Source organism: Pseudomonas sp. FGI182 (assembly GCF_000511325.1).
Classification (GTDB): domain Bacteria; phylum Pseudomonadota; class Gammaproteobacteria; order Pseudomonadales; family Pseudomonadaceae; genus Aquipseudomonas; species Aquipseudomonas putida_Z.
Genome location: NZ_CP007012.1, coordinates 3,219,735 through 3,274,584 on the forward strand (window position 1 = coordinate 3,219,735; position 54,850 = coordinate 3,274,584).

Consider the following 54,850-nt stretch of genomic DNA (forward strand, 5'->3'; position numbering starts at 1 on the left):
GGGAGCGGCTTTAGCCGCGAACACCGGCGCAGCCGGTGCCATGCACCGCGTTGGATTCTTCGCGGCTAAAGCCGCTCCCACAGGGATCACCATCCGCCGCAGTGCCGCTGTCATCGTTCGTTGGCCACCTCCTGGCGCAGCAGCGCATCCAGGGTGTCCCAGCGGGTGCCTTCAACAGCAACCACCCTGCCCTGTTCGAACACCGGCCGGGCCAGCCCGCCGAGCACGTTGCCGGGCGGCAGTGCCAGGTGCAGGCGCACGCCACGCTCATAGGCGTTGCGCAACGTAGCACGCCAGTCGATCACCCGCGCCATGTTGCCGGCCAGGTCGTCGCGCAGACGCTGTGGGTCGAACACCGGCCGTGCGCTGCTGCCGCTGAGGTAGGTGATACGCGGTCGCTGCAGCTCGACCGTGGCGAACGCACTGGCCAGTTCGGCCGCCGGGCCATCCAGCAACGGGCAATGCGACGGCACGCTGACCGCCAGGCGCCGGGCCACGCCCTGGCCCAGCCGACGTGCCTTGGCGGCAACCGCAGCCATCGCGCCATCGCTGCCGGCGATGACGATCTGGTTGTCGCTGTTGAGGTTGGCGACATACACCTCGCCACCCGTATCGCTCAGCAAGCGTTCGACACAGGCCAGGTCCAGGCCGCTGAGTGCGGTCATGCCGTAGCCTTGCGGATAGGCGCGCTGCATCAGTTCGCCACGCAGGGCAACCAGGCGCACGGCATCGGCAAAGCCCAGGGCGCCCGCCGTGACCGCCGCCGGGTAGGCGCCAATCGACAAGCCCGCCACGTAATCCGGCGCGGGGCTGCGCTGCATCAGCCAGCGCGCCCAGGCCACGCCAGCCAGCAGCAGGCACAGCTGCACGGCACGGGTCGTCTGCAGGGCCTGCTGGCTGTCCAGCGCCAGGGCCTGCTGGCCGAGGGTGTCACTGGCCTCTTCCAGCAATTGCCCGGCACCCTCAGGCAGGCGCTGCAGCATGCCCACCTGCTGGGCGCCCTGGCCGGGGAAGGCGAACAGGCTGCTCATGCTGCACGCTCCATCGCTGCCCATGGGTCGCTGACCAGGCGTGGACCATGGGCCGATTTGAGCAGCACGCGGCGGGCGAAGCCGGCCCACTCACGCAGGGCGACAGCACCCGCCGGGGTTTCCAGCTGCAGGTCGATACGACAAGGCGCGCAATCGAGGATATCCAGCAGCTCACGCGCCTGCGCCCGGGCCAGCGGTTGTGGCGTGCGCAGCAGCAAGTCCAGGTCGCTGTCGGCGTGTACCACCTCCATACCGGTCGCGATCTGGTACCCCACCCCACCTGTCGGCCCCCAGGCCAGGCCGCTGGCATCCAGTACCGGGGCGACCGAGGCCAGGGCCTGCAATGCAGGCCAAGGGCTTTCAGCTTGCCAGCGCAGTGCTTCGGGGCCTTGCTGACACTGGATATCGGCCAGCCGCATCAGTACACCCGACCGCTGCGCCCTGCCCTGGCCACGCAGCCCCACCGCCACCCAGCCGTCCGCACAAGTGGCACGGCGCACCACCACCGGCTGGCCGCTCAGCAGCACATCCTGTGCCCACCGCGGTGCATCAGCAGGCAGGCCCGATACGGGCATGCCCCAGAGCAGGTCGTGCGGCCTTGGCGCGTTCATCTCAAGCGCCCTGCCACTGGCGGCGCAGCTGTTCACGCACCTGGCGCGAGGCGCTGCGGTTTTCGCCCGCCAGCCGCGACGACAGGTCGCTCGAACTGCCGATGTCGCGCACCGCATCAGCCAGGCAGCCCCGTACCTGGGCGATGTCGGCACTGCTCGGCGTCTCGGCGTTGTCCACCGTCAGGCGGCGCCACAGCAGGCCCAGCGAGGCGTAGCTGGCCAGGTCGTAGGCCATCGGCGGCACCTCGGCGGCCAGGGCTTCCAGTTGCTCGACGCTGCGCAGGGTGATGCGCGCCGCCGCCGCCTTGCCCATGGCGTGCACCATGACCCCGGCATCGTCCAGGGCGATCAGGCGCTGGGCCTGGTAACCGTGGGCCAGGAAGGCACCGGACATGGCCTTGCCGACCAGCAGGCCGATCACCGGGTGCCCGGCCAGCCGCGCCTGGGCATAGGCCTGCACCGCAGCGGCCAAAGCCTGGTGAATACCCAACGCCTCCTCACGGCGGCCATAAGCCTGGCTGGGCACATCGATCACCGCGACGATGGCGCGCTTCTGGCCATGGCGGTCAGCCTCGACCGCTTCGCTCACGGCCTTGGCCAGCCCCCAGCCTTCCAATAGGCCGACTTCGCCAGAGCGCGCCCGGGGGAACGGGTTGTCGGCGTCCGGCACCACGGCGATGAAACGCGCCAGGCGGTTGTCCAGTTCGCCATCGATTACCCGCAACGACGCGGGGTAGCCGGGCAAGGCTTGCCCGCCGGCCAGGCCCGGGAGCCAGTTCAAGGCACGGTTCATTTGGCTTCTCCTTGGTAAAGGTCACGCACGGCAGCGGCATCCAGTTGCGGGCAGCCATCGCCCAGCCGGGCCAGGCGTTCGAGGAACCAGGCGTGTTGACCGGCGCGATCCCTTGAAGGCTCGTCGAGCAATTGCAGCAAGCGTTCGCGCAACGCCTCGATATCATCGGCCACATAGGCATCGACCAGGCCGCTGGCGTGGCGCTGCTCGCCGCCGGTCAAGCTCCAGATGAAGGGGCGGTCCTTGGCGTCGTATTCACCGATGCCCGCTTCCTGCTCGATTACCTGCGGGCCGTTGAGGCCCAGGCGGGCTTCGCGGGTGACCAGCAAGTGGCTGCACAGGCCGGCGGCGATGGACATGCCGCCGAAACAGCCGACCGAACCTGCGACCAGGCCGACCACCGGCTGCCAGGCGCGCAGCTCGACAATCGCCGCCTGTATTTCGGCAATCGCCGCCAGGCCCAGGTTGGCTTCCTGCAGGCGTACACCGCCGGTTTCCAGCAGCAGCACGGCGCAGGTGGGGATGCCGTTGCGGTTGTCTTCGATGGCCAGCTCCAGCGCACCGGCGATCTTGGCCCCCCCCACCTCGCCCATGCTGCCACCCTGGAAGCCGCCTTCGATGGCGGCAACCACAGCGTTGCGCCCGTTCAGCAGGCCCTTGGCAATGACCACGCCATCATCGGCCTGGGGCACGATGCCCTGGCGCGGCAGCCAGGGTGACATCAGCCGGTCGAACGGCCCCAGCAGTTCACGGAAGCTGCCCGGGTCGAGCACGGCGCGGGCGCGTTGGCGGGCGCCCAGTTCGACAAAGCTGCGGCTGTGCAGCAGGCGTGCGATATCAGTCATGGGCGATCTCCTCGAAGCCTTGCTCCAGGCGCAGGCGCACCACGCCTGGGGTGGCGCCGAAATCATGGATGTCGATGTTCACGGCCGGCCAGGTGCGGCCCTCGAACAGGCGCTGGAACAGCTGCGCCCAGCGGGCAGCGCTGCCGTTGACCGAAGTCACCACCTGGATTTGCAGGCTGCCGGCGGTGCCGGGTTCGATCAGCACTTCAAGGTCGCCGGAGCTGACGCAGCCCACCAGCGTGCGGCCACGCCCAGGTGCGGCGGCGGGGAATTGAAAGGTCAGGGTTTCCATGTCACAGGCTCCCGGCTTTGTCGAGGAACAGGCAGGCGGCCAGCAGATCGGCGGCGCCGCCCGGTGAGGCATTCAGGTGCAGCAGGTGCTGGTCCAGCCGGCGCAGCTGTCGGCGCCCGGCCAGCGTGGCGCTGCCGCCTTCGCTCAGCACAGTACGGGCGCCGTGCTGGACGGCAGCCAGCCCGGTCGGGCCGCTGCGCCAGAGCACGCAGGTATCGTTGAGTACGGCCATGATCGCCAGCAGCGCGTCCAGCCGGGCGTGCGGCTCGCTGGCACCGGCGGCGCGGCTGCGCTGCAGTTGTGGCAGGCCGTGACCGATAACCGCCGGGAAACCTTGTTGCGCCTGTTCGCGGGCGCCGCCAGTGCCGTAGCGGCGGCGTACCTGCAGGCCATGGCTGTCTTGGGTGGTCATGGCGGGGTCGTCGAACAGTGCGATGCGACCGGCGCGGGCAGCCAGGGTGTTGGTATCGGCCTGGGTGTCGAGGGCCTTGGATGCTACCAGCAGGCCGAGGGCCCAGATTGCGCCGCGGTGGGTGTTGACCCCGCCGGTGGCGGCCAGCATCGCCGCCTCGCCTTCGCGGCCGAGCCGGCCCAGGGTGGCGCGCAGGGGCTGGCCGAGGGTGCCGATGGCCTGGGCGGCTTCGGCGATGTTGCGCAGGCATGGCCACAGGGCCAGGGCCGAGGCATGCATCAGGGCCAGGGTCATGTCGTGGTGGGCGCCGTTGCCACGGCGGTCGACCAGGCCGGGTTTGGGGGACAGGTCGGCTTCGTCGATCAGGGCTTCCACGGCCAGGTCGGCCAGGTGGTCGGCCAGGGGTAATTCGGTTGCTTGTGCTGGCCTCTTCGCGGGTGAACCCGCTCCCACAAGGATCGCGCAATTTCCAGATGCATCACTATTCCTGTGCTGGCGAAGAAGCCCATGCGGTTGCAAGTCGAGTGCTTTCATCACCAGCTCCTGAAGCGTGCAGGCGGGTTGTAGAGGCCGCCGGACCATTCGACCAGGTCGGCGATGCTGCGCGCGGCCAGCAGTTCGCGGCTGGCGTCGGTGCGGCGGATGCCGAGGTCTTCGGGCAAGGCGACCAGGCCTTGCTGGCGCAGGCGCTGAGTGTCCTTGGGGTCGTGCCGCAGGCCGATGGCGGTAACCCCGGCCACGGCGGCGATCATCTGCTGGCGCTCTTCCAGGCTGCGGGCCTTGTACAGGTAGGCAATGCCCTCCTCGGTCAGCAGGTGGGTGACGTCGTCGCCATAGATCATCACCGGCGCCAGTGGCATGCCGGCTTTCCTGGCCACTTCCACGGCATCGAGGGTTTCCACGAAGGTGGGCTTGCCGCCTTCCTGGTAGGTCTCGACCATCTGCACCACCAGCTTGCGACCGCGTTCGAGCATGGTTTCCGGCACGGTCATGTCGAGCCAGGCGGGGGTCGCATGGCGCCGACCACGGGGGTCGTGGCCCATGTTCGGGGCACCGCCGAAGCCGGCCAGGCGGCCGCGGGTCACGGTCGAGGAATGGCCATCGCCATCCACCTGCAGGGTGGCGCCAATGAACAGGTCGACGGCGTACTGCCCGGCCAGCTGGCACATCATGCGGTTGGAACGCAGCGAACCATCACGGCCGGTGAAGAACACATCCGGGCGCTGGGCGATGTAGTCCTCCATGCCCAGCTCGGTGCCGAAGCAGTGCACGCTTTCCACCCAGCCGGTCTCGATGGCCGGGATCAGCGTCGGGTGCGGATTGAGTGTCCAGTTGCGGCAGATCTTGCCCTTCAGGCCCAGGGACTCGCCATAGGTGGGCAGGATCAGTTCGATGGCGGCGGTATTGAAGCCAATGCCATGGTTCAGCGACTGCACCTGGTGTCTTTCGTAGATGCCGCGAATGGCCATCATCGCCATCAGCACGTGCACCGGCTTGATATGGCGCGGGTCGCGGGTGAACAGCGGCTCTATATAGAAAGGCTGGTCGGCAACCACCACGAAATCGACCCAGGATGCCGGGATATCGACCCGTGGCAGGTCATCCACGCGGTCCACCAGCTGGTTGACCTGGGCAATGACGATGCCGTCGCTGAACGCGGCCGGCTCCACCAAGGCCGGGGTGTCTTCGGTGCTGGGGCCGGTGAACAGGTTGCCGTCGCGATCGGCCATGAAGCCAGCCACCAGAGTGACGTTGGGTATCAGGTCGACCAGCAGCCGCGAGTACAGCTCGATATAGGTGTGGATGGCTCCGACTTCAAGCAGGCCGTCTTCCAGCAGCTGGCCAATGCGCAGGCTCTGCGGGCCGGCGAAGGAGAAGTCGAGCTTGCGGGCAATGCCACGTTCGAACAGGTCCAGGTGCTCGGCGCGGCTGACGCTGGGCATGATCATGTGCAGGTCGTGCAGGCGCCCAGGGTCGACCTTGGCCAGCGCACGCGAGAGGAAGTCGGCCTGCTTCTGGTTGTTGCCTTCGAGCACTACCCGGTCGCCGGGAGCCAGCAGCAGTTCCAGGGCTTCGACGATACGCTCGGTGGGCAGCACCACGCCGTCGGCGAGGTGGCGGACCCGGTCAAGGCGGCGCTGCTTTTCGGCGCGCCGCCGCGACCATTGCGGCGGTGGATTCTTGGTTGTTGTCATGGTGACTCCACGGGTTCGCTGTCGTGGGGGTCACCTTAGGGCTGTGGTGGTTGGGGGATCAATCAAGCTACTGGCGCTTTCGTTACTGTCAGGTTAATGATTGGAGCGCGCTACCTTCGGGCAGGGCAAAAATGCACGATGCCCTTGCACAATTGTCGATTGTGCAAGGCAAATTCGCATGACAGGATCCTGCGATCCTCCAGCGAACTCCAGACTTCACTTGGAAAATCAATAACAAAGCAGGGAGAACGCAATGACTGCGCACGCTCATACCTCGGCAACCGACCATGTGCTGGCCGAGGTCCGCAACCAGATCGGCCATCTGACCCTGAACCGCCCCGCCGGCCTCAATGCCTTGACCCTGGACATGGTCCGCAGCCTGCGCCAGCACCTCGACCTGTGGGCCGAAGACCCGCACGTGCACGCCGTGGTACTGCGTGGCGAGGGGCCCAAGGGTTTCTGCGCCGGTGGCGATATCCGCTCGCTGCACGACAGCTTCAAGGCCGGCGAAACGCTTCATGAGAGCTTCTTCGTCGAGGAATACGCCCTTGACCTGGCCATCCACCGCTACCGCAAGCCAGTGCTGGTGCTGATGGACGGCTTCACCCTCGGTGGAGGCATGGGCCTGGCCCAGGGCTGCGACCTGCGCGTGGTCACCGAACGCAGCCGCTTGGGCATGCCTGAAGTGGGCATCGGCTATTTCCCGGATGTGGGTGGCAGCTATTTCCTGTCGCGCATCCCCGGCGAACTGGGCATCTACCTGGGCGTCAGCGGCAGCCAGATCCAGGCAGCCGATGCGCTGTATTGCGGCCTGGCCAACTGGTACCTGGCCAGCGACCAGCTGGCAGCCCTCGACGAGGGCCTGGACCAGCTGCACTTCGGCGACAACCCACTCAAGGACCTGCAGAACCTGCTGGCCAGGCTCGGCACCCAGGTACTCGACGATGCGCCGCTGGAAAAACTGCGCCCGGTCATCGACCACTTCTTCGCCCTGCCCGACGTGCCTGCCATCGTCGAGCAACTGCGTGCGGTGAGCATTGGCGACAGCCACGCCTGGGCCGTGGCCACCGCCGACCAGCTGGAAAGCCGCTCGCCGCTGGCCATGGCGGTTACTCTGGAGATGCTGCGCCGGGGTCGCCACCTGAGCCTTGACGACTGCTTTGCCATGGAGCTGCACCTGGACCGCCAGTGGTTCCAGCACGGCGACATCATCGAAGGCGTGCGCGCGCTGATCATCGACAAGGACAAGCAGCCACGCTGGAACCCGCCGACCCTGGCCGCACTGCAACGCCAGCGGGTCGACCAATTCTTCGAAGGCCTGTGAGCCCGGGAGTACACAGATGCAAGACCTGGAACTGAGCGAAGAACAGATCATGATCCGCGACATGGCCCGGGACTTTGCCCGTGGCGAGATCGCCCCGCATGCCCAGGCCTGGGAAAAGGCCGGCTGGATCGACGATGGCGTGGTGCGCAAGATGGGCGAACTGGGCCTGCTGGGCATGGTGGTGCCGGAAGACTTTGGCGGCAGCTACACCGACTACGTCGCCTACGCCCTGGCGGTGGAAGAGATCGCCGCCGGCTGCGGTGCCACCGGAGCGATGATGAGCATCCACAACTCGGTGGGCTGCGGCCCGCTGCTGGCCTACGGCACGGCCGAACAGCAACAGCAGTGGCTGCCACGCCTGGCCACCGGCGAGGTGATCGGCTGCTTCTGCCTGACCGAGCCACAGGCCGGTTCCGAGGCGCACAACCTGCGTACCCGCGCCGAGCTGGTGGATGGCCAGTGGGTGATCAACGGCGCCAAGCAGTTTGTCAGCAACGCCCGCCGCGCCGGGTTGGCCATCGTCTTCGCGGTGACCGACCCGGAGCTGGGAAAAAAGGGCCTGTCGGCGTTCCTGGTGCCCACCGACAACCCGGGCTTCAAGGTCGATCGCAGCGAGCACAAGATGGGCATCCGCGCTTCCGACACCTGCGCGGTCACCTTCGACAACTGCCGCATCCCTGCCGCCAACATCCTCGGTGAGCGTGGCAAGGGCCTGGCCATCGCCCTGTCCAACCTCGAGGGCGGCCGTATCGGCATTGCTGCCCAGGCACTGGGCATTGCCCGCGCCGCGTTCGAGGCGGCGCTGGCCTACTCGCGTGATCGGGTGCAGTTCGGCAAGCCGATCAACGAACACCAGAGCATCGCCAACCTGCTGGCCGACATGCAGGTGCAGGTGAATGCCGCGCGCTTGCTGATCCTGCATGCCGCGCGCCTGCGCAGCGCCGGCAAGCCGTGCCTGTCGGAGGCCTCGCAGGCCAAGCTGTTCGCCTCGGAGATGGCCGAGCGGGTGTGCTCGATGGCGATCCAGGTACATGGCGGGTATGGCTACCTGGAGGATTACCCGGTGGAGCGTTACTACCGCGATGCGCGGATCACGCAGATCTATGAAGGGTCGAGCGAGATCCAGCGGATGCTGATTGCGCGGGAGTTGAAGCACTACCCGCTGTAGGAGCGGCCTTGTGTCGCGATAGGGCCGCAACGCGGCCCCAGCAAATTGTGCATCGAAGCTGACATCCTGGGGCCGCGTTGCGGCCCTTTCGCGACACAAGGCCGCTCCTACAGGGACCGCGCATCGGTTACAAACCCAACCGCAACGCCTCCCCCACCCCCGCCCCGCGCACATCGTCCGCCGCGCTGACCAGGGCAAAGTTGTAGGCCCCATGCGACCAATACCGCGCCTCCAGCTGGCCATCCACCCGCTGCCCGTCCGGCATGCGCCGATACTGATCACCTGGTGAGCGCAGGAACAGGCTGATGCGCTGGCCCTTGCCATCCTCGAACACCAGCAGCGCCGCCGGACCCTGCTCATTGCTCAGCAGGCGCGCGCCCACCGGTTTGAAGCCATAGCCCGCCAGGTCCGGCAACTGGCCCACGCGGCTGAAGTGGCGCCCCAGCCAGTCGCGCAACTGGCCCGGGTCGCTGGCCTGGATATCCAGCGCCTGGCTGCCGGCAAACAAGCGGTGTGCCTGGACGGCATCGGCCATCGGCAGGTCGGCACGCGCCAAGGTCGCGTCGCGCACCTGCCAACCGCCCAGGCCACCCACGCCCAATGCCAGCAGCAACACCGCCGCCGTGGCCCAGCGGCGCTGGCGGCGTTGGCGCAATTGCCGGCGCAACTGCCCCAGGTCCAGCTGCGCCGCCCCAGGCACTTCGCCAAACCCGGCCAGTGCCGTACGCAGGCGGCGGGCGTCGGCACGCCAACCCTCGACCTTGGCCGCGGCCTGCGGGTTGGCCGCCAGCCAGGCCTGCACCTCGGCCCGGCGCACAGGCTCCAGGCGCTCGTCGACGTAAGCGTGCAGTTCGTCTTCGCTGGGGATCAGGCGCGTCATTTCAGTCTCCGCAAGGCCGGGGGCTGGGGGCTGCCCTCAGTCAGTTCGCGCAAGGCATTGCGGGCGCGCGACAGGCGCGACATCACAGTGCCGATAGGGATACCCAGGGCCTGGGCGGCCTCCTTGTAGCTCAAACCCTCGACGCTGACCAGCAGCAACAGCGCACGCTGTTCTGCCGTGAGCCGGGCGAAAGCCTGCAGGTCGGCCTGGGCCAGGACAATGGCCTCGAGGTTGCCGCCAACCGGCTCGTCGTCGCGCTCAGCGCGGCCGAACCAGGACAGCCAGCGCGCATGCAGGCGCTCGCGGCGCTTACCGTCGAGGAACAGCCGATAAAGGATGGTGAACAGCCAGGCCCGCAGGGCATCGGCGTCGCGTTGCTGGTCGCGCCGGCTCAAGGCCCGCTCGACCGTGGCCTGCACTAGGTCGTCGGCGCTGCCCGGCTCGCGGGTCAGCCATACGGCAAAGCGGCGCAGGCGGGCCAGCAGCTCGCGCCACTGGTGGTCGTCCAGATCATGCATGGCAAAGTCCCGGCCTCTGGGGCTGTCAGTGTAAGAGGCAGACGCCTGTGAGGAAATTCTATTCCCGGCGAGGGAATAAGTTTTTCCCTGCGCCGTCGTACCGGCACCTTCACCGAACCGGACAATGACCATGAACTCACCCCTGCACGGCCCGGCCAAGGCCCTGCGCCTGGCCGCCATCGGCGCCGTGATGCTGGGCGCGGGCGCCGCCTTTGCCTATGCTGCCGGCTGGCTTGGCGAAACCCGCCTGACCCCGCAGCGCATCATCGACACCTTCGAAGCCCAGGCCGGGCATTACCCGGGTTACCGCAAGAACCACGCCAAGGGCCTGTGCGTCAGCGGCTACTTCCAGCCCAGCGGGCAGGCCGCCAGCCTGTCCACGGCACGGGCGTTCAGCCAGCCGCGGGTGCCAGTGATCGGCCGCTTCGCCATCGGTGGCGCCAACCCGTTCGCGCCGGATACCGGCATACCGGTGCGCAGCCTGGCCATCGAGCTGAGCACCGACGACGGGCAGGTCTGGCGTACCGGCATGAACAACCCGCCGGTGCTGGCGGTAAGCACGCCACAAGCCTTCTATGAACAGGTGCTGGCGGGGGCGCCAGACCCGGCCACCGGCAAGCCGGACCCGCGCAGACTGCAGGCGTTCTTCGCCGCCCACCCGGAAAGCGCGGCGTTTCGCCAATGGGCGGCAGGCTACAAGCCCAGCAACAGCTTCGCCAGCACGCAGTACCACAGCATCAACGCCTTCCGCCTGATCGACGCAAGCGGCGCGGCCCACCCCGTGCGTTGGCAACTGGAGCCGCAAACAGCGTTTGCCGCCCTGCCTGCCCAAGTCGATGACAAACAGTTCCTGCAGCACGACCTGCAGCAAAGGCTGGCCCAAGGCCCGCTGCGCTGGACCCTGCGCCTGGTGCTGGCGGAGCCTGGCGATGCGGTGGACGACCCTGCCAGCCCCTGGCCTGTCGAACGACGCAGCGTGGACGCCGGCACGCTGGTACTGGAGCAGGTCCACGGCCCCGAACAAGGTGCCTGCCGTGACCTCAACTTCGACCCGCTGATCCTGCCCCGGGGCATCCAGGCCTCCGCCGACCCGATCCTCGCCGCCCGTTCGGCCGCCTACTCGGAATCCTTCAACCGCCGCAGCCGCGAATCGCTCGGCACCGGAGCCCACCCATGAAAACCGACGCCTTCCACCCCCTCGCCCGCCTGTTGCACTGGCTGATGGCCGTGCTGATCCTGGCCATGTTGTTCATCGGTGTGAGCATGGTCGCCGACCTGTCGCCGCGCCACCCCGTGCTGATCGGGTTGCACAAGGCAACCGGCCTGGCCCTGCTGGTGCTGGTGCTGCTGCGCATCGCCGTTCGCCTGACCCTGCCCCACCCAGCCCTGCCGCACGACCTGCCCACACTGCAACGCTGGGCAGCCGGGGCCTCGCACCTGCTGCTCTATGGCCTGATGCTGGCCATGCCGCTGCTGGGCTGGGCCATGCTGTCGGCCGGTGGCTACCCCCGCCCGCTGGGCTTGCCGGCGATCGCCCCGCATGACCTGCAGTTGTACGCCGTGCTGCGCCAGGCCCACGGCTGGGCCGGCTACCTGCTGTTCGCCACGGTGCTGGTGCACGTGGGTGCGGCCTTGATGCACGCGTGGGTGCGCCGCGATGGCGTGTTGCGTAGCATGTGGCCTGGCCCACTGCGCCGCAGCGAATGACTCACGGCAGCCCAGGGGCTCGACAATCGATAATAATTCCCAACAAGATCGGCTTTCTGTCTGCCGAACCGCCCTGGACTGCCCTATGAACCTCGCAAAGGATCCTGCCACCCTTGTACCCGCCAGCACCCTGGACTTGCGTCCCCTGCTGCTGGCCAACATGGCCTGTACCATGTCGATGATGGCCTTCGTCGCCCTGATCGGCCCGATCGCCCGCCAGCTCGGCATGGCCACCTGGCAAGCCGGTGCCGCCGTGACCGTGGCGGGCGTGGTCTGGGTGCTGCTGGCCCGGCCCTGGGGGCGCGCGGCAGACCGCCTGGGCCGCCGGCGTATCCTGCTGCTGGGCAGCGCCGGTTTCACCCTTGCCTACTGGCTGCTGTGCCTGTTCGTCGAAGGTGCGCTGCGCTGGCTGCCGGGGGCGACCCTGGCCTTTATCGGCCTGATGGTCGCGCGCGGCTGTATCGGCGCCTTCTATGCTGCCATCCCGGTGGGCTGCAATGCGCTGATCGCCGACCATGTCGAACCGCAACGCCGGGCCCGGGCCATGGCCTCGCTGGGGGCGGCCAACGCCGTAGGCCTGGTGGTGGGGCCGGCGCTGGCAGCGCTGCTGGCGCGGCATAGCCTGAGCCTGCCGTTCCATATCATGTCGCTGCTGCCGGCCAGTGCCTTTCTGGTCCTGCTGTTCACCCTCAAGCCGCAGGCGCTGTCGCACAGCCATGCCCCCAGCCCGGTGCGGCTGAACGACCCGCGCCTGCGCCGGCCTTTGCTGGTGGCGTTCAGCGCCATGCTCAGTGTCACGGTATCGCAGATCATCGTCGGCTTCTTTGCCCTCGACCGCCTGCACCTTGGCCCTGCCGAGGCGGCCCAGGCCGCTGGCATCGCCCTGACCACGGTGGGTGTGGCGCTGATCCTGGCGCAGGTGCTGCTGCGCCAGCTGGAATGGCCGCCGTTGAAGATGATCCGGGTCGGCGCCACGGTTTCGGCCCTGGGCTTTGCCTGCGGCTCGCTGGCCACCACGGCGCCCTGGCTGTGGGCTTGCTACTTTGTCGCGGCGGCGGGCATGGGCTTTGTCTTCCCGGCGTTTTCGGCGCTGGCGGCCAATGCCATGCACGCCTCCGAGCAAGGCGCCACGGCCGGCTCCATCGGTGCTGCCCAGGGCATGGGCGCAGTGATCGGGCCGCTGGCCGGCACCCTGGTTTATGCCGTCGATCCACGCTTGCCGTTCCTGGCGGTGGCGGCGCTGTTGCTGCTGGTCGGGTCATGGCCGATGCCCCGCGATCAGCGGGCCTGACAAGCACAGCGCGCAAGCGCGCAGAGTGTGTTTTAATGCGCATCGCTCATTATTATTGACACCTCTGATTACAAGGCGGCTATGGACACGGGGACGCGACTCAAACTGGTGCGTGAACGCAACAACCTCTCCCAACGGGAACTGGCCCGCCGCAGCGGGCTGACCAATTCGACGATCTCGCAGATCGAGCAGAATCGTGTCAGCCCTTCGGTCAGCTCCCTGAAAAAACTGCTCGAAGGCATTCCGATGAGCCTGGCGGAGTTCTTCAGTTTCGACGAGCCGGTGCGCGAAGAGCGCTACGTGTTCCGTGGCGGCGAGCAGCCAGACCTGGGCCGCAACGGCCTGCGCATGCTGCTGGTCGGCGCCAGTGTCGAAGGCCGGCAGATGCGCATGCTGCGAGAACTGTATGCACCGGGTGCCGATTCGGGCGAACCGATCGTGCATGCCGAGGGTGAAGAGTGTGGCCTGGTCACCCGCGGCACCGTCGAGTTGTGGGTCGATGGCCAGGTGAGCGTGCTCAACTCGGGCGACGGGTACTACATCCCCACTACCCTGCCGCACAGCTTCAAGAACATCGGCCCGGACGAGGCCGAAATCATCAGCGCCAACACCCCGGCGAACTTCTGATTGCTTCATGCGTGCGGGATGGCACCGGCTTCGCCGGTGTTCGCGGCTGAAGCCGCTTGTATGGTGATACTCGAAGGGGTGGTGGGACGAAAAAGCCGAATCTGACTGTTCACAGCAGTACAGACCGTGGGAGAACTCGCCCCACCCCTTCACCAAAGCGCCGATAAAGAATGCATCGTTTGCAAGCGACGATAGAAGCAAGCCAGCGCCTCTTGGTGAAACCCCTCCGAGCCCAAAAACCATACCGTGGGAGTTCAGGCGATGGCAATGCGAGTAGAGAAGTTCATCATTGGCGTCGATGTCGCCAAGGTCGAACTGGTCAGCTATTGCGAGGAAACCGCTCAACAACACTCGTTGAAAAATACAAAGCCTGAGATCCGCAAGTGGCTGGCACTTCAGCCAGCCAATACGGCTATCTGTGTTGAAGCCACCAACGTTTATCACCTGGACCTGGTGGAGATGGCTTACGAAAAGGGTTTTGCAGTCTATGTCGTTGATGGGTACCAACTCAGCAACTACCGAAAAGGGATTGGCGGGCGTGCCAAAACTGATGCATCTGATGCCTGCCTGCTAGCCCGTTTCCTGGATCGTGAGGGCAGCTTGCTTCGTCCTTGGTCACCCCCTCCAGCCGTCTACAGCAAGCTTCAGAGCCTTCTCCGACGCCGAGCAGCACTGGTGTCAGCGCGCACCAGTCTGACCCAGAGTTGGGGTAACGAAGCGTCCCTCAAGGACGCCTTCAATAGCTTCGCCAAACACTTTGAATCGCTTGATCTGCTGATTCAAAAGCGTTTGAAGACGCTGGTTAGAGAAGCGGGGCTGAGCGAGCAGGTTGCCCGCTGCCAGGCAGTTGAAGGCATTGGTTTTCTGACTGCCGTCGCTTTAGTCACCGCCTTCATCCGCGGCGACTTCAAGCGCAGCGATTCATTCATCGCTTTTCTAGGCATGGATCTGAAAGTTGCCGAATCAGGCCAGAAATCCGGACGCCGATGCTTAACCAAGCGAGGCTGCTCAGAAGTGCGCCGGCTACTGCACAATGCAGCCATGGCGGCTAGCAAGACAGCTGCGTGGAAAGAGGTGTATGAACATTATCGGAATACAGGTAAGGCAACCACTCAGGCCCTTGTCATCCTGTCCCGAAAGCTGGCCAGAATTGCATTCGCCTTGATGAAGACTCAAGGCGAATACATGAGCAAAGGGGGCAAAAAGCATTGCCCACAACCATAGAATCTCCCACAGGGAAAGCGCCAACCCTGTGGGAGCGCGCATTCAGGACGGGCTGTCGGCGCCCTGACGCAGGGCCTCTTCGACAAAGTCCAGGCGGTCCTGCCCGAAGAACATCTCGTCACCGACAAAGCAGGTCGGCGCGCCGAACACCCCGCGCTCCACTGCCTCTTCGGTCGCGTGCTTGAGCGCGGCCTTCACCTCGTCATCACCCGCCAGAGCGCGAAATGCCTGCGGGTCGAAGCCGCCTTGGCTCAGCGTGTCGTCGAGGACAGCGTTATCGCCCAGGTTGCGGCGCTGCGCAAACAGCCCATTGAACAGCACCGCCAGCAACGCCTCGAACCGCTCCGGCGAACGCAGCTGGGTGCCCACTGCCCCGCGCATCAGGGTCAAGGTATTGACCGGGAACCCCGGCGGCAACTCGAACGGTACCCCATAGCGCGCGGCGAAGCGCGCCAGGTCAGTGAACATGTAACGGCCCTTGGCCGGGATCATCACCGGCGAGGCGTTGCCGGTGGCCTGGAAAACCCCGCCCAGCAGCATCGGCCGGTAGCGCAGCGTGACACCCTGGCGGGCACACAGGCCAGGCAGTTGCGTCCAGGCCAGATAGCTGGCCGGGCTGCCCAAGTCAAAAAAGAAATCGACAGTCTTGTGCATGGTTACGGTCCTTGCTCGGTGAAAGGGGCTTACCAACGTTCCATCCAGGGACGCAGGTCCAGCTCGAAGGTCCAGGCGTCGCGGGGCTGGGCGTGCAGGAACCAGTAGCTGTCGGCGATGTGGGCCGGGTCGAGGATGCCATCCTGGTCCTTGAGGGCGTAGCGCTCGGGGAAAGTGTCACGGATGAAGGCGGTGTCGATGGCCCCGTCAACCACCACGTGGGCGACATGGATGTTCCGCGGCCCCAGCTCGCGCGCCATGCTCTGGGCCAGGGCGCGCAAGGCGTGCTTGGCCCCGGCGAATGCCGCAAAGCCCGCCGCGCCACGGGTGCCGGCAGTGGCGCCGGTGAACAGGATGGTGCCGCGCTCGCGCTGGACCATGCGCCGGGCCACCGCCTGGGCGGTGAGGAAACCGGCAAAACAGGCCATCTCCCAGATCTTGAAGTATTTGCGCGGGGTTTCCTCGAGAATGCTACACGGCACATTGGCACCGATATTGAACACAAACGCTTCGATCGGGCCGATATCACGCTCGATGGTTTCGACCAGCGCCGCCACCTCCTCCTCCTTGCGCGCATCGGAGCCAAACCCGTGGGCCTGGCCGCCGGCAGCGCGGATTTCGTCCAGCAGCGGCTGCAACTTGTCAGCCTGGCGCCGGGTAACACAGGCAATGTAGCCCTCGCGGGCAAAGCGCTTGGCGATCTCGCCGCCGGTAGCATCCCCCGCGCCAATCACGAGCACCACTTTTTGTTGTTCTGTCATGCCTGCCTCCATTGGTGAATGATCGTTTACTAAACGAACGCTATGTTATGATCGCCGCCACCGTCAAGCCCGCCTGCAGAGGCAACTGAATGCGCTACACCAACGAACACAAGCAGCAAACCCGCGAGCGGCTGCTGGCCAGCAGCGGCGCGCTGGCCAAACGCGGGGGTTTTTCCAGCACTGGCGTGGCCGGGCTGATGAAGGCGATCGGCCTGACCGGCGGCGCCTTCTACAACCACTTCCCGTCCAAGGACGACCTGTTCACCGAGGTAGTGCGACAGGAACTGTGCAACAGCCCGCTGGCGCGCCTGGCCAACCAGGGCGCCAGCCGCGAACGGCTGGGCCGTTGCCTGCAGCAGTACCTGAGCCTGGCCCACCTGCACAATGCTGAAGGTGGCTGCCCGCTGCCGCCATTAGGGGTTGAAATTGCCCGGGCCGAAGCACCCGTGCGCGCCGTGGCCGAGCATTGGCTGGTGGAGCTGCATCAGGCCTGGAGCGCGACCCTGGAGGACGACGAGTTGGCCTGGGTGCTGATCAGCCAGTGCGTCGGCGCCTTGCTGGTCGGGCGCATGCTGGCCAGTGAAAGCGTGCAGTCGCAGGTACTGGACGCCAGCCGCCACTTTGTCGAGAAGGCCCTGCATGAAGCGGATTAGTCTACTGCTGGGGCTACTGCTGAGCCTGCCTGCACTCGCCGAACAGGCCTGCCCGCCAGGGCAGTACCAGGTGTGCCTGATGGGGTGTTTCTGTGCGCCCATCGACCCTGGGCAGGCCGGGCAGATTTTCAAGGACGTGGAAGTGCTGGCTTCGTCCAGCCTGACCTACGCCCTGCACCAGGCCCGCGACGAAGCCACCGCCAGCGGCGTCGAGCCGATCCCGTTGCATATCCGTGCGCAACTCGAACCCTGGTACGACTTTGCCGTGCTCGACGCGGCGCGCTTCCGGGTGGGTGACGAACAGCAGATGAGCGCGGCCAATGCGCTGCTGCAGAACCCCGACGTGAACGCCGTGACGCTGATCGACACGATCATCTTCCGCCGCCCCGCCGATGCCGAGGACAACGTGGCGTTGTGGGCGCACGAGCTCAAGCATGTGCAGCAGTATCAGCAACTGGGTGTGGAAGAGTTCACCCGGCGCTACACGCGCAACTACGACGAGCTGGAAGCGCCGGCCTACAAGATCGAGGGCGAGGTAAGCAAGGCGCTGCGCGAGCGTGTTTCAGGGCAGGCCAGATAATTCCTGGTCATTGCGCGGTCGCCGTGTAGGAGCGGCCTTGTGTCGCGAAAGGGCTGCGCAGCAGCCCCTCGATTTCAGCTTGAAGCAGATATTGCCGGGGCCGCTTTGCGGCCCTTTCGCGACACAAGGCCGCTCCTACACGGCGACCGCATCAATGGCCAAACCAGGTGTCAGGACGCCGCAGAAGCTTCCTCAGCCACCTGCTCACGGCTGGCATAACGCTGCGCCAGCACCGCACAGACCATCAGCTGGATCTGGTGGAACAGCATCAGCGGCAGGATCATCGCGCCAATGCCACTGCCGACGAACAACACCTGCGCCATTGGCACCCCGGTAGCCAGGCTCTTCTTCGAACCGGCGAACAGGATGGTAATGCGGTCCTCCAGGTCAAAGCCCAGCAGCTTGCCGAGCAGCCGGGTACCGTACAGCACCACTGCCAGCAAAATCCCGCACACGGCAAACAACCCGGCCAGGTGCTGCGGCGATACCGTGTGCCACAGCCCGGTGACCACCGCCTCGCTGAACGCGGTGTAGACCACCAGCAGGATCGAGCCCTGGTCCACCACCTTGAGCCAGCGCGCATTGCGCTTGACCCACGCACCGATCCAGCGCCGGGCGACCTGCCCGGCCACGAACGGCACCAGCAGCTGCAGGGTGATCTTCAGCACCGCATCCAGGCCGGAACCGGTATCGCCGCTGGCCCCCAGCAACATCATCACCAGCAACGGCGTGAGGAAGATACCCAGAAGGCTGGAGGCCGCCGCGCTGCAAATGGCCGCTGGCACGTTGCCACGCGCCAGCGAGGTGAAGGCGATGGCCGACTGCACGGTGGCCGGCAAGGCACACAGGTAGAGCACGCCCAGGTACAGCTCGTTGCCCACCAGCGGCACGAACAGTGGCTTGAACGCCAGGCCCAGCAACGGGAACAGCACGAAGGTGCAGGAGAACACCAGCAAGTGCAGGCGCCAGTGCCCGGCACCGGCGATGATCGCCTCGCGCGACAGCTTGGCGCCGTGCAGGAAGAACAGCAGGCCGATGGCCAGGTTGGTCAGCCAACCAAAATACACCGCGCCGTCGCCCGAGCAGGGCAGCACGGTGGCAATCAGCACCACCCCGAGCAAGGCCAGGGTGAAATTGTCGAATAACATGCGCAAATACTTCATCACAGTTTCCGTCTTGTCATTGTGCAAGAGCAGACGATAAGGTCTTCGGTTTTTCGCCGCTAACGCCGGAACCCCCACCGGTGTCGCTCAACGGACACGCTCCAGCACAGGACCCGCTCATGCCCCTCTCCCGCCTGGCTGCACTTGCAGCCGCCATCACTCTTACCCTGGGCCACAGTGCCGCCCAGGCCGACGACCAGTTGCAGGCCAAGGTCGACCAGATCATCCGCCCGTTGATGCAGGAGCAAGGCATCACCGGCATGGCCGTGGCCATCTATGCTCGCAACCACGCGCACTACTTCAGCTATGGCGTGGCCAGCAAGGCCGACAATGTGCCGGTCAGCCGCGACACGCTGTTCGAGATCGGCTCGCTGAGCAAGACCTACACCGCCACTTTGGCCGCACTGGCCAGTGCCGAAGGCAAACTGGACCTCGATGCCCCGGCCAAGCGCTATCACCCGGCCCTCGCCGGCGCCCCCATCGGCGACGCAAGCGTGCTGGAACTGGGCGCCTACAGTGCCGACTGCCTGCCATTGCAGTTCCCGGATGCGGTGCAGACGCCGCAGCAGGTGGTCGATTTCTTCCGTCACTGGCAACCCCGCGCCAATCCTGGCACCCAGCGCTGCTACTCGAACCCCAGCCTGGGCCTGTTCGGTGACCTGGCCGCCCGCGCGCAGCATCAGCCGTTTTCCACGCTGATGAGCGAGGGCCTGCTGAAACAGATGGGCCTGGGAAACACCTATCTGCAGGTCCCGGCCAGCGCCCAGGGGTTGTATGCCCAGGGCTACGACAGTGCCGACAAACCGGTGCGTGTCGGCCCCGGCCCTTACGCCGACGAAGCCTACGGCATCAAGACCAGCGCCAGCGACCTGCTGCGCTATGTGCGCCTGCACATGCAGCCGGAGGGGCTGCCGCCGGCGCTGGCGCAAGCCACGGCCATCACCCAGCGGGGCTACTTCCAGGTCGGCGCCATGACCCAGGGCCTTGGCTGGGAGCGTTACCCCTACCCGGTCACGCTGGGCACACTGGTCGATGGCAACGGCCCGCAGCTTATCCGTGAACCGCAGGCAACCACGCGCTTGCAACCAGCCCTGCCGCCGCTGCCGGCAGCCTGGTACAACAAGACCGGCTCGACCAATGGTTTCGGCGCCTACGCCGCGTTCGTGCCCGCCGAACAGCTGGCCGTGGTGTTGCTGGCCAACCGAAATTACCCGAACGAAGCCCGGGTGCGCGCGGCCTTCGACATTCTGTCCGGGCTGTAGTGCGGGCAGCGATTGTCGAACAAAACGACACAATGTAGTGATCAAAAATATTCACTACAAAATGGTTGACGCCGTTCATCGCCCTTGGGCATGATGAAGCCGTCTCCCTGATCGGGAGCGGTGGCAAGGGTGTTCCAGACGGCCTGCGCGGTAACGCAGGCCGTCCGTGGAGAGGGAAACTGTCCAAAAGGCAGCGTGAGAAAGCCCCTGTTGCGATGCTGCTGTAGCAGCCTTGGTAGTGCGCTACACCGTGGTAGCGCCAACTGTGAAAAATCACCTACGAATGGGTAATGGGGGCTTTATGATGAACTTGAACAACAATCCGACTATCGACCAATTGGCCCAGCTGTTCGCCGTACGCAAGGACAGCCTTGATGACCATCTGCTGTGGGTCAGCCAGACCGGTGAAGTGCGCCTCGACCGCCTGCCACCGAACACCGTCGAAGATGAATTCGAAGAGCACCTGCCCAGCATGCGTGCCCGCTTCAAGGTCTACCGCCGTGGCCAAGGCTACGTCGGCAAGAAGGCCGCCGCCGACACCGAGTTCGTTGGCCGCGTCCTGCAGACCCTGCAACAAGAATGGCCCGCTGCCCGTGAGCAGCAGGCAGTCAAGGTGATCGAACCGCTCAACTGAGGGTTCCCACCCTTACCTGAGCCCGGCCCGCATAGGCCGGGCTTTTTCATGCCTGGCGCCGCTGGCTGCGGGGCGCTGGCAGCGGCAAGGCGCCGGTTGCCATCGCCCGGGCACGGTCGACACCCCACACCAGGGCGCGGGTCATGGTCTCGCCTGGCCGTGCGGGGTAATACTCCTCCAGCAATGCTCGCCCATCCCCGGCATACAGCCCCAGGAACAGCTGGGTCGCCCCCAGGCGCGACAAGCGCACCTGCACGTCCAGCGTGGTGCCGTCACTGAGTGCTTCGTCGTGGCAGCGGCTGTGCAGCTGGGCGTCGGCCCATTGCCAATAGGTCTCTTCCCTGACTCGCATGAGCATTCAATCCTCCGTTGCTGGAATGCCGCGCAAGAAAACCACAGCCTCGGCCATCCTGCGAGCGCTACCCGGCAATGCCATGAGGCGGATCAAGAAATGGCAATAAAAACCCCGCCATTCGGCGGGGTTGTGCTGGAGCGGGATCACTTCTTCAGCGGAACCCGCGGCATGAAGCGGCCTTTTTTGCTGCGCTGCAGGTGTGCAGGCTGGAGCTGTTCGGAATCATCCAGCGTCATGTGGGCGAAGCCCAGGCGGAACGCCGCCTGGCCGCAACGCACCTGGCTGTTGATGGGGAACGCGTCGTTCAGGTCTTCGAAAAAGGATTCGCTCATGCCCTGTCTCCCTCCAGTGGCGGACGCGTCGGCAACCAGAACAGTTGCTCCACCAAACGCGACCTGTGAAGGTGAGACTAGCTGGTCATTTGCGGACCGCCCGGACCTAAGCCCTGGACCCGACCAGCGGCAGACGCTCTACTTCAGGCGCACCGCTGTGCCGGTAGCAAATACCACGACCATGCCGCCCTGTACCGACGGCATGCTGATCTCGAAATCCACCCCCACTACCGCATCGGCTTGCAACTGGCGTGCCCGCGCCTTCAGTTCTTCGGTGGCCTGTTCCCGGGCTTCGCGCAGTGCGCTTTCCAGGGTTTGCGAACGGCCACCGAAGAAGTCGCGAAAACGTGCAAAGAAATCGCGCACGAAGTTGATGCCCTGCACCGATTCGGAGCTGACCACGCCCAGGTATTCGGCAATAGGGCGGCCTTCGAGCTGGCTGGTGGTGGAAATGATCATGGGGTGCACTCCATTGGCCTGGCAAAAGAGGCCGATTCTAACAGAGCGCAAATCCCCCCGGCAGGCGCGCACCTCTGTAGGAGCGGCCTTGTGTCGCGATAGGGTCGCGAAGCGGCCCCAGGTTTCAGCCTTGAAGCAAAAATTATTGGGGCCGCGTTGCGGCCCTATCGCGACACAAGGCCGCTCCTACAAGGCGGATTACGCGCTGACCGCGCGCAGCCGTTGGCCAATGCGGGCGCCGAACACGTTCACCAGCAAACCTGCCATCACCAGCAATGCGCCCCAGCCCTGGGTCGCGGTCAAACGCTCGCCCAGCAACAACGCCGACGAACTCAGGCCAATCACTGGCACCAGCAGCGAGAACGGCGCCACCTTGCCAGCCGGGTGGCGCGACAGCAGCTTGCTCCACAGGCTGTAGCCGAGCATGGTGGCGACAAACGCCAGGTAAGCCAGGGCCAATACCGAACTCCAGCTGATATTGGCAAGGGCATGGCCAATACGCTCCGGCCCCTCCAGCCACCAAGACAATGCCAGGAACGGCAGTGGCGGAATCAACCCGCCCCAGATCACCAGCGCCACCAGGTCAACCGAGCCAAAGCGCCGGGTAATGATGTTGCCCATGCCCCACATGGCGCCGGCACACAGGGTCAGCACCAGCGCCAGCATCGGTACATGGCCGCCGTCTTCGCTGCCTATAAGCGCCAGGCCGCTGGCGGCCACCAGTAGCCCCAGCACGCTGGCCAGGCGCAACCGCTCGCCAAGGAACAGCGCGGCAAAGCCGAGGGTGAAGAACGCCTGCGACTGCAGGATCAGCGAGGCCAGCCCTGGCGGCATGCCGCTGTACATGGCCTGGAACAGAAAAGCGAACTGGCCCAGCGAAATGGTCGCACCATAGGCGATCAGCCAGCGCCAGGGCAGCTTGGGCCGCTTGACCAGCAGGATTGCCGGGAACGCCACCAGCAAGAAGCGCAATGCCCCCAGCAGCATCGGCGGCAACCCATCGAGGCCAACCTTGATGACCACGAAGTTGACTCCCCAGGCAACAATCACCACCAGGGCGATGAGCAGGTCCTTGAGCGGCATTGCGACATCCTTCTTCAAGCTTTCTAGACATATTTCGTTACAGCATAAGGCTATTCCTTCGACAGGGACCAGCACAGTTGCAACCCATCATTGCGCAACAGCACGACTGTTTCACTCGCAAGAGATGGCTTGACCGCACTTGTATATACATGCTCATATCATGCGAGGTCATCCGCCTTGCGTCCCGCCGATGACTGACTCGCTTACACAAAAACAATGAAGCGGAGCCACTGAATGTCCAGCAAACCCGTACTCGAGCGGCGCTCGATCGACTACATACCCGAGACTGAACGCCATGGACGCGTGTACAGTCAGTTCACCCTGTGGCTCGGAGCCAACCTGCAGATCACGGCAATCGTGACCGGCGCCCTGGCCGTGGTGCTCGGTGGCGACGTGTTCTGGTCGCTGATCGGCCTGCTGCTCGGTCAATTGATCGGCGGCGCGGTCATGGCCCTTCATGCCGCTCAGGGTCCTCGTCTGGGGCTGCCGCAGATGATTTCCAGCCGCGTGCAGTTCGGGGTCTACGGCGCGGCCATACCGATGGTGCTGGTATGCCTGATGTACCTGGGCTTCACCGCCACCGGCACGGTGCTCTCCGGACAGGCGATCGGCCAATTGCTCGACGTCAGCGACAGCACTGGCATCCTGATTTTCGCCAGCATAATCGTGCTCGCCACCCTGGCCGGATACCGGGTGATCCACTGGATCGGCCGAATCGCCAGCGTGCTGGGCATCATTGCCTTCGTCTACCTGTTCAGTCGCATCATGATGCTGGCCGACATCGGGCAGTTACTCGACAACCGCCACTTCAGTTGGGCATCGTTCCTGCTCGCCGTATCACTGGCTGCGTCCTGGCAGATCGCCTTCGGCCCCTATGTGGCCGACTACTCGCGCTATCTGCCAAGCAGTACATCGCCAGTGAGGACCTTCCTCGCCGCAGGCCTGGGCTCGGTGATCGGTGCCCAGGCATCAATGATCCTCGGGGTGTTCGCCGCCGCCATCGCCGGTGCCCAGTTCTCCGGTCACGAAGTGGCCTACATCGTCGGCCTGGGTGGCGCCGGTAGCACCGCAGCGCTGCTGTATTTCTGCATCGCCTTTGGCAAGGTGACCATCTCGACGCTGAACTCTTATGGCAGCTTCATGTGCATCGCAACCATCATCAGCGGCTTCCGCGGCCACCTGGCGATCAGCCGTGTGCAACGCCTGCTGTTCGTACTGGGCATCGTCGGCGCCGCCACCCTGGTGGCCTTGCTTGGCCAGCATTCGTTTCTCAGTGCGTTCAAGTCCTTCATCCTGTTCCTGCTGACGTTCTTCGTGCCATGGAGCGCGGTCAACCTGGTCGACTACTACTTCATCACCAAGGAGCGTTACGACATCCCCGCCCTCGCCGACCCGCAAGGCCGATACGGCCGCTGGAACTGGCCTGGAATCATCGTCTACACCGTGGGCGTGCTGATACAGATGCCGTTCATCGACACCAAACTGTACACAGGGCCGCTGGTCGCGCACCTGGGCGGTGTGGATATTTCGTGGCTGATCGGCCTGGTAGTGCCGAGCGTGCTGTACTACTGGGTGGCACGGGGGCGGGCGCACGAAGCACCGGCAGCGATGATCGCGCCTGAGGTCCGGTAAGCTCTCGCCGACAGCGTAGAAACGTCTTGCCCTCGCGCCGCAAACGCGATGCGAGGGCAAGACGGCTTTCACCGCGAGCGCGCCAATGTCAACGACGATAGTCCGGCGCGACTCGCTCCAGCATCCGCAACAACGCCGCCCACGCCAGCTGCAGCGCATCCGGATCCGCCAGCTCGCCCTGCTTCAAGCCCCGCCCCGGATCATTGAACTGCCGCTCGGTATGCCTACACACTTCGGCGGGCGGTAAAATCACCTGCCCGGCGCTCTGTGCCGCCAACTGGATCTCGCACGCCTTCTCCAGGTAGTACATGCGCAGGAATGCTTCAGCCACGCTGCGCCCGGTGGTCAGCAGGCCATGGTTACGCAGGATCATCACGGGCTTGTCGCCCAGGTCGGCTACCAGCCTTCGCTGCTCATCCATGTCCAGCGCAATCCCTTCATAGCCGTGGTACGCCACCTTGCCATAAAACTCCATGGACATCTGGTTGAGCGGCAGCAGCCCACATTCCAGCGCCGCCACCGCACAACCTGCCCGGGTGTGGGTGTGCAGCACACAACGGGCATCCTCGCGGGCAGCATGGATGGCGCTGTGGATGACGAAACCGGCCGGGTTGACCGGGTGCGGCGTCGCTTCCACTGGCCGGCCTTGCAGGTCGATCTTCACCAGGCTGGAGGCCGTGATCTCATCGAACAGCAAGCCGTACGGGTTGATCAGGAAGTGGTGCTCCGGCCCCGGCAGGCGCAGGGAAATATGGGTGAAGATCAGGTCGCTCATGCGGAAATGGGCGATCAGCCGATAGCAGGCGGCCAGCTCCTGGCGCAGGCTTTGTTCCGTTGCGGTCATCATCGTTATTCCTTTGCAGAACGCTATTTGCTGGCCCACGCATTGAAGCGCTGTTCCAGCTCTTCGCCATGGTCGACCCAGAATTCCACATTCATCGCCAACGCCCCCTGCAGGTTCTGCGGCGAAGTAGGCACCCAACTGGCCAGGGACGGGTCGAGCTTCGCTGCCGCCTGGGTGTTGGTCGGCCCATAGGGGATCTGCTGCACATAACGCACCTGGGTGTCCGGCTGGTTGGTGTAGGCAATCAGCCGCTTGGCCTGGTCGACATGCCGCGAGCCCTTGATGATCGCCCAGTAATCCATGCCATACAGGCTGCCAGGCCAGACCACTGCCAGCGGGCTGCCCTGCTGGGCCGCCACGGCGATGCGCCCGCTGTAGGTCGAGGTCATCACCACGTCACCCGCCGCCAGCCACTGGGCAGGCTGGGCGCCGGCGTCCCACCACTGGATATGCGGCTTGAGTTCGCTGAGTTTGGCAAAGGCACGCTCGACCCCGGCCGGCGTGGCCAGCACCTGATACACATCCTCGACCTTGACCCCGTCGGCCATCAGGGCGAACTCCAGGTTGTACACCGCACGCTTGCGCAGGCCGCGCTTGCCCGGGTACTTGCTCACGTCCCAGAAGTCGGCCCACGACGCAGGCGCCTGGGCCAGCTTGCTGCGGTCATAGGCAATGGCCACGCTCCATACCAGCGCGGCCGAGCCGCAGGCTTGTGCCGCGTCGGCAATCAGTTCACCCGCATGGCCCATGCGCTGCCAGTCCAGCTGCTCGTAGATGCCCTCGTCGCACCCACGCATCAGGTCAGGCCCTTCGATCTGCACCACGTCCCAGTCGACATTGCCGGTGTCGGCCATTACCTGGATCCGTGCCATTTCGCCGTTGTACTCGCTCTGGATCAGCTTGCTGCCATCCTGGGCACTGAACGGTTTGAAGATCGCCTCGTCCTGGGCTTTCTGGCCGGCACCACCATAGCCGACCACGACCATCTGCGGTGCCGCTTGCGCACTGCCCAGGCCCATGGCCAGCAACGCTGCGCAAAGGCTGCTTACACGTGGGAATACCTGCATCGTAGTTGCCTCCTGTCGGTGCCCGAGGGGCCCGTTTTCTTGTTGTTGTGAGGTCACGCCCTCGTCATGAGGGTGAGAAAAACCTAGTCGTCGACCAGTAAAAAAACAAGTTGATTTTTTACTGACGCTACACTTTCATAAAAAAACAAGAACAACACCGCACCGGAGCCGCCTGTATGCAGACCGCCTTCCCTCACCTGTTCGAAGCCTTGCAGATCCGCGGCAAACGCTTGAAAAACCGCATCATGTCCACCGGCCACGACACCTGCCTGCCTACCGACAACCTGGTCAACGACAAGCTCATCGCCTACCAGCGCGCCCGCGCCGCCGGTGGCGTCGGCCTGATCGTGCTGCAGGTGGCCGGGGTGCATGACAGCGCCCGCTACACCTCGCATGTGCTGATGGCCACCGACGATGCCTGCATCGACGGCTATCGCCAGCTTGCCGAGGCCTGCCATGAGCATGGCACCGTGGTGCTGTCGCAACTGTTCCACCCCGGGCGGGAGATCATGGAGTCGGCGGATGGCTTGCTGGCGGTGGCCTACTCGGCGTCCGCGGTGCCCAATGAACGCTTCCGGGTGATGCCGCGCGCGCTGGACCAGGCAATGATCGACGAGATCGTCCAGGGCTATGCCAGCGCTGCCCGCCGCCTGCACCAGGCCGGGCTGGATGGCGTTGAAGTGGTAGCCAGCCATGGCTACCTGCCTGCGCAGTTCCTCAACCCGCGGGTGAACCAGCGCACGGATGGCTACAACGGTGAGCTCGAACAGCGCCTGCGGTTCCTGCGCGAAGTGCTGGCTGCCGTACGCGCGGCCACCGACGAGCAGTTCATCATCGGCCTGCGCATCAGTGCCGACGAGCGCGACAGCCAGGGGCTGAGCGAGGACGAATCGCTGGCTGCAGCGGTTGCCTTGCAGGGCCAGCTCGACTACCTGCACATCGTTGCCGGCACGTCGGCCTCCCTGGGCGGCGCCGTGCATATCGTGCCGCCGATGGCCATTCAACCGGCCTACCTGGCCCGGGAGGCCGGCACCTTCAAGCAGCACCTGGGCATCCCGCTGTTCGTCACCGGGCGTATCAACCAGCCCCAGGAAGCCGAACTGATCCTGGCCCGTGGCCAGGCCGATGTCTGCGGCATGACCCGCGCGCTGATCTGCGACCCGCAGATGCCGAACAAGACCGAGCATGGCCAGGTCGAGGACGTACGTGCCTGTATCGCCTGCAACCAGGCTTGCATCGGGCACTTCCACCGCGGCCTGCCCATTTCCTGCATCCAGCGACCGGAGACCGGCCGCGAGTTGCAGTACGGGCAATTGACCCCCACCACCCACCCCAAGCGCATCCTCGTGGCCGGTGGCGGGCCTGCCGGCATGAAAGCCGCCGCCGTGGCCGCTGCGCGCGGTCATCAGGTCACGCTGTACGAGGCTGGCCCGCAGCTCGGTGGCCAGGTGCTGCTGGCCCAGTTGCTGCCACGGCGCAGCGAGTTCGGTGGCGCCAGTACCAACCTGCAGCGGGAAATGACCCTGGCGGGCGTGGAAGTGGTGCGCAATACCCGGGTCGACCGCGCACTGGTCGAACGAGAACGCCCCGACCTGGTGATCGCGGCCACCGGTGCCACCCCCTACTGGCCGGCCTTCGAGCGCACCGGTGAGCTACAGGTGGTGGATGCCTGGCAAATACTGCGCAATGAAGCAAAACCGGGGCGCTCGGTGCTGGTGATCGACTGGCGCTGCGACTGGATCGGCCCCGGCATCGCCGAACGCCTGGTACGCGAGGGCCACCAGGTGCAGCTGGCGGTCAATGGCACCCATTGCGGCGAAAGCCTGCCGCTGTACGTGCGCGACCAACTGGCCGGCGAGCTGCATCGCCTGGGTATTCCCGTCACACCGTATGCCCGCCTGTATGGCAGCGACGACAACACGGTGTACCTGCAGCACACCGCCAGCGGCGAACCGATGATCTTCGAAGGCATCGACACCCTGGTACTGTGCCTGGGCCATCAACCGGAAGACCGCCTGGCCACGGAGCTGGCCGGCCTGGTCGAGGTGCGCCGCATTGGCGACTGCCTGGCGCCGCGTACCGCCGAAGAAGCGATTCACGATGGCCTGACGGTTGCCTGGGCGCTCTGAGGCTGTACATACTGCGGCTTTTCACGATGGACCGACGTGCATGAGCCAACTCCCCCAGCCCCCCGCCAGCGAAGCCGGGGGCGCCGCGCCGCAGTTTCTCGGCAGCCGCATTCGCGGCCTGCGCAAACGCCGTGGCATGACCCTGGCGGAGCTGGCAACGCACAGTGAACTGACCGCTGGCTACATCAGCCAGCTGGAGCGCAACCTCTCCTATCCATCGATTCCGGCGCTGTTCAACATCGCCCGCAGCCTGGGGGTGACCATCCAGTGGTTCTTCGCCAGCGAAGCCACCACTGCGCCCGAGGACCAGGGCTATGTGGTACGGCGCAACAGCCGCCTGAGCGTGCATTACGAAGATGGCATCGTCGATCAACTGCTCACGCCCCAGCCCAACCGCCAGCTGGAAATCCTGCATTCGCGCTTCCCTCCGGGCAGCTACAGCCAGCAGAGCTACAGCCACGACGGTGAAGAGGCCGGCTACATCCTCAGCGGCAGCTTCGAGCTGTGGGTGGGCGAACGGCATTTCCAGCTGGGTGAAGGAGACAGTTTCAGCTTCTCGAGCCAGGAACCGCACCGCTATGGCAACCCCGGCGAGGTGGATGCCGTGGTGATCTGGGTGATCACGCCGCCAACATTCTGAAGCATGCTCGCTCCCCAACATCCAGCAACAGGGTCTACCTTGTTAACCGAACTTCAGAGGAGCACAACCATGAAGCAGATCCTGATCATTGGCGCGGGCTTTGCCGGCCTGTGGAGCGCGCTCAGCGCCGTCCGCCAGCTTGACCTCCATGGCCGCAAGGATGTCGAGGTCACCGTGCTTGCACCCCAGGCCGAGCTGCATGTGCGTCCGCGCTTCTACGAGCCCGACGTCCATGCCATGGCCGCGCCGTTGCAAGAGCTGTTCGATGCCGTCAACGTCCGCTTCGTGCAGGGCACGGCCTTCCACATCGATGAAGCGGCCCGCCGCGTCAGCTACCGCACCCGCAGCGGTACCCAGTGCGCCCTGCCCTACGACCGCCTGATCATGGCCTGCGGCAGCGTGCTCAACCGGCCCGACATGGTCGGCATCGAGCATGTGTTCGATGTCGACAAGCTCGACAGCGCCGCGCGCCTGGAAACCCACTTGAAGTCACTGGCGAGCCTGCCCGACACACCGGCGCGCAATACCGTGGTGGTGGCCGGCGGTGGCTTTACCGGCATCGAGACCGCCACCGAACTGCCGGCCCGCCTGCGCGAAATCCTCGGCGAGGACGCGGCGTTGCGCGTGGTGGTGGTCGACCGTGGGGCGAGGATTGGCGCGGCCCTTGGGGAAGGCATCCGCCCCGCCATCGAGCAGGCCTCCAAGGCCCTGGGCGTGGAGTGGATCTGTGGCGCCACGGTAGCCTCGGTCGACCCTGCCGGCGTGCTGCTGGACAACGGCCAGCGCATCGACGCCAGCACGGTGATCTGGACCGTGGGTTTCAAGGCCAACCCGCTCACCGAGCAGATCAGTGGCGAGCGCGACCGCCAGGGCCGCTTGCATGTCGATGGCAATCTCAAGGTGAAAGGCAATGATGCCGTGTACGCAGCAGGTGATGTGGCCTACGCCGCCTGCGACGATGCTGGTAATTACGCGGTGATGTCCTGCCAGCATGCGATTCCGCTGGGGCGTCATGCGGGCAACAATGCGGCGGCCGAGCTGATTGGCGTGGCACCGAAGACCTACAGCCAGCCCAAGTACGTGACCTGCCTGGACCTTGGGGCCTGGGGGGCGGTGTATACCGAAGGGTGGGAACGCACGGTGTCGCCACCGGAAGACAAGGCCGAGGCCAAGGTGTTGAAGGCGCAGATCAATACCGTGTGGATCTATCCGCCGGCGGCCGAACGTGCTGCGGCGCTGGCGGCGGCTGACCCGGCTATTCCAGTCGCGTGACACCAGGCCGACGCGGTCATTGTAGGAGCGGCCTTGTGTCGCGATGGGCCGCAAAGCGGCCCCAGGATTTCAGCGTTGACGCCGAGAATTCTGGGGCCGCTTCGCGGCCCATCGCGACACAAGGCCGCTCCTACATTCGATCGCGTACCTTCGATCAGGCAGCAGCAAACAGCTCGTTGGCAATCTGCGCCTGGGCAGCATCGATCGCCTGGCTGCGGTGCTCAGGGCCATAGGCCAGGCCATGGGCGCGGACGATTTCCAGGTCGGTGACACCGATGAAGCCCAGGAACACCTTGAGGAAGTCCTCATGCCCGGCGCCAGTCGGCTGGCCAGCGTGCAGGCCACCGGCGGTGGACACCAGCACTACCTTCTTGTTGCCGCACAGGCCTTCCGGGCCGGCTTCGGTGTAGCGGAACGTCTTGCCGGCGACGGCAACGCGGTCGATCCAGGCCTTGAGCTGGGTCGGCACGGTGAAGTTGTACATCGGCGCACCAATCACCACGGCATCGGCAGCCAGGAACTCTTCCAGGGTTTCCGCGCTCAGCTTGGCTTCGAAGGCCTGGGCTGCGTCGCGCATGTCTTCCGGGGTGCCAGCCGCTACCAGGGTAGCCGCGGAGAAGTGGGCGATGGCGTCAGCGGCCAGGTCGCGGTACACCACTTCCACGCTCGGGTCGGTGGCTTTCCAGGCTTCGACCACTTCGCGGCTCAGTTGGCGGGAGGCGGAATTGTCGCCCAGGATGCTCGAATCGATATGCAACAGTTTCATGGGACTCTCCTGTGAATGAAGACCGCGACGTTGGGCGATCACGATGGGGAGAATCCTACCGACATCAACAATAGCTGATAAGGCAGCAAAAATGCGTTAGTTTGTCCTATAGGTGGAACAGTGAGACATTCCCATGCAAGACCTCAACGACCTTTTCTACTTCGCCCGCGTGGTCGAAGCCGGCGGTTTCGCCGCAGCCGGCCGCCAGCTGGGCATCCCCAAGTCGCGCCTGTCGCGGCGTATCGCCGAGCTTGAAGAACGCCTGGGCACGCGCCTGCTGCAACGCACTACACGGCAACTGAAGCTCACCGCGGTGGGCGAGCGCTACCTGCACCACTGCCAGGCCATGCTGCTGGAAGCCGAAGCCGCCGACGAGGCCGTGGCCAGCATGAGCAGCGAACCGCGCGGGCGCTTGCGGGTGTCCTGCCCGGTGGCATTGGCCCACGCCTTTCTGCCGGATGTGATCAGCCGCTTTCTCGCGCAGTACCCGCTGGTGCAACTGGACATGGTGCTGCTCAACCGCCGGGTCGACCTGATTTCCGAAGGTATCGACGTGGCCCTGCGCGTACGCGACCTGGGCGATGAAGACCCGGCCCTGGTCACCCGCCGCCTGCGCCAGGCGCAGATGCAGCTGGTTGCAGCGCCCGGTTTCGCCGACCACATCCGCGAACCGGGCCAACTGGCATCATTGCCGGTGCTGGGCGCTGCCGAGGCGGACCGGCTGGTACACTTCCGCCTGTTCGGCCCCCAGGGCAGACAGCAGGAAATCGCCCTGGAACCGCGCCTCGCCATCGATGATTTCGTAGTACGTAATGCTGCTGTACGGGCAGGCCTAGGGTTTACCGCGCTGCCCAGCATGTTCTGTGAAGAAGAACTGGCGCGCGGCGAACTGGTGCGCCTGCTGCCGGACTGGTCGCTGCCGGGTGGCTACCTGCAGGCGGTGTACCCGCACCGGCGCGGCTTGCTGCCTGCGGTACGGGTATGGATCGACCACCTGGCGGCGTCGTTCGAGGCCTGTGGAGAAAAGTATGTCTGAGCGGAACATGAGCGAAGCCCAGGTGGCAGCGTTCTGCCTGAGCCTGCCGGGTGCGCGGGAAGACTACAAATGGGGCGGCATCCGGGTGTTCTCGGTGGCCGGCAACAAGATGTTCGCGGTGCTCGACCTGGCGGGTGCGGGGTTGTCGTTCAAGGTGGCCGACGAACTGTTTCTCGGCTATTGCGATCGCCCGGGGGTGCGGCCTGCGCCGTACCTGGCGCGGGCGCGGTGGATCAGCATGGCATTGCCCTACCCCATGGGGCGTGAGGAGCTGTGTGATCTGTTGCAGCGCTCGCACCAACTGGTGGTGCGGCGGTTGCCAAAGCGGTTACAGGTGGGGTTGGTAATCTAGCCAGCCTGTGCCGGCCTCTTCGCGGGCTTGCCCGCTCCCACAGGGTTTTCACTGCCCTCAAGACCTGTGGAATACCTGTGGGAGCGGGCAAGCCCGCGAAGAGGCGGCACAGTCAAACATCAACTGAAGGGCAGATACCGCCCGCCAAGAAACAGCCAGTCCGCCCAGAACACCTGGTGCACCAGCACAATCCCCCAGAACACCAGCTGATACGACACCTTGCGCGTCTTGTGCCGATACAGCTGCTGCGCCAGCAGTGCCCCCGGCCAGCCGCCCAGCAGCTCACTGGCATGCAACACCTTCTCGGGCGTACGCCAGGCCTGGGTGCGCGCCTGCTGTTTGTCCTGCCAATACAGCAACAGGCTGATCAGGCTCATTGCCGGGTACAGCGCCAGCGGCCACCAGGCCTGGTCGACCCAGGCCATGCGCGCCGCGCCCAGGCCCGGCAGCAGACACAGCAGGCCCAACAGCAGCAGCTTCAAGCGCACATTACGTACGCCCTCCCCCCTTTGCCCCCGCGCTGCCTCAGCCATGTGCCGTCGCCCAGTCAACCCAGCCGAACTGCCAGGTCGCCAGGATCAGCAGGCCAAAGGCAATGCGGTACCAGGCGAACACCGCGTAGCTGTGGTTGGCAATGAACTTGAGCAAGCCACGCACGGCAATCATGGCAAAGATGAACGAGGTCACGAAGCCGATGGCAAATACCGGCAGGTCGCCGGGCTGGAACAGGTCGCGGTACTTGTAGCCCGAATACACCGCCGCACCGACCATGGTCGGCATCGCCAGGAAGAACGAGAACTCGGTCGCCGCCTTGCGCGACAGGCCGAACAGCAGGCCGCCGATAATGGTCGAGCCGGAGCGCGAAGTGCCCGGGATCATCGCCAGGCACTGGATGAAGCCGATCTTCAGCGCGTGGCTCCAGCGCATGTCGTCCACGTGGTCTACCTCCACACGGTGCTCGCGGCGCTCGGCCCAGAGCATGATCACCCCGCCCACCACCAGCGCAGCCGCCACGGTGATCGGGTTGAACAGGTATTCGTGAATCAGGTCGGCGAACAGCACGCCCAGCACCACTGCCGGCAGGAACGCCAGCAACAGGTTACCGGTGAAACGCCGCGCCGTGGGCTGGCTGGTCAGGCCGAAGACCACGTCGAAGATCTTGCCGCGAAACTCCCACACCACCGCCAGGATCGCCGCCAGCTGAATGATGATGTTGAAAGCCATGGCCCGTTCGCCACCAAACCCGATCAGGTCGGCGACGATGATCTGGTGGCCGGTACTGGAGATCGGCAGAAACTCCGTCAGCCCTTCGACCACGCCTAAGATGATTGCCTGGAAGGCAGTCCAAAAATCCATCGTTCCCCCGATGGAGCGCTGCTCGTTGCAGGCCCCTTGTTCTTGATTTGCTTGAAGTTGCCGCACGCGGCCCGGCTGTTTTACAGCGACTGTTGGGCGCAATGCCAGTAGAAAAGTTCACGCCGCCTAAAGGTTTCATGTTGCGCGGCCGAAATCCTGGCAGAGCGCCCTTGCAATCGCCTTGTACAAACTGCTGCAGACTATTGGATGGATAGCACTTAGCCATTAGTCGAGTGGGGGCGTGGCGCAAAGCATGCTTGGATGCGCCTGAATAAAAAGAACAATGCGGGAGCTGTGGTATGAAAACCCTGAGATCGATGTCTATCAGCCGCCGTCTGTGGCTGATCCTTTTGGTGGCGGTGGCCATGCTGGTGGTATTGGGCCTGCTGATGCTGCGCCAGATCCACGGTGACCTGTACCAGGCCAAAGCGGAAAAGACCCGCCACGTGGTACAGACCGCAGCCGGTGTGCTGGCCTATTACCAAGGCCTGGAAGCAGCCGGCACACTCAGCCGCGAAGCGGCCCAGCAACAGGCGCTGCAAGTGGTACGCGCGCTGCGCTACGACCAGAACGACTACTTCTGGATCAATGACCTGGGGCCGAAGATGATCATGCATCCAGCCAACCCCAAGCTCGACGGCCAGGACCTGTCGGCCATCCGCGACCCCGACGGCTTTGCCGTGTTCAACGAGATGGTCGCCCTGGCCCGGCAGCAGGACGCCGGGCCGGTCAACTACCGCTGGCCCAAGCCCGGTGCCAGCGAGCCGGTGGCCAAGACGTCCTACATCCAGCTGTTCAAGCCCTGGGGCTGGATCATCGGCTCAGGCGTGTATGTCGACGACGTGCAGGCCGAATTCGCCCGCCAGTTGCGCGACGCCTCGCTGGTGGGCGTGGCCATTGCCCTGCTGATGGCGCTGGTGGTCATGCTGATTGCCCGCAGCATCGCCCGCCCGTTGCAGGAAGCGGTGCAGGCCATGGGCAACATCGCCAGCGGCGAAAGCGACCTGACCCGGCGCCTGGACACTCACGGCCGTGACGAAATCACGCATCTGGGCGAACACTTCAACCGCTTCAACGGCAAGCTGCAAGGCGTGGTCGGCCAGTTGCAAGGGGCGGCCCATGCCCTGGCCCGGTCCGCCGGGCATGTCGGCGACAATGCCGGTGCCGCGCAACAGCACAGCGCCCAGCAATCGCTGCAGATGGACCAGGTGGCCACTGCGGTCAACGAAGTGACCTACGCCGTGCAGGACGTGGCCAAGACCGCCGAACAGGCCGCTGGCGAAATGCGCACCGCGCAGCAGCAGGTAGCACACGGCCAGGAGGCCATTCACGGCAGCCTGGCGCAGATCGACCGGCTGTCGCTGACCATCGACCAGGCCGTGCAGGTGATCCGCGACCTGGCCGGGCACAGCACGCGCATCGGTGGTGTGCTGGACGTGATCCGCTCCATCGCCGAACAGACCAACCTGCTGGCGCTGAACGCAGCCATCGAGGCGGCGCGGGCCGGCGAGCAAGGCCGTGGCTTTGCCGTGGTCGCCGACGAGGTGCGCCTGCTGGCCCAGCGCACGGCGCAGTCGACGGCGGAGATCCATACCATGATCGAGCACCTGCAAAGCCAGTCGGACGCTGCGGTCAAGGCCATCGACACCAGCAGCGAGGCCTCGCGCCAGACCGTCGAGCAGGCCCGCGAGGCCGGTGCCAGCCTGGATGCCATCAACCAGTCGCTGAACAACCTCACTGCGTTGAATGCCTCCATTGCCAGCGCCACCTTGCAACAGTCACACGTGGTCGAAGAGATCAACCGCAACGTGCTGGATACTGCCGGGTTGTCCCAGCAGACCGCCGATGCGGCGCGGCAATCCAGCGATGCCGGGATGGCGCTGGGGCAACTGAGCGAAGAGCTGGAGCAGTTGTTGCGGCAGTTCCGGGTATAAGGTTGAGAATGCCGGGGGCGCTTTGCGCCCCTTTCGCGACACAAGGCCGCTCCTACAGACGAGCGCGTCCCCCTGTAGAAGCGGCCTTGTGTCGCGATGGGCTGCAAAGCAGCCCCAAAGACCCCACCGCCCTACACCTTCCCCGGCCGACCCGCTACAATCGCGCCCCTCCCCCGCAGTCTCCAAGGATCGCCGATGTCCGGCCTTGAACTCATCGCCGCCGTCCTCGGCGTCACCGCTGTCTGGCTCACGGTCAAGCAGAACGCCTGGTGCTGGCCGATCGGCCTGGTCATGGTGCTGATCTATGGCTGGCTGTTCTACGAGGTGAAGCTGTACTCGGGCATGCTGCTGCAAGTGGCCTATGCCATCCTGCAGGTCTACGGCTGGTGGCAATGGAAGCGCCCGGGCCATGCTGAAGACGCCCGCCAGGTCACCCGCCTGCAGCGCCCGGCATTGCTCGCCGGCCTGGCCGGCGGGGTGCTGCTGAGCGCCGCCCTGGGCGCAGCCATGGCCACCTGGACCGACGCCGCCCTGCCCTGGCTGGATGCCACCCTGACCGGCTTCAGCCTGGTGGCACAACTGTGGATGGCGCAGAAGCGCCTGCAGTGCTGGCCGCTGTGGGTGGTGGTAGACATCATCTACGTGGGCCAGTACCTGCACCAGCAGCTGTACTTCACCGCAGGCTTCTTCGCCGTGCTCACCCTGATTGCCGTGCGCGGCTGGCTGGAATGGCGCCGTGACCCGGCGTTGGTGCAACCATGAGCGCGGCACAATCCATGAAAGTACTGGTGCTGTGCGGCCCGGAATCCAGCGGCAAGAGCTGGCTCAGCGGGGTGATCCAGGCGCATTTCGGCGGCGTGGTGGTGGCCGAATACGTGCGCCACTTCATCGACCAGGAATGCCGCGACACCTGCTATGCCGACATCCCTGCCATCGCCCGCGGCCAGCTGGCCTGGGAAGACCACGCACGCGAGCAGGCACCGCCGCTGCTGATTCTCGACACCCATCTGCTCAGTAACATGCTCTGGAGCCACGCCCTGTTCGGCGACTGCCCGGCCTGGCTGGAGCAGGCGCTGCTGGCACGGCATTACCACCTGCACCTGCTGCTGAGCCCGCAAGGCGTGGATTGGGTTGCCGATGGCCAGCGCAGCCAGCCCGAACTGCGCAACCGCCAGCGCTTTTTCGACGACAGCCTGCACTGGCTGCAACGGCATGACCAGGCGTACAAAATAATTGAGGGCAATTGGCCACAACGCCAGTTGCTGGCACTGCAAACAGTGGCTAAGCTCATTGGTAGCGATGCGCCATCCTGCCCTACCGAGTGTTAATCCACCGACACACCCCTGTGGGGCGAAGCCCCTGAAAACATGGGGTTTTGCGGGGCGTCGAAGGTAGTGTCAAGGCGCTGAAACAGTCCTGCAAAAACCCTTCCAATCAAGACCAACACTGGCTTTGCCTGCACCGCTCGCCGCTGCCTGTTTCAACCCTGAGACAGAATACGCCGCAGCTTGTCATGGTACTCACCTTAAGCTTTTGATCTGAAAACGCTTCTCAAAAGCGGCACACCTTCTGCTGCCTGGTTCGCATCGCTGAACCGGGCCAGCGCTCATTGAAGGAGTTGCCGTCGTGAGGAAAACTGACAAACGCCTCTATCACTTGTTGTTGATGGGCTGTGTGCTGGGCTCGTTGAGCCTGACGGCCCAGGCCGACAACGGCATCATCGTGATAACCCGTGATGTGCAGACACGCAACGCCGTTGTCCCGCCGTTGCGACCTGACCCCAACCCCACCACCGTCAATGCCAACCCTTCCGCGCACATCCTCAAGCAAACCAACGAACTGAGTGATGGCGACTTCGCCAACATCAGCAGCGGTGCGGGTATCAGCACCTTGATTACCCAGCAGACCAACAACCTGGGCGGCAACCTCAACAACCAGTCCCAGCTGCCCAACCTGGCCGGTGGCCGAGGCACGGGCTCGGGCAATGGCATCTCGAACATGGTCAATTCGAGTGTGCAGCGCGGCCTGGCGCCGCTGCAGATCCTGACCGGAGGCAAGTGAGATGAAGCACACGCTGCTGATCCTGGTCACGCTGTGCAGTACATCGACCTTCGCGCAATCCCCGGTTCCCGTGATCAACAACGCCGACATCGACAGCTCGGGCAGCCGTTACCTGGGCAACCTGTCGGTCAACCAGGCGGCTGGCGACCAACAGCAACAGGCCAACGCACGCGCCTTCGCCGTTGGGCCCGAGGCCAGCGCCACCACGCAGATCCGCCAGCGCCTGAACACCCCTGCAGACCCCGCAATGAACGCACGCTCGACCATACAAGGCGACGCCTTCAGCAACGGTAGCGGCGCACTGGGGGTCAACCAGAGCGCCGGCGCCAACACCCAGCAAGCGAACGCACTGAGCATCAGTATCGGTGCCCAGCCGCAAAGCATCGACGACAGCGTCCTCATGCAGCAGAACGTGGCGCTGCTCAACAACTCCGGTCCGATTGACACTTCAACTGGCCATCGCCAGGTCACCACCAGTGACCAGGCCTTCACCGGTAGCCGTGGAGTGATTCAGTTGAACCAGAGTGCCGGGGTGGGAAACCGCATGGCCAACACCCTGAGCATCCGGGTCGCGGATTGACCCTGCCAGTCAAGAACGACACTTAACCTAATCGTACGGAGAATCACCATGAAACCCTCGATGGCAATCAAGCCTCTGGTTTTCGCAATTGCTGCGGTCATGGCTGTTGCTGTACAAGCTGATCAGAACGACCGGCGTGGCGGGCACCACAATGGTCACCACAACAACGGGCAGCACACGCCTCCTCCCACCAGGATCCCTGTGTTTGCCACCGCCAACGCCATGGACAGCCAGCGCAGCACCGGCAACACCATCACCAACCAAGGCACCATCAACGAAGCCGAGATGAGCAGCTCGGCTTCGGGTGCCAGCGGCAACGTAGGTGTCAACGTGGCGGCCGGTAACGGCAACCAACAGGACAACGCTGCGGCCATTGCCAACGCATCGTCCGAATCCAGCCTGGACAACAGCTTCGTGTTCGGCTCCGCCGAAGCCACCGCTGACGTTCGCCAGTTCAGCAACAACAACCGTGTCGACAACTGGTCCACCCAGAACTCGGCGGTCATGACTGGCTCGGCCGATGGTGCAGAGGGTAACGTCGGCGTCAACATCGCTGGCGGCGACCTGAACCAGCAGAAGAACACCATGGCCATCGCCAACACCGGTGCCCCGCTGGGCAATGCCACTGCCACCGCCTCTGCCGACCAGAACGGCCCAGGCCTGACGGTGAACAACGGCGCCGACCGCACCTACCGGGTGGATACGCTGACCATCACCACCACCAAGAGCGGTTCCAGCTCGCGTGAGGGCACGTTCAACTCGACCGACGACCGCAGCTCGTCCTCAAGCTTCAGCGTGGCCGGCTCGCAAAGTGCCAGTTCCAGTGGTTCCAATGGCTGGACCTCCAGTGGTTCGAGCAGCATGAATGCCAGTGGCTCCAAGACCTCCAGTGCCAGCGGGTCGAACAGCTCCAGTGCCAGTGGTTCCAATAGCTCCAGTGCCAGCGGCTCCAACAGCTGGAATGCCAGTGGCTCGGTTGGCGCCACTGCCAGTTCGTCCAGCAGCTCCAGCCTGAATGCCACCCTGGCAGCCGCAGCCGATGCCAGCCGCACCGTGACCACCGATGACGGCCGTCGCGAACGCACCCGCACCGACAGCTTCGATGCATCGCTCAACGCATCGCTCAATGTCGATGTAGACCGCACACGTGACAGTTCGTACGACGCGTCGTTCGAGAAAGCGTTCGACTCGTCATTCGACAAGTCGAACGAGTCTTCCTTCGACCGTAACCACGAATCGTCGTACGACAAGACTCGCGCATCGGCCTACGAGAAGTCTCGCGACTCCTCGTATGAGAAGGCTCACGAGTCGACCTATGCCAACGCATCGGAATCGGCGTTTGAAAAGTCTGGCGAGAAATCGTCTCAATCGTCGAACGACGTGTCGAAGAGCTACAGCGAAAGCAGTGCCTACGACTTGAGCAATACCGTGTCCTTCCAAGTGCTGACCCCGACCGGCTGGGCCAACCCTGTTACCAACACTGCAACCCTTAGCGGTTCGGTGAACGGTGGCAGCGGCAACCTGGGCGTGAACGTGGCAGCCGGTGTGGGCAACCAGCAGAGCAACTCGCTGGCCATCTCCAACACCTCGTTCTGATCGCTGTGCTTGAGGCCCCCTTCGGGGGGCCTTTCTTCAACAGAACCGGAAGGCATCCGATCATGCGCATCATTGCCCTGGCGTTTTTGCTGTGCCTGGCCAGCGTGAGCGAAGCTGCACAAATGCCGCTGTCCGTCCTCCCGGGCGGCGCCGTGGTGTTCAAGCCCATCCAGAGCGTACGCGAGCGCAAGTTCGCCGACCTGGTGCAACAGAAGACCGACTTCAGCTGCGGCGCCGCCGCGCTGGCCACCATCCTGCGCCAGGCCTACTGGCTGGATGTGGACGAACAACAGATCATCGAAGGCATGCTGGCCCACGCCGACCAGGACCTGGTGCGCACGCAAGGCTTCTCGATGCTCGACATGAAACGCTACGTGGAAAGCCTGGGGATGCGTGCCCGCGGCTACCGGGTGGCGCCCGAGACCCTGCACAGCGTGCGCATCCCGGTCGTGGTGCTGATGGACGTGCGCGGCTACAAGCACTTCGTGGTCATGCAGAAGGTAGACAAGGGCTGGGTGTACATCGGTGACCCGGTACTGGGCCACAAGCGCTACAAGGTCGACGACTTTCTCAAGGGCTGGAACGGCATTATCTTCGCCGTGATCGGCCAGGGCTACGACAAGAACAACATCCTGCTCGACCCGCCCCTGCCCCTGACCGCCAAGGGCCGGGTGAACAACTTCACCCCGGTGCAGGATGCAGAGCTGCTGGACTTCGGGTTCATCAAAAGCGACTTCTTCTAACGACTCTTGCAACGACAAGGAGCACGAGGCTCCGGGGAGCACCCCAATGAAGAATGCATTCTGGCTTGCAATCGCATGCCTGACCGTCAGCCTTCCTACCCAGGCCGAAACCTTCAAGCCCGTCGAGCTGAAGGACCATGAGCTGGCGAGCTTGCGTGGCCGCTACGTGATGCCGGGGCGGATCGTGAGTTTCGGTATTGTCATGTCCAGCACCTGGCAGAATGCCAAAGGGGACGTGATCGGCGCGACGAGCACGATGCAGATTCAGCAGTCGACCATCAAACCGCAATTTTACGTGTCGTTGATCGACGAAAGCGGCACTGGCACAGCTTCAGCTGGAGCCACGGCACCGGGCACCGGTACCGTTACAGGCGGCGCCGGCCTCAACACCACAGAGGGTGTTACCCAGGTGGTACGCGCAGCTGGCGACAACAATACCGCCTACAACAATGTCGCCATCAATGTTTCCAAGGCCGATCAGGCGCCCACCGTGCTGCCACAGGGCCAGGCACTGGCCAACGGCCAGACACTGACAGGCGCAAACGGCGCAGGGGCGCTGAGTGTGTCCGCCAGCGGCGTAGGGGTACAGTTCAATATCAGTGCCAGTAACAACCAGGGCAGCAGCGTGCAGCGCCTGGCGCAGGGTGGCCTGATGCAGAACTCGACGCTGCTGGGCAATGGCAACCGGGTCAATAACGTCACCACGCTCAATGTAGTGATGCGCGAAAGCGTGCCGACAGCCGCGTCGCTGAACGGTAGCCTCGATCAGCTCAAAGGTCTTCGCACATTTGGATACTGATCTACGCTCAGTCTCATCAAAAGTAGTCGGCAGGGACGGCAATTCCATGCACCGATCTTTATCGCTCAAAGCTTTTGTGTGTTTGTCCACCTTGGCCCCGGCCACATTGCTTTACGCCGCAGCCGACCCTCAGGTCGAGGCTCTCAAGCAGGAACTGATGGAACTGAAACAACGCTACGAAGCCCAGCAGCAAGCGCTGATGGTGCTGGAGCAGCGCGTGCGCCAGGTAGAAGAAACCCCGGCAGCCCCCCCACCCAAACGCCTGGTCAGGTCCCCGGCCGAAGGGGTCAAGGGTGCACAGACGGTGGCTTCGGGTGCACCGGGCACCACCGGCAGCTCCTATGGCCAGGCGCTGACCGCCGACGCTGAACCGGCTCAGAGCGTGTCCAACCTGTACGATGAGGCCAGCGGCTTCTTCGGCGGCGGCAAGTTCAGCTTCGAGACCGGTGTCACCTATACCCACTACGATACCCGGGCGCTTGTGCTCAACGGCTTCCTGGCGCTGGACTCGATCTTCCTCGGCAGTATCAACCTTGACCGGGTTAAGGCAGATAACTGGACCCTGGACATGACTGCCCGCTACAACCTCGCCCAGCGCTGGCAGTTCGACATCAACGTCCCGGTGGTGTACCGCGAATCCACCTACTCTTCCGGCGGTGCGGGCGGCGCCGGGGCAAGCACCTCGGACGAAACCGTAACCCGCGACCCGGAAATCGGCGACGTCAACGTCGGTGTCGCCTACAAGTTCCTCGACGAAGACGAGACCTGGCCTGACGCCGTCGCTACCTTGCGCATCAAGGCGCCGACCGGCAAAGACCCCTATGGCATAAAACTGCGCCAGGTAGAGGGCAACGACAACCTATCAGTACCGGAAAGCCTGCCGACCGGCAACGGCGTCTGGTCGATCACGCCGGGCATCTCGCTGGTCAAGACCTTCGACCCCGCCGTGCTGTTCGGCAGCCTGTCCTACACCTACAACATGGAAGACTCGTTCAGCGACATCAGCCCACAGGTCAACAGCAAGGTGCCGGGCGATGTGAAGCTGGGCGACTCGTGGCAGATCGGCGGCGGTATCGCCTTTGCCCTGAACGAGAAGATGAGCATGTCGTTCTCGGTGTCCGACCAGTTCGCCCGCAAGAGCAAGATAAAACCGGATGGCGGCGACTGGCAGTCGATCTCCAACAGCGACTACAACGCAGCCAACTTCAACATCGGCATGACCTTCGCCGCCACCGACAACCTGACCATCGTGCCCAACCTGGCCATTGGTCTGACCGATGACGCGCCGGACTTTTCCTTCAGCCTGAAATTCCCCTACTACTTCTGATACTTGCCATCGGCCGGGCTCGCGCGAACGGGCCCGGCTTTTAGTTACCAGCCTTGTCCCGGACCGCCTTCCCTGCCACGGCCTGTTATCATCAAGCACAGTTGCATGACGATTTAATGGCAAAAGGGATGTTTTTGTGAAGAACCTGTCAGGTTACCCACGTACCCGGCTTGTCGTCCTGGCGGCCCTGGTACTGGTGATCCCACTGGGTACGCGCGCCATGCTGGGTTGGTCCAACCCACTCGGTTACCTGTCCGACCTCGCCCTCGGCAGCTTGCTGGTCTTGCTGCTGCACCGTCGGCCGTGGTGGCTGGCGTTCCCCGTGTTGCTGGCCTGGGCGGCCCTCTGGGTGGCTTCGGCCGAACTGGTCAGCGCGGTGGGCCGGTTGCCCACCAGCGCCGACCTGACGTACCTGCTCGACCCGCAGTTCATGGAAAACTCGACCGGTGGCGGCCTGGCCCATGCCTGGCTGCCCTGGGCCATGGGCGCCGGCCTGCTGGCCTGGCTGGCCAGCGCCTGGCGCAGCCGCACCCAACCCAGCCAGCCGCTGCCACGCACGGCCTGGGCCATTCCGCTGCTGCTTTTCGGCGCCCATTGGGGCAGCCAACAACTGGTACCTTCCGACGCCGACCAATGGCGGCAATACAACCTCACCCACCAGCTGCTGTCGGCCGGGGCCGGCAACCTGCAGCGCCAGGTCGAAGGCTGGATGGGCCGTACACAAACCTTCACCCCTCTGGCCAGCACCGGCCTGACCCAGTCCGACCTGCATGGCCAGCGCCTGCTCGCCGGGCCAGGCAACGCCCGCAACCTGCTGGTCATCACCGTTGAAGGCATCCCCGGGGCCTACCTGCGGCCCAACCGCCAGGCCCTGCACAGCCGCTTCGACGAAGAGCTGATGCCCAAGCTCAGCCAGTGGGCCGAGCGCGGCATGAACACCCCGGACTACGTGCTGCATACCCATCAGACCATCCGTGGCCTGTACGCAATGCTGTGCGGTGACTACGACAAGCTGGCCAACGGCACGCCCAAGGGCGTGGAACTGCTGACCCAGAACGAACGCAACCAGGCCTGCCTGCCGGCGCAGTTGCGCCAGGCCGGCTTCACCACCCACTACCTGCAGGGCGCCGGCCTGCGCTTCATGGCCAAGGACCGCATCATGCCGCACATCGGCTTTGACGCGGTGCACGGCCAGGAGTGGTTCCGCAACAGGAACTACCTGGACTTCCCCTGGGGCAAGGATGACCGCGCCTTCTTCGAGGGTGCGCTGGATTACGTCGGCCAGCTGCAAAAGCAGGACAAGCCATGGATGCTGACCCTGCTCACCGTGGGCACCCACCAGCCCTACTCGGCACCGGCCGAGTACCTGGAGCGCTACGACACGCCGAAACAGGCGGCAGTCGCCTACCTGGACGACGCACTCGGTGCATTCCTCGACAACCTCGAACGCCAGGGCGTACTCAAGGACACCCTGGTGGTGGTGACTTCCGACGAATCCCACGGCATCGACGGTGTGCGCCTGGCCTCGTCCTGGGGCTTCAACCTCACCCTGGCGCCGGAGCAGGCACAGTTGCCACGGATCAAGCGCGGTACCTATGGCCATATCGACCTGGCCACCTCCCTGCTCGACTACTTTGCCCTGCCCATCCCCATGGCGCTCGGCGGTCGCTCGCTGTACCGCGACTACGACAGCGGTCGCGAGATGATCTCCTACACCAACGGCATGCTGCGCTATCACGACGGCCAAGGTATGTTCACCGAATGCGACTTCCAGCAGCGCTGCCGGCGTTACGCCAGCGAGGGCTTCATCGCCGACCAGGCACGTTACCTTGGCCCCGGCGACAGCCTGCTCGGCCAGCAGCTCGGTGCCCTCGCCGGGGTGCTGGACCAGTCCCTGCTGCAGACACCACTCAACCTGCGTTACCAGTTCGGTGGCCCATCGCCGATCCGGCTGCGCAAGCGCATCAAAGATGACTGGGCCGACAACCTGATCGGCGCCCAGTACCTGGAAATGCCCGAGGGTTCGCATACCCGCGTACGGGTCAAGGTACGTTCGCTGGACCCCAAGCGCGCAGCCTATATCCAGCTCAAGGCCAAGCAGCTGGAGCAGGACGTACCGCTGGGCTTGCCTGACGAAGTGAAAGTCACCGCCGACGAGCCGCTGGAGATGGAGTTCAGCTTCGACAACCCGACCGCGCGCAAGGCGTTTTCCTTCCATTTGCTGGGCTATGGCGGTGGCCAGGTGGAAGTCAGCGACTTCAGCGTGATCACCGCGCTGCCTGGGGAAGATGAAGCAGCGGATGAACTGACCGAAGGGCATATCGCCCATTCGGGCTGAGCAGTACCACTCATCGCCCGGCCGCCGCGGCCTGTCGATTCGACCCGCCCGTGCTCGACTAGTGTGTGAATCCCCCAATGTGGAGACAGCACCATGAGCACGAGCGAAAGCAGGCACCCGGTGGTTTCCCGCAGCCAGTGGCTGGCGGCCCGTCGGCAGCTGTGGTTGCATGAAAAAGCGTTTACCCACCACCGCGACGCGCTGTCCGCAGCCCGTCGCGCCCTGCCCTGGGTCAAGGTGGAGCACGACTACCGCTTCCGGGGGCCGGACGGCGAACTGAGCCTGGCCGACCTGTTCGCGGGGCGCAGCCAGTTGCTGGTTTACCACTTCATGTTCGCCGAGGGCTGGAGCGAAGGCTGCCACGGCTGCTCGTTCCTGGCCGACCACTTTGACGGCGCCAACCTGCACCTGGCGCATCACGACGTGTCGCTGGTGGCGGTGTCGCGGGCACCGTATGCCGAGTTCCAGGCCTTCCGCCGGCGCATGGGCTGGCAGTTCCCCTGGTATTCGTCACATGGCAGCGGGTTCAACGAGGACTTTGGCGTCAGCGTTGGCAGCGAGGGCCAGCGGCAGTACAACTATGAGCCATACGAGGGCGATGAAAGCGAGCTTCCCGGGCTGAGTGCGTTCTATCGCGAGCCGGATGGCAGCGTGTACCACACCTACTCGACCTATGCCCGCGGGCTGGACATCCTGGTCAACACCTACAACTTCCTCGACATTGCGCCACTGGGGCGCAATGAGGCCGGGACCATGGACTGGGTGCGGCACCATGACCGTTATGAAGGGCAGCCGGACAAGCCCAACTGCTGCCATAAGTGATACTCAGCCCACACGCGGTCGTTGTAGGAGCGGCCTTGTGTCGCGAAAGGGCCGCAAAGCGGCCCCAGGATATTCAGCGGCGACGCACAAATTGCCGGGGCTGCCTTGCAGCCCTTTCGCGACACAAGGCCGCTCCTACAAAAGCCTGCGCAAGCCTGCAGTCACTCAGCCACGCCACTGGGGCGCAACGAGGCTGGGACCATGGACTGGGTGCGGCACCATGACCGTTATGAAGGGCTGCCGGACAAGCCTAACTGCTGCCATAAGTGATACTCAGCCCACACGCGGTCGTTGTAGGAGCGGCCTTGTGTCGCGAAAGGGCCGCAAAGCGGCCCCAGCAATTTCAACTGTTGTGAATCAACCCTGGGGCCGCGTTGCGGCCCTTTCGCGACACAAGGCCGCTCCCACAGGTATAGCGACAACCTCGAGAGCAACGCTGTACCTGTGGGAGCGGCTTTAGCCGCGAAGAAGCCAACGCGGTGGGTGGCACCGGCTGCGCCGGTGTTCGCGGGTAAACCCGCTCCCACAGGAATTGCGCCATGGTCCAGACTGCGTTCAACCCGTTACATCACCCGCGCACGCCCAGCATCCCGCGCTCGACGATGAAGTCGATCACCGCCTGCAGCCCCTCGCCCTTCTTCAGGTTGCTGAAGGTCCATGGCCGCTGCGGGCGCATGCGCTGGGTATCGCGCTCCATCACTTCCAGCGAAGCCCCCACATAGGGCGCCAGGTCGGTCTTGTTGATCACCAGGAAATCCGACTTGGTAATCCCCGGCCCACCCTTGCGCGGGATCTTCTCGCCTTCGGCCACATCGATCACGTAGATGGTCAGGTCGGCCAGCTCCGGGCTGAAAGTGGCACTCAGGTTGTCACCGCCGCTTTCGACGAAGATCACCTCGAGGTTGCCAAACTTGCGCGCCAGCGCTTCGACCGCCGCCAGGTTCATTGAGGCGTCCTCACGTATAGCCGTGTGCGGGCAGCCGCCGGTTTCCACACCGACGATGCGCTCCGGCTCAAGGGCCCCGGCTTCGGTGAGGATGCGCTGGTCCTCCTTGGTGTAGATGTCGTTGGTGACCACTGCGATCTGGTAGTGATCGCGCATGGCCTTGCACAAGGCTTCGAGCAGCGCCGTCTTGCCGGAGCCGACCGGGCCGCCGACACCGACGCGCAGGGGTTGTTGATAGCTTTGCATGCAGGCAGTCCTCAGGAACGGAACAATCGGGTGTATTGGGTTTCGTGTCGCGATGAGGCAATGGCCAGCAACGGCAGGCCGCCGCCAAGCTGGTCATCGCCCAGGCCCAGTGCCTGGTCGAGGGCCGCAGGCAGCCCTGCCCCCAGGTCGAGCAGCAAGGTCTGGGCAGCCTGCTGGCCGAACGGCACCAGCTTGACCCCGGCCATTACCGCGCCCTCCAGCCAGGCGAAGCCATGGCCCAGGGCCAACTGGCGCAGTGGGATCGCCCAGTGCGCAGCCAGCCAGGCCATACCGCCCAGCTGGGTGAGTTCGAGGCTGGTCCGCCAGGCCGGTGCCTGGCCCAGTTGCCAGCCGTCCAGCAGCCGTGCCAGCGCCGCGCCGCGCTGCTGTTCTTCCAGGCGCAGCTCGGCGGTTTCGCGGTTGGCCAGCAGAAAGCGGCTCCAGTGGCCGAAGGCCTCGGCGTCCTCGGCCTGGCAGGCGTGGTACAGGCGCGCCAGCACCGGCCAGTCGAGGCAGGCCAGGGTGTCGTCGATCTGCTCACGCTGCCAGGCAGCGAAACCATCCACGCCCCGTACCCAGCCCGCCTCGACCGCCCACTCCAGGCCTTGCGAGTAGGTGAAGCCACCCACCGGCAAGCCAGGGCTGGCCAGCTGCAGCAGGCGCAACAACGCCAGGTCACTGTCCATCAACCGGCCAGTACCAGCGCGGCGCCGGCCAGCAGGCCACCACCAAAGGCCTTCTGCAGGCCGCTATGCCTGCGCAACAGGCAACCGACCGCAAAGCCGGCCGCCAGCAACAGGCCGCTGACCGTGACGAAGCCGGCGCTGAACTGCCAGAACGCGCTTGGCGTGGCTTCCACGCCATGGGCCCAGCCATGGAACAGGGCGAACACCGGCATGGCCATGGCCAACAGCAGTTGGCGGCTGGGCAGTAGCACGGCACCGGCAGCCACCAGCAGCGACACGGCGATCAGAGTTTCCATGCCCAGCACATCGCCGAACAGGTGGCCGCACACCGCGCCGCCGAACATCGCCGCCAAGGTTGCCAGGGGTAGCGTCAGGCTGCGCCGGGTCAACGCGGCGAGTACACCAGTGCCCAGCAGCATCAGCAGGTGGTCAAGGCCGGTCAGCGGGTGCAGCAGGCCGTCCTGCAGCGGGTTGGCGTCGTGCCCGGGGTGGGCGAAGGCAGGCAGAGCCAGCATCAGCAGAAACAGGGCGAAAGTCTTTTTCATCGGTTGCTCCAGGCAGTTCAGGAATGGGCAGGCAGGCGCACGAACGGGTGATCGTGGCCGTGGGCATGGCTGTGGCTGTGCGGCGCGCTCTGGTAGGCGCCCGCTTCAGGCTCGAACGGCGCCTGTTCGGCCTCTACCGTCAGGCCCAGGCCGCGCAACATGTCGTCCAGCACGTGGTCGTGCTGGAAGCGCAACAGGCCGGGTTCGATCTGCAGCGGCACATGGCGGTTGCCCAGGTGATAGGCCGCGCGGGCCAGCAGGTGCGGGTCGGCGCAGCGCACTGTGGACACCGCTTCGGGCGCCGCCAGCACGCGGATCAGCTGGATGCCCTCGGCATCGGCCAGCAGTTCGCCCCCGCGCAGCAGGTGGCCGCGCTCGAGCATCAGCCCGGCCTCGCGACCATCATCCAGGGTCACCCGCAGGCGGCTCTTGATGCGGCTGTCCACGTCCAGGGTAACGGTGCCGGTTTCGCCCAACTGGCCGGGGTCGGTGATACGGCGGGTCAAGACAATCATCGGTGCTCCTTCAGAACAGGAAGTAACGCTGGGCCAGCGGCAGTTCGCGGGCCGGCTCGCAGACCAGCAGTTCGCCGTCGGCACGCACCTGGTAGGTCTGCGCATCGACCTCGATCAGCGGCTGCAGGGTGTTGTGGACCATGTCCGGCTTGCGCACCCGGCGGCAGCCATGGGCCACGCCGATCAGGCTGCGCAGGTTCAGCTCCTCGGCCAGGCCACGGTCCATCGCCGCCTGGGGCAGGAAGGTCATGCGCGTGGCATGCCGCGCCGCGCCCAGGGCGCCGAACATCGGGCGGTAGTGCACCGGTTGCGGCGTGGGGATGGAACCGTTGATGTCGCCCATGGGCGCGGTGACGATCATCCCACCCTTGATCACCAGGGCCGGCTTGACCGCAAAGAACGCCGGCGCCCACAGCACCAGGTCGGCCAGCTTGCCGACTTCCACCGAGCCCACTTCGTGGCCGATGCCGTGGGTCAGTGCCGGGTTGATGGTGTACTTGGCGATGTAGCGCTTGACCCGGAAGTTGTCGCTGTAGCTGGTGTCCGGCGCCAGTGGCCCGCGGCGCAGCTTCATCTGGTGGGCCACCTGCCAGGTGCGCAGCACCACCTCGCCAACCCGGCCCATGGCCTGGGAGTCGGACGAGGTCATGGCAAAGGCGCCCATGTCGTGGAGGATGTCCTCGGCGGCGATGGTTTCGCGGCGGATGCGCGACTCGGCAAAGGCCACGTCTTCGGCGATGCTCGGGTCCAGGTGGTGGCAGACCATGAGCATGTCCAGGTGCTCGTCCACGGTGTTGACCGTGTACGGCAGGGTCGGGTTGGTCGAGGACGGCAACACGTTGGCCTGCCCCGCCGCGCGGATGATATCCGGGGCGTGGCCGCCACCAGCACCCTCGGTGTGGAAGGTGTGGATGGTACGGTCGCCGATGGCCGCCAGAGTGTCTTCGATGCAGCCGGACTCATTGAGGGTGTCGGTGTGGATCGCCACCTGGATGTCCATTTCCTCGGCCACGCCCAGGCAGCAGTCGATGGCAGCTGGTGTCGAACCCCAATCTTCGTGCAGCTTGAGGCCCACGGCGCCGGCCGCGATCTGCTCGCGCAGTGCTTCCGGCCGCGAGGCGTTGCCCTTGCCCAGCAAGCCGATGTTGATCGGCAGGCTGTCGGCGGCCTGGAGCATGCGCGCCAGGTACCAGGGGCCGGGCGTGCAGGTGGTGGCGTTGGTGCCGGTGGCCGGCCCGGTGCCGCCGCCGATGAAGGTGGTGACGCCGCTGTTCAGCGCCTCGTCCACCTGCTGCGGGCAGATGAAGTGGATGTGCGAGTCGACGCCACCGGCGGTGACGATCTTGCCCTCGGCCGCGATCACCTCGGTGCCGGGGCCCACGGGCACGTTCACGCCCGGCTGCACATCGGGGTTGCCAGCCTTGCCGATCACCGCGATACGCCCGTGCTTGATGCCGATATCGGCCTTGACGATGCCCCAGTGGTCGATGATCAGGGCATTGGTCAGTACCAGGTCCATGGCTTCGGCGGCCAGCATCTGGCCTTGCCCCATGCCATCGCGGATGACCTTGCCGCCACCGAACTTCACCTCTTCGCCATAGATGGTGAAGTCGCGCTCCACCTCGACCCACAGCGCGGTGTCGGCCAGGCGTACGCGGTCGCCTACCGTGGGGCCGAACATGTCGGCATAGGCCTGGCGGGAAATGCGGCTCATGCCCTGCCCTCCAGCGCGCCCATCACCTTGCCCTGGAAGCCATGGACCTCGCGCTTGCCGGCGTAGGCCACCAGTTGCACGGTACGCGCCTGGCCGGGCTCGAAACGCACGGCGGTACCGGCGGGAATGTCCAGGCGAAAGCCCAGGGTCGGCGCGCGCTCGAACACCAGCGCCTCGTTGACTTCGTAGAAGTGGTAGTGCGAGCCGACCTGCACCGGCCGGTCGCCATGGTTGGCCACGCTGACGCTGACCGTCGCACGGCCGCTGTTCAGCTCGATGTCGCCGGCGGCGACCTGGATTTCACCTGGGATCATGCGGGGCTCCTGGGCAGTTTCAGACGATGGGGTCATGCACGGTCACCAGCTTGGTGCCATCCGGGAAGGTCGCTTCGACCTGCACGTCGTGGAGCATTTCGGCAATGCCAGGCATCACCTGCTCGCGGCTCAATACTTCGCGCCCCAGGCTCATCAGCTCGGCGACGGTGCGGCCATCACGGGCGCCTTCGAGCACGGCGGCACTGATCAGCGCCACTGCTTCCGGGTAGTTGAGCTTCAGGCCACGGGCCAGGCGCCGCTCCGCCAGCAACGCGGCGGTGAACAGCAGCAGTTTGTCTTTCTCTCTCGGGGTCAGCTCCATGGCGCTCTCTCAGGTGGCCCAGATACGCGGCGGGCAGGCCGGCAGGCCGAGGACGGCCGGGCGCAGCACATGCCACAGGCGTTGCAGGGTGCGTTGCAGGTGTTGGTTGTCATGGTCGAGCACGCGAATCACCAGCAACGACCCAAGCAGGGTCACGCCGGCCGGGTTGGCCATCTCGTCGAGCAGCGGGCGCACCAGATCCAGCACGGCCTGGTCGGCGGGTGCGGCGCAGAAGGTGGCCAGCAGCGGATGCCCGCCAAGCTTGTCCAGGCGCCCGCCTTCGACGCGCAGGCGCTCGTGCAGGCCCACTTCGTCGGGCAGTTCGATGTGCAGGCGGCTGTCGAGGGCACCCTGCTCGAAACGCTCGTTCATCACCGGGCGCCCCAGGCACAGGGTTTCCCAGGCCAGCAGGCGCGCCCCCGGTTCGAGGGTGAAACGGCTGTCGAGGCTGGCGCGGGCGCCGGAGAAGAAGATGCTGTCCTGCGGCAGCCACTCCAGGGTGCTGCCGGCGGCCAGGTGAAAGCGCTGGGCCAGCCGCGCGGTCGGGCCGATGCTGCGGTAGAACTTGCTGGCGCCGGGCATGGTCAGCAGCGCGTGGCTGCCCGGCTCCAGCTGGATATCCAGCTCCAGGCGGTCGCCGGCGACGATCCCACCGGGTGGGTGCAGCACGTAGACATGGCACGGTGCACCTTCCGGATAGAACGGCCGCTGCACCAAAAGAGGTCCGAAATGCCGCCACGCACCAAGGCGGGTCACCTCGTCGCGCCTGACGAAACGCAACTGCAGGTGAGCGCTCCAGCCGGCATCGTCGTGTTGTTGTTCGATCTGCTCCGCGAGCGACATCCTGCGGCCCCTGAAATCCGTGGCCTGCTGGCCGTTTAGAGGGGCAGGCACGCACGGCTACGGCGCGCGCGGCCTGACCACTCGATCAAATTCGCAGGCTGGATATAGCAGGTTGCGGGCCAACTCCGCAGGTGAACGAAGATGAAACTTTTGCCCAAGCCGCTCTGGCATCGGGCATACGGGGGGATGGCGCACAAAGTGGGGGCGCACTCAGGCCCTGTTTAGGTGCTGGACTGAGAGAATGCTGGGGCCGCTACGCGGCCCATCGCCGGCAAGCCAGCTCCCACAGGGATCGCGCATGGCTTGAGGTCAGCGCGGTCGGCGTGGGAGCTGGCTTGCCGGCGATGGGCTGCACAGCAGCCCCAAGTGTGACGAAACTCAGTAATCGAAGCGGTCCACCGCACGCCGGCGTTCGTTGTCATCACGCCGGTCATAGATGGCGGTGGTCTGGATATTGGCGTGATGCGCCAGCTTCTGCGCAATCGACAGGTCGTGCTCTTCGATCACCCGGGTGATGAACGCCCGGCGGAAGTCGTGCGGCATGATCTTCACGCCCACCTGCGCACCACGCTGGCGGGCGATGTAGTAAATGGCATGCTTGGTGATGCGCGCCCGGGTGATATGGCTGCCACGGCGGATGCGGTTGAACAGGAACGGGTCGTCTTCGGCCCCTGCCGGCAAGTCCTGACGGCGCAGATCCAGCCACGCCTGCAACTTCTCGAACGCCCATGGCGGGGCGTACTTGATCAGCTGGCGATTGCCCTTGCCCAGCACCTGCAGGCTGCGCGCCTCGAAGTCGACCTGGTCCAGGTCGATGTCCACCGACTCCGACTTGCGCATGCCGGTGCCGTACAGCAAGGCGATGATCGCCGCGTCGCGCACACCCTGCGGCCGTGGGTCGGCCGCGCACACATCCATCAGCTCGCGAATCAGGCTGCGGCGCAGGTTGCGCCCCGGCGGCAGGCGGCTGCCGGTGGCCGGTTTGACCTCGCGGATGCGCAACAACTGCTCGTGATCGATCAGGCCCTGGCGCCAGGCTTCGTTCATCACACCGCGGATGGCGTTGACGTAGAGCGACGAGCTGTTGGGGGCGTAACCGTCGGCACGCAGCGCCGCCACCAGGGCGATCACATGGCCGGGCTCGAGCCGATGCCAGGGCACATCGACGATATTGCAGTCGACAAAACCCAGCCGGTCGGCAGCGTCCTGAAGGATGTAGCGCATGGTTTGCTGGCTGGATGGGGCCAGGCGGGCCATGTACTGCAGCAGTGGATTTTTCGAGAGGTCGGACAAAACGTGAATCCTGTAGCGAAGCGTTGGCCAGCGGCGAACCGGCCAGACCCTGAAGCAAGTCAATACGACATACAAGCAGGTCCAAATAACAGCAGAAAACGCATGTCATTCGGACCCGGAGAGGTGCCATCACCTTGATATACAAGGGGTTCGGAGCTGGCACGGATCGTGATCTTACCCCAATTGAGCCTACTGAACGAACGAAGGTCCGCCCATGCTTGTGCAGCCGATCGCTTCACGCCCACGCCAGGCCGTCTGGGGCCTGGGTTTCCGCCCATTCTTCCTGGGTGGCAGTTTGTTTGCGCTGCTCGCCTTGCTGTTGTGGGCCGGCGTACTGGCCGGGGCGCTGGCCCCCACGCCCCCCGGCGGCATGCTCGCCTGGCACCGCCACGAGATGCTCTATGGCTTTGCTGCCGCCATCATCGCCGGTTTCCTGCTGACTGCCGTGCAGAACTGGAGCGGCACCCCAGGCTTGAGCGGGCGTGCGCTGCAGGGTTTGTTCCTGCTTTGGCTGCTGGGCCGGGCCAGCTGGTTCCTGCCATTACCGGGCAGCTTGCTGGTTGTGATCGAGGGCAGCTTTCTGCCACTGGTGGCACTGGCCCTGGCACGGCCGATCGTGCAACGGCGCTTGCGTAACAACTACCCGATCGTCGGCCTGGTGCTGTTGATCGCCGCCTGCCAGTGGCTGACCCTGGTCGGCTGGCTGCGCCAGGACGAACTGTGGCAGCGCCGCGGGGTGTTTGCCGGGTTGTGGCTGGTGGCCGCGATGATGACCGTGCTTGGCGGGCGGGTGATCCCGTTCTTCACCCGACGCGGCCTGGGCAACATGGCCCCGTCCCCTGCCCGCCCCTGGCTGGACCGGGCCGGCCTGCTGCTGAGCGTGGCGGTACCGCTGGCCTTTGCCTCGGGCTTGGCCGATACGCCACGTATCGCCCTGGCCCTGCTGTTCAGCGCCTTGTTCGCCCTGCATACGGCCCGCCTGGCCTTGTGGCATGACCGTGGCTTGTGGCGGGTGCCCCTGCTGTGGTCGCTGCACCTGGCCTATGCCTGGATTGCCATTGCCTGCCTGGGCATGGCGCTGTGGCATGCCGGGGTGGCACTGAGCCCGAGCCTGGTGACCCACGCCCTGACCGTGGGCGCCATGAGCGGCTTGATCCTGGCGATGATGGCACGGGTCAGCCTGGGCCACACCGGCAGGCCGCTGCAGGTGCCGACCAGCATTGCCTGGGCCTTTGCCTTGATACAACTGGCGACGCTGGCGCGGGTGGTGCTGCCGCT

The 54,850-nt window shown here is 65.0% G+C and carries 59 protein-coding genes and 1 pseudogene (1 of these 60 running past the window's edge); 30 read left to right on the plus strand and 30 right to left on the minus strand.

All coding sequences use genetic code 11. The features are described 5' to 3' along the window. Positions 1-110: 110 nt before the first annotated feature. From mdcH to mdcA, 7 genes are read right to left on the minus strand one after another with little or no spacing between them, the layout of a single operon-like run. The gene (gene mdcH, locus C163_RS14165; RefSeq protein WP_025339382.1) at positions 111-1,031 is read right to left on the minus strand and encodes a malonate decarboxylase subunit epsilon; all 921 of its coding nucleotides are present in this window, start codon (positions 1,029-1,031) and stop codon (positions 111-113) included. Beyond that, a complete protein-coding gene (locus C163_RS14170) occupies positions 1,028-1,642 on the minus strand; it encodes a malonate decarboxylase holo-ACP synthase (protein WP_025339383.1) in 615 nt (204 codons plus the stop codon). Before C163_RS14170 ends, mdcH begins: the two co-directional genes overlap by 4 nt. A gap of 1 nt (position 1,643) precedes the next feature. Continuing rightward, positions 1,644-2,435, minus strand: a complete 792-nt coding sequence (gene mdcE, locus C163_RS14175; RefSeq protein ID WP_025339384.1) for a biotin-independent malonate decarboxylase subunit gamma — start codon at positions 2,433-2,435, stop codon at positions 1,644-1,646. Continuing rightward, positions 2,432-3,280, minus strand: a complete 849-nt coding sequence (locus tag C163_RS14180; RefSeq protein WP_025339385.1) for a biotin-independent malonate decarboxylase subunit beta — start codon at positions 3,278-3,280, stop codon at positions 2,432-2,434. The genes mdcE and C163_RS14180 overlap by 4 nt, the downstream gene beginning before the upstream one ends. Continuing rightward, complete coding sequence (locus C163_RS14185) at positions 3,273-3,572, minus strand: malonate decarboxylase subunit delta (RefSeq protein ID WP_024087234.1); 300 nt, start codon at positions 3,570-3,572, stop codon at positions 3,273-3,275. Before C163_RS14185 ends, C163_RS14180 begins: the two co-directional genes overlap by 8 nt. Position 3,573: 1 nt before the next feature. After that, positions 3,574-4,518: a triphosphoribosyl-dephospho-CoA synthase gene (locus C163_RS14190; protein ID WP_025339386.1), complete on the minus strand. Its 945-nt coding sequence runs from the start codon at positions 4,516-4,518 to the stop codon at positions 3,574-3,576. Then, on the minus strand, positions 4,518-6,179 hold the full coding sequence (gene mdcA / locus C163_RS14195; RefSeq protein WP_025339387.1) for a malonate decarboxylase subunit alpha: 1,662 nt from the start codon (positions 6,177-6,179) through the stop codon (positions 4,518-4,520). Before mdcA ends, C163_RS14190 begins: the two co-directional genes overlap by 1 nt. Positions 6,180-6,432: 253 nt before the next feature. On the opposite strand from mdcA, the gene C163_RS14200 reads away from it, so the two are divergent. Beyond that, on the plus strand, positions 6,433-7,503 hold the full coding sequence (locus C163_RS14200; protein WP_025339388.1) for an enoyl-CoA hydratase/isomerase family protein: 1,071 nt from the start codon (positions 6,433-6,435) through the stop codon (positions 7,501-7,503). 16 nt (positions 7,504-7,519) lie between these two features. Then, positions 7,520-8,671, plus strand: coding sequence for an acyl-CoA dehydrogenase family protein (locus C163_RS14205; protein ID WP_003258582.1), 1,152 nt, complete (start codon positions 7,520-7,522; stop codon positions 8,669-8,671). 127 nt (positions 8,672-8,798) lie between these two features. Here C163_RS14205 and C163_RS14210 read toward each other — a convergent pair whose 3' ends face one another. Together C163_RS14210 and C163_RS14215 are read right to left on the minus strand one after the other, a co-directional pair. Continuing rightward, positions 8,799-9,551 (minus strand): anti-sigma factor, encoded by a 753-nt coding sequence (locus C163_RS14210; protein WP_025339389.1) that lies wholly within the window; start codon positions 9,549-9,551, stop codon positions 8,799-8,801. Beyond that, a complete protein-coding gene (locus tag C163_RS14215) occupies positions 9,548-10,069 on the minus strand; it encodes a sigma-70 family RNA polymerase sigma factor (protein WP_025339390.1) in 522 nt (173 codons plus the stop codon). The genes C163_RS14210 and C163_RS14215 overlap by 4 nt, the downstream gene beginning before the upstream one ends. 124 nt (positions 10,070-10,193) lie before the next feature. Between C163_RS14215 and C163_RS14220 the strand changes: the two genes are divergently transcribed. The 5 genes from C163_RS14220 (at position 10,194) to C163_RS14240 (ending at position 14,918) form a co-directional block, all read left to right on the plus strand. After that, complete coding sequence (locus C163_RS14220) at positions 10,194-11,246, plus strand: catalase family peroxidase (protein WP_025339391.1); 1,053 nt, start codon at positions 10,194-10,196, stop codon at positions 11,244-11,246. After that, positions 11,243-11,776 carry a cytochrome b gene (locus C163_RS14225; protein ID WP_025339392.1) on the plus strand — a complete coding sequence of 178 codons (534 nt, stop codon included), beginning with the start codon at positions 11,243-11,245 and terminating at the stop codon, positions 11,774-11,776. Before C163_RS14220 ends, C163_RS14225 begins: the two co-directional genes overlap by 4 nt. 85 nt (positions 11,777-11,861) lie before the next feature. Beyond that, positions 11,862-13,067: an MFS transporter gene (locus tag C163_RS14230; protein ID WP_025339393.1), complete on the plus strand. Its 1,206-nt coding sequence runs from the start codon at positions 11,862-11,864 to the stop codon at positions 13,065-13,067. A gap of 81 nt (positions 13,068-13,148) precedes the next feature. After that, entirely contained in the window at positions 13,149-13,694 is a 546-nt protein-coding gene (locus C163_RS14235) for a cupin domain-containing protein (RefSeq protein ID WP_003248033.1), read from the plus strand. A gap of 261 nt (positions 13,695-13,955) precedes the next feature. Beyond that, a complete protein-coding gene (locus tag C163_RS14240; protein ID WP_025337484.1) occupies positions 13,956-14,918 on the plus strand; it encodes an IS110 family transposase in 963 nt (320 codons plus the stop codon). Positions 14,919-14,960: 42 nt separating this feature from the next. Here the strand turns inward: C163_RS14240 and C163_RS14245 are convergent, their stop codons facing one another. Further along, on the minus strand, positions 14,961-15,572 hold the full coding sequence (locus C163_RS14245) for a 2-hydroxychromene-2-carboxylate isomerase (protein WP_025339394.1): 612 nt from the start codon (positions 15,570-15,572) through the stop codon (positions 14,961-14,963). 29 nt (positions 15,573-15,601) lie between these two features. Beyond that, entirely contained in the window at positions 15,602-16,333 is a 732-nt protein-coding gene (locus C163_RS14250; protein ID WP_013972478.1) for an SDR family oxidoreductase, read from the minus strand. An 89-nt stretch (positions 16,334-16,422) separates the two neighbouring features. Here C163_RS14250 and C163_RS14255 point away from each other — a divergent pair, with 89 nt between their 5' ends. After that, the gene (locus C163_RS14255; RefSeq protein WP_025339395.1) at positions 16,423-16,986 is read left to right on the plus strand and encodes a TetR/AcrR family transcriptional regulator; all 564 of its coding nucleotides are present in this window, start codon (positions 16,423-16,425) and stop codon (positions 16,984-16,986) included. Beyond that, a complete protein-coding gene (locus tag C163_RS14260) occupies positions 16,973-17,566 on the plus strand; it encodes a DUF4157 domain-containing protein (RefSeq protein ID WP_025339396.1) in 594 nt (197 codons plus the stop codon). The genes C163_RS14255 and C163_RS14260 overlap by 14 nt, the downstream gene beginning before the upstream one ends. Before the next feature lie 170 nt (positions 17,567-17,736). Here C163_RS14260 and C163_RS14265 read toward each other — a convergent pair whose 3' ends face one another. After that, positions 17,737-18,729 (minus strand): bile acid:sodium symporter family protein, encoded by a 993-nt coding sequence (locus C163_RS14265; RefSeq protein WP_015270181.1) that lies wholly within the window; start codon positions 18,727-18,729, stop codon positions 17,737-17,739. A 119-nt stretch (positions 18,730-18,848) separates the two neighbouring features. Between C163_RS14265 and ampC the strand changes: the two genes are divergently transcribed. Further along, positions 18,849-19,991, plus strand: coding sequence for a class C beta-lactamase (ampC, locus tag C163_RS14270; RefSeq protein WP_025339397.1), 1,143 nt, complete (start codon positions 18,849-18,851; stop codon positions 19,989-19,991). 301 nt (positions 19,992-20,292) lie between these two features. Further along, positions 20,293-20,625, plus strand: a complete 333-nt coding sequence (locus C163_RS14275; RefSeq protein WP_003253895.1) for a hypothetical protein — start codon at positions 20,293-20,295, stop codon at positions 20,623-20,625. A 46-nt stretch (positions 20,626-20,671) separates the two neighbouring features. Here C163_RS14275 and C163_RS14280 read toward each other — a convergent pair whose 3' ends face one another. The 4 genes from C163_RS14280 to C163_RS14295 all read right to left on the minus strand — a co-directional run bounded on the left by C163_RS14280 (position 20,672) and on the right by C163_RS14295 (position 22,854). Then, positions 20,672-20,983, minus strand: coding sequence for a hypothetical protein (locus C163_RS14280; protein WP_025339398.1), 312 nt, complete (start codon positions 20,981-20,983; stop codon positions 20,672-20,674). A gap of 140 nt (positions 20,984-21,123) precedes the next feature. Then, a complete protein-coding gene (locus C163_RS14285) occupies positions 21,124-21,312 on the minus strand; it encodes a hypothetical protein (RefSeq protein ID WP_003253897.1) in 189 nt (62 codons plus the stop codon). A gap of 138 nt (positions 21,313-21,450) precedes the next feature. After that, complete coding sequence (locus C163_RS14290; RefSeq protein ID WP_003258990.1) at positions 21,451-21,771, minus strand: YbjQ family protein; 321 nt, start codon at positions 21,769-21,771, stop codon at positions 21,451-21,453. 198 nt (positions 21,772-21,969) lie between these two features. Continuing rightward, positions 21,970-22,854 (minus strand): EamA family transporter, encoded by an 885-nt coding sequence (locus tag C163_RS14295; RefSeq protein WP_025339399.1) that lies wholly within the window; start codon positions 22,852-22,854, stop codon positions 21,970-21,972. 234 nt (positions 22,855-23,088) lie between these two features. Between C163_RS14295 and C163_RS14300 the strand changes: the two genes are divergently transcribed. Then, positions 23,089-24,486, plus strand: a complete 1,398-nt coding sequence (locus C163_RS14300; protein ID WP_025339400.1) for a cytosine permease — start codon at positions 23,089-23,091, stop codon at positions 24,484-24,486. Between the two features lie 88 nt (positions 24,487-24,574). Here C163_RS14300 and C163_RS14305 read toward each other — a convergent pair whose 3' ends face one another. Next, positions 24,575-25,330 carry a class II aldolase/adducin family protein gene (locus C163_RS14305; protein WP_025339401.1) on the minus strand — a complete coding sequence of 252 codons (756 nt, stop codon included), beginning with the start codon at positions 25,328-25,330 and terminating at the stop codon, positions 24,575-24,577. A gap of 23 nt (positions 25,331-25,353) precedes the next feature. Further along, on the minus strand, positions 25,354-26,397 hold the full coding sequence (locus tag C163_RS14310; protein WP_025339402.1) for an ABC transporter substrate-binding protein: 1,044 nt from the start codon (positions 26,395-26,397) through the stop codon (positions 25,354-25,356). A 176-nt stretch (positions 26,398-26,573) separates the two neighbouring features. Between C163_RS14310 and C163_RS14315 the strand changes: the two genes are divergently transcribed. The 3 genes from C163_RS14315 to C163_RS14325 all read left to right on the plus strand — a co-directional run bounded on the left by C163_RS14315 (position 26,574) and on the right by C163_RS14325 (position 30,438). Next, positions 26,574-28,526, plus strand: a complete 1,953-nt coding sequence (locus tag C163_RS14315; RefSeq protein ID WP_025339403.1) for an FAD-dependent oxidoreductase — start codon at positions 26,574-26,576, stop codon at positions 28,524-28,526. A gap of 40 nt (positions 28,527-28,566) precedes the next feature. After that, positions 28,567-29,166 carry a helix-turn-helix domain-containing protein gene (locus C163_RS14320; protein ID WP_025339404.1) on the plus strand — a complete coding sequence of 200 codons (600 nt, stop codon included), beginning with the start codon at positions 28,567-28,569 and terminating at the stop codon, positions 29,164-29,166. A 69-nt stretch (positions 29,167-29,235) separates the two neighbouring features. Continuing rightward, complete coding sequence (locus C163_RS14325; protein WP_025339405.1) at positions 29,236-30,438, plus strand: NAD(P)/FAD-dependent oxidoreductase; 1,203 nt, start codon at positions 29,236-29,238, stop codon at positions 30,436-30,438. A 154-nt stretch (positions 30,439-30,592) separates the two neighbouring features. Here the strand turns inward: C163_RS14325 and C163_RS14330 are convergent, their stop codons facing one another. After that, complete coding sequence (locus C163_RS14330) at positions 30,593-31,204, minus strand: FMN-dependent NADH-azoreductase (RefSeq protein WP_025339406.1); 612 nt, start codon at positions 31,202-31,204, stop codon at positions 30,593-30,595. A gap of 133 nt (positions 31,205-31,337) precedes the next feature. Between C163_RS14330 and C163_RS14335 the strand changes: the two genes are divergently transcribed. Together C163_RS14335 and C163_RS14340 are read left to right on the plus strand one after the other, a co-directional pair. Further along, on the plus strand, positions 31,338-32,240 hold the full coding sequence (locus C163_RS14335; RefSeq protein WP_025339407.1) for a LysR substrate-binding domain-containing protein: 903 nt from the start codon (positions 31,338-31,340) through the stop codon (positions 32,238-32,240). Then, positions 32,233-32,592 (plus strand): MmcQ/YjbR family DNA-binding protein, encoded by a 360-nt coding sequence (locus C163_RS14340; RefSeq protein WP_025339408.1) that lies wholly within the window; start codon positions 32,233-32,235, stop codon positions 32,590-32,592. The genes C163_RS14335 and C163_RS14340 overlap by 8 nt, the downstream gene beginning before the upstream one ends. Before the next feature lie 119 nt (positions 32,593-32,711). Here the strand turns inward: C163_RS14340 and C163_RS14345 are convergent, their stop codons facing one another. Together C163_RS14345 and C163_RS14350 are read right to left on the minus strand one after the other, a co-directional pair. Beyond that, entirely contained in the window at positions 32,712-33,125 is a 414-nt protein-coding gene (locus tag C163_RS14345; protein WP_025339409.1) for a DUF1294 domain-containing protein, read from the minus strand. Beyond that, positions 33,118-33,948, minus strand: a complete 831-nt coding sequence (locus C163_RS14350) for an undecaprenyl-diphosphate phosphatase (protein ID WP_025339410.1) — start codon at positions 33,946-33,948, stop codon at positions 33,118-33,120. The genes C163_RS14345 and C163_RS14350 overlap by 8 nt, the downstream gene beginning before the upstream one ends. Before the next feature lie 299 nt (positions 33,949-34,247). On the opposite strand from C163_RS14350, the gene mcpP reads away from it, so the two are divergent. The 12 genes and pseudogenes from mcpP to C163_RS27140 form a co-directional block, all read left to right on the plus strand. Then, a complete protein-coding gene (gene mcpP / locus C163_RS14355) occupies positions 34,248-35,882 on the plus strand; it encodes a methyl-accepting chemotaxis protein McpP (protein WP_025339411.1) in 1,635 nt (544 codons plus the stop codon). Positions 35,883-36,077: 195 nt separating this feature from the next. After that, positions 36,078-36,644: a nicotinamide riboside transporter PnuC gene (gene pnuC / locus C163_RS14360; protein ID WP_025339412.1), complete on the plus strand. Its 567-nt coding sequence runs from the start codon at positions 36,078-36,080 to the stop codon at positions 36,642-36,644. Beyond that, positions 36,641-37,210, plus strand: coding sequence for an AAA family ATPase (locus tag C163_RS14365; RefSeq protein ID WP_025339413.1), 570 nt, complete (start codon positions 36,641-36,643; stop codon positions 37,208-37,210). The genes pnuC and C163_RS14365 overlap by 4 nt, the downstream gene beginning before the upstream one ends. Before the next feature lie 298 nt (positions 37,211-37,508). Continuing rightward, positions 37,509-37,943: a hypothetical protein gene (locus C163_RS14370; RefSeq protein WP_025339414.1), complete on the plus strand. Its 435-nt coding sequence runs from the start codon at positions 37,509-37,511 to the stop codon at positions 37,941-37,943. 1 nt (position 37,944) lies between these two features. After that, on the plus strand, positions 37,945-38,523 hold the full coding sequence (locus C163_RS14375; protein WP_025339415.1) for a hypothetical protein: 579 nt from the start codon (positions 37,945-37,947) through the stop codon (positions 38,521-38,523). A 48-nt stretch (positions 38,524-38,571) separates the two neighbouring features. Next, on the plus strand, positions 38,572-40,119 hold the full coding sequence (locus tag C163_RS14380) for a hypothetical protein (RefSeq protein ID WP_025339416.1): 1,548 nt from the start codon (positions 38,572-38,574) through the stop codon (positions 40,117-40,119). 62 nt (positions 40,120-40,181) lie between these two features. Further along, on the plus strand, positions 40,182-40,862 hold the full coding sequence (locus tag C163_RS14385; RefSeq protein ID WP_025339417.1) for a C39 family peptidase: 681 nt from the start codon (positions 40,182-40,184) through the stop codon (positions 40,860-40,862). 46 nt (positions 40,863-40,908) lie between these two features. Beyond that, entirely contained in the window at positions 40,909-41,661 is a 753-nt protein-coding gene (locus tag C163_RS14390) for a hypothetical protein (protein WP_025339418.1), read from the plus strand. A 46-nt stretch (positions 41,662-41,707) separates the two neighbouring features. Beyond that, positions 41,708-42,988 carry a hypothetical protein gene (locus C163_RS14395; RefSeq protein ID WP_025339419.1) on the plus strand — a complete coding sequence of 427 codons (1,281 nt, stop codon included), beginning with the start codon at positions 41,708-41,710 and terminating at the stop codon, positions 42,986-42,988. Positions 42,989-43,124: 136 nt separating this feature from the next. Continuing rightward, on the plus strand, positions 43,125-45,326 hold the full coding sequence (locus C163_RS14400) for an LTA synthase family protein (protein WP_025339420.1): 2,202 nt from the start codon (positions 43,125-43,127) through the stop codon (positions 45,324-45,326). Positions 45,327-45,419: 93 nt separating this feature from the next. Continuing rightward, positions 45,420-46,148 (plus strand): thioredoxin family protein, encoded by a 729-nt coding sequence (locus C163_RS14405; RefSeq protein WP_025339421.1) that lies wholly within the window; start codon positions 45,420-45,422, stop codon positions 46,146-46,148. A gap of 174 nt (positions 46,149-46,322) precedes the next feature. Beyond that, positions 46,323-46,418: pseudogene (locus C163_RS27140) on the plus strand (DUF899 domain-containing protein); the annotation flags it as partial. Between the two features lie 298 nt (positions 46,419-46,716). Here the strand turns inward: C163_RS27140 and ureG are convergent. The 9 genes from ureG to xerC form a co-directional block, all read right to left on the minus strand. Then, positions 46,717-47,340 (minus strand): urease accessory protein UreG, encoded by a 624-nt coding sequence (ureG, locus tag C163_RS14410; RefSeq protein ID WP_010953755.1) that lies wholly within the window; start codon positions 47,338-47,340, stop codon positions 46,717-46,719. 11 nt (positions 47,341-47,351) lie between these two features. Further along, positions 47,352-48,026, minus strand: a complete 675-nt coding sequence (locus tag C163_RS14415) for an urease accessory protein UreF (protein WP_025339422.1) — start codon at positions 48,024-48,026, stop codon at positions 47,352-47,354. Next, positions 48,026-48,571 carry a HupE/UreJ family protein gene (locus C163_RS14420; RefSeq protein ID WP_025339423.1) on the minus strand — a complete coding sequence of 182 codons (546 nt, stop codon included), beginning with the start codon at positions 48,569-48,571 and terminating at the stop codon, positions 48,026-48,028. The genes C163_RS14415 and C163_RS14420 overlap by 1 nt, the downstream gene beginning before the upstream one ends. Positions 48,572-48,588: 17 nt before the next feature. Further along, a complete protein-coding gene (gene ureE / locus C163_RS14425) occupies positions 48,589-49,086 on the minus strand; it encodes an urease accessory protein UreE (protein ID WP_025339424.1) in 498 nt (165 codons plus the stop codon). A 10-nt stretch (positions 49,087-49,096) separates the two neighbouring features. Then, a complete protein-coding gene (gene ureC / locus C163_RS14430) occupies positions 49,097-50,800 on the minus strand; it encodes an urease subunit alpha (protein ID WP_025339425.1) in 1,704 nt (567 codons plus the stop codon). After that, on the minus strand, positions 50,797-51,114 hold the full coding sequence (locus C163_RS14435) for an urease subunit beta (RefSeq protein WP_025339426.1): 318 nt from the start codon (positions 51,112-51,114) through the stop codon (positions 50,797-50,799). Before C163_RS14435 ends, ureC begins: the two co-directional genes overlap by 4 nt. A gap of 19 nt (positions 51,115-51,133) precedes the next feature. Continuing rightward, entirely contained in the window at positions 51,134-51,436 is a 303-nt protein-coding gene (locus tag C163_RS14440) for an urease subunit gamma (RefSeq protein ID WP_003256923.1), read from the minus strand. Between the two features lie 9 nt (positions 51,437-51,445). Next, positions 51,446-52,279: an urease accessory protein UreD gene (locus tag C163_RS14445; protein WP_025339427.1), complete on the minus strand. Its 834-nt coding sequence runs from the start codon at positions 52,277-52,279 to the stop codon at positions 51,446-51,448. 378 nt (positions 52,280-52,657) lie between these two features. Further along, on the minus strand, positions 52,658-53,572 hold the full coding sequence (gene xerC / locus C163_RS14450; protein ID WP_015270152.1) for a tyrosine recombinase XerC: 915 nt from the start codon (positions 53,570-53,572) through the stop codon (positions 52,658-52,660). A 214-nt stretch (positions 53,573-53,786) separates the two neighbouring features. Here xerC and C163_RS14455 point away from each other — a divergent pair, with 214 nt between their 5' ends. Further along, on the plus strand, positions 53,787-54,850 hold the 5' portion of the coding sequence (locus tag C163_RS14455) for an NnrS family protein (protein ID WP_025339428.1). It continues 118 nt past the right edge of the window; the window shows 1,064 of its 1,182 coding nt (coding positions 1-1,064); it begins with the start codon at positions 53,787-53,789; the stop codon falls past the right edge of the window.

Bases quoted from the DNA above. Each gene is read 5' to 3' on its own strand.
- mdcH (WP_025339382.1), bottom strand. From the start codon at position 1,031: ATGAGCAGCCTGTTCGCCTTCCCCGGCCAGGGCGCCCAGCAGGTGGGC.
- C163_RS14170 (WP_025339383.1), bottom strand. From the start codon at position 1,642: ATGAACGCGCCAAGGCCGCACGACCTGCTCTGGGGCATGCCCGTATCG.
- mdcE (WP_025339384.1), bottom strand. From the start codon at position 2,435: ATGAACCGTGCCTTGAACTGGCTCCCGGGCCTGGCCGGCGGGCAAGCC.
- C163_RS14180 (WP_025339385.1), bottom strand. From the start codon at position 3,280: ATGACTGATATCGCACGCCTGCTGCACAGCCGCAGCTTTGTCGAACTG.
- C163_RS14185 (WP_024087234.1), bottom strand. From the start codon at position 3,572: ATGGAAACCCTGACCTTTCAATTCCCCGCCGCCGCACCTGGGCGTGGC.
- C163_RS14190 (WP_025339386.1), bottom strand. From the start codon at position 4,518: ATGAAAGCACTCGACTTGCAACCGCATGGGCTTCTTCGCCAGCACAGG.
- mdcA (WP_025339387.1), bottom strand. From the start codon at position 6,179: ATGACAACAACCAAGAATCCACCGCCGCAATGGTCGCGGCGGCGCGCC.
- C163_RS14200 (WP_025339388.1), top strand. From the start codon at position 6,433: ATGACTGCGCACGCTCATACCTCGGCAACCGACCATGTGCTGGCCGAG.
- C163_RS14205 (WP_003258582.1), top strand. From the start codon at position 7,520: ATGCAAGACCTGGAACTGAGCGAAGAACAGATCATGATCCGCGACATG.
- C163_RS14210 (WP_025339389.1), bottom strand. From the start codon at position 9,551: ATGACGCGCCTGATCCCCAGCGAAGACGAACTGCACGCTTACGTCGAC.
- C163_RS14215 (WP_025339390.1), bottom strand. From the start codon at position 10,069: ATGCATGATCTGGACGACCACCAGTGGCGCGAGCTGCTGGCCCGCCTG.
- C163_RS14220 (WP_025339391.1), top strand. From the start codon at position 10,194: ATGACCATGAACTCACCCCTGCACGGCCCGGCCAAGGCCCTGCGCCTG.
- C163_RS14225 (WP_025339392.1), top strand. From the start codon at position 11,243: ATGAAAACCGACGCCTTCCACCCCCTCGCCCGCCTGTTGCACTGGCTG.
- C163_RS14230 (WP_025339393.1), top strand. From the start codon at position 11,862: ATGAACCTCGCAAAGGATCCTGCCACCCTTGTACCCGCCAGCACCCTG.
- C163_RS14235 (WP_003248033.1), top strand. From the start codon at position 13,149: ATGGACACGGGGACGCGACTCAAACTGGTGCGTGAACGCAACAACCTC.
- C163_RS14240 (WP_025337484.1), top strand. From the start codon at position 13,956: ATGGCAATGCGAGTAGAGAAGTTCATCATTGGCGTCGATGTCGCCAAG.
- C163_RS14245 (WP_025339394.1), bottom strand. From the start codon at position 15,572: ATGCACAAGACTGTCGATTTCTTTTTTGACTTGGGCAGCCCGGCCAGC.
- C163_RS14250 (WP_013972478.1), bottom strand. From the start codon at position 16,333: ATGACAGAACAACAAAAAGTGGTGCTCGTGATTGGCGCGGGGGATGCT.
- C163_RS14255 (WP_025339395.1), top strand. From the start codon at position 16,423: ATGCGCTACACCAACGAACACAAGCAGCAAACCCGCGAGCGGCTGCTG.
- C163_RS14260 (WP_025339396.1), top strand. From the start codon at position 16,973: ATGAAGCGGATTAGTCTACTGCTGGGGCTACTGCTGAGCCTGCCTGCA.
- C163_RS14265 (WP_015270181.1), bottom strand. From the start codon at position 18,729: ATGAAGTATTTGCGCATGTTATTCGACAATTTCACCCTGGCCTTGCTC.
- ampC (WP_025339397.1), top strand. From the start codon at position 18,849: ATGCCCCTCTCCCGCCTGGCTGCACTTGCAGCCGCCATCACTCTTACC.
- C163_RS14275 (WP_003253895.1), top strand. From the start codon at position 20,293: ATGATGAACTTGAACAACAATCCGACTATCGACCAATTGGCCCAGCTG.
- C163_RS14280 (WP_025339398.1), bottom strand. From the start codon at position 20,983: ATGCTCATGCGAGTCAGGGAAGAGACCTATTGGCAATGGGCCGACGCC.
- C163_RS14285 (WP_003253897.1), bottom strand. From the start codon at position 21,312: ATGAGCGAATCCTTTTTCGAAGACCTGAACGACGCGTTCCCCATCAAC.
- C163_RS14290 (WP_003258990.1), bottom strand. From the start codon at position 21,771: ATGATCATTTCCACCACCAGCCAGCTCGAAGGCCGCCCTATTGCCGAA.
- C163_RS14295 (WP_025339399.1), bottom strand. From the start codon at position 22,854: ATGCCGCTCAAGGACCTGCTCATCGCCCTGGTGGTGATTGTTGCCTGG.
- C163_RS14300 (WP_025339400.1), top strand. From the start codon at position 23,089: ATGTCCAGCAAACCCGTACTCGAGCGGCGCTCGATCGACTACATACCC.
- C163_RS14305 (WP_025339401.1), bottom strand. From the start codon at position 25,330: ATGACCGCAACGGAACAAAGCCTGCGCCAGGAGCTGGCCGCCTGCTAT.
- C163_RS14310 (WP_025339402.1), bottom strand. From the start codon at position 26,397: ATGCAGGTATTCCCACGTGTAAGCAGCCTTTGCGCAGCGTTGCTGGCC.
- C163_RS14315 (WP_025339403.1), top strand. From the start codon at position 26,574: ATGCAGACCGCCTTCCCTCACCTGTTCGAAGCCTTGCAGATCCGCGGC.
- C163_RS14320 (WP_025339404.1), top strand. From the start codon at position 28,567: ATGAGCCAACTCCCCCAGCCCCCCGCCAGCGAAGCCGGGGGCGCCGCG.
- C163_RS14325 (WP_025339405.1), top strand. From the start codon at position 29,236: ATGAAGCAGATCCTGATCATTGGCGCGGGCTTTGCCGGCCTGTGGAGC.
- C163_RS14330 (WP_025339406.1), bottom strand. From the start codon at position 31,204: ATGAAACTGTTGCATATCGATTCGAGCATCCTGGGCGACAATTCCGCC.
- C163_RS14335 (WP_025339407.1), top strand. From the start codon at position 31,338: ATGCAAGACCTCAACGACCTTTTCTACTTCGCCCGCGTGGTCGAAGCC.
- C163_RS14340 (WP_025339408.1), top strand. From the start codon at position 32,233: ATGTCTGAGCGGAACATGAGCGAAGCCCAGGTGGCAGCGTTCTGCCTG.
- C163_RS14345 (WP_025339409.1), bottom strand. From the start codon at position 33,125: ATGGCTGAGGCAGCGCGGGGGCAAAGGGGGGAGGGCGTACGTAATGTG.
- C163_RS14350 (WP_025339410.1), bottom strand. From the start codon at position 33,948: ATGGATTTTTGGACTGCCTTCCAGGCAATCATCTTAGGCGTGGTCGAA.
- mcpP (WP_025339411.1), top strand. From the start codon at position 34,248: ATGAAAACCCTGAGATCGATGTCTATCAGCCGCCGTCTGTGGCTGATC.
- pnuC (WP_025339412.1), top strand. From the start codon at position 36,078: ATGTCCGGCCTTGAACTCATCGCCGCCGTCCTCGGCGTCACCGCTGTC.
- C163_RS14365 (WP_025339413.1), top strand. From the start codon at position 36,641: ATGAGCGCGGCACAATCCATGAAAGTACTGGTGCTGTGCGGCCCGGAA.
- C163_RS14375 (WP_025339415.1), top strand. From the start codon at position 37,945: ATGAAGCACACGCTGCTGATCCTGGTCACGCTGTGCAGTACATCGACC.
- C163_RS14380 (WP_025339416.1), top strand. From the start codon at position 38,572: ATGAAACCCTCGATGGCAATCAAGCCTCTGGTTTTCGCAATTGCTGCG.
- C163_RS14385 (WP_025339417.1), top strand. From the start codon at position 40,182: ATGCGCATCATTGCCCTGGCGTTTTTGCTGTGCCTGGCCAGCGTGAGC.
- C163_RS14390 (WP_025339418.1), top strand. From the start codon at position 40,909: ATGAAGAATGCATTCTGGCTTGCAATCGCATGCCTGACCGTCAGCCTT.
- C163_RS14395 (WP_025339419.1), top strand. From the start codon at position 41,708: ATGCACCGATCTTTATCGCTCAAAGCTTTTGTGTGTTTGTCCACCTTG.
- C163_RS14405 (WP_025339421.1), top strand. From the start codon at position 45,420: ATGAGCACGAGCGAAAGCAGGCACCCGGTGGTTTCCCGCAGCCAGTGG.
- ureG (WP_010953755.1), bottom strand. From the start codon at position 47,340: ATGCAAAGCTATCAACAACCCCTGCGCGTCGGTGTCGGCGGCCCGGTC.
- C163_RS14415 (WP_025339422.1), bottom strand. From the start codon at position 48,026: ATGGACAGTGACCTGGCGTTGTTGCGCCTGCTGCAGCTGGCCAGCCCT.
- C163_RS14420 (WP_025339423.1), bottom strand. From the start codon at position 48,571: ATGAAAAAGACTTTCGCCCTGTTTCTGCTGATGCTGGCTCTGCCTGCC.
- ureE (WP_025339424.1), bottom strand. From the start codon at position 49,086: ATGATTGTCTTGACCCGCCGTATCACCGACCCCGGCCAGTTGGGCGAA.
- ureC (WP_025339425.1), bottom strand. From the start codon at position 50,800: ATGAGCCGCATTTCCCGCCAGGCCTATGCCGACATGTTCGGCCCCACG.
- C163_RS14435 (WP_025339426.1), bottom strand. From the start codon at position 51,114: ATGATCCCAGGTGAAATCCAGGTCGCCGCCGGCGACATCGAGCTGAAC.
- C163_RS14440 (WP_003256923.1), bottom strand. From the start codon at position 51,436: ATGGAGCTGACCCCGAGAGAGAAAGACAAACTGCTGCTGTTCACCGCC.
- C163_RS14445 (WP_025339427.1), bottom strand. From the start codon at position 52,279: ATGTCGCTCGCGGAGCAGATCGAACAACAACACGACGATGCCGGCTGG.